The following is a 57671-nucleotide window of genomic DNA, read 5'->3' as shown; positions in this document are numbered from 1 at the left end:
CTTGCCGTCGACATAGACCGGAGCGGTGGAGAGCTGCACCGGCTCCTGGCCAACATAGTCGGCGCCGTTGCTGGCGATGCGATCCTTGAGCTGCGCTTTTTGCGCCGGGGTCATGCTGGCGCCGAGCGCCGTGCCGCGCAGGTCGTCGAAGGGCAGAGCCGTAGAGAAGGCGGGCCCGATCATCAGAGCATCGAAATTGTCGAGCACGTAGTCGCGCTCGGCGGGCTGGCCGCACCACCAGGTGGCGATCTCGGGCAGTTCAAGGGCGCCACCGAGCAGGTGCTTGCTGAGGCGGGGCATGAAGGCGGCAAGTGAACGGGTTTCGAGGATGCCGGTGCCTAGGGCGTTGATCATGGAAATCGAGCCGGAACGCAGGGCCTCGACCATGCCAGGAGTGCCTATATGACTGTCGTAGCGCAGCTCCAGCGGGTCGACGAAGCTGGCATCGACGCGGCGCCAGAGCACGCTGACCGGCTTGAGGCCGGCGACGGTGCGCACCATGACCTGACCGTCTTCGACCGTGAGGTCCTCGCCTTCGAGCAGCATGAGGCCGAGATAGCGGGCGATATAGGCGTGTTCAAAATAGGTTTCGTTAAGCTGGCCGGGGGTCAGGATGCCGACGCGGCCGCCGGAGGGGCGGGCCTGGGCGAAGAGGGCATCGCGGAAACCGCGGAAGAAGCCCGCCAGGCGATGGATGTCGAGTGTGCCGTAGATGTCGCTGAGAGCGCGGGTAGTGGCGACGCGATTTTCCAGTGCGAAGCCGGCGCCCGAGGGGGCCTGGGTGCGATCGCCCAAGACCCACCAATTGCCGTCCGGTCCGCGGCCGAGTTCGAAGGCACAGAAATGGAGGAAATTGCCGCTGACGGGTTTGACCCCGACAAGCGGGCGCAAAAATTCGTTGTTCTGAGCAACCAGTTCAGGCGGCAACAGGCCTTCCTGCACGAGGCGATTGTCACCATAGATATCGGCGACGATGCGCTCCAGCATCTCGGCGCGCTGGGTAAGGCCGCTGGAGATCCGGAGCCAGTCAGCTTCGTCGATCAGGAGCGGAATATGTGCCAAAGGCCACGCACGTTCCTTGCCCTCGGCGCCATCATATTTGCGGTAAAAGACGCCGGCGTCGCGCAGATATTGGTCCGCGCGTTCGAAGCGGGCGGCAAGTTCGATCGGGCCAAGCGCATCGAAGGCGCCCATGAGCTTGTCCCAGCCCGGACGCAGGGCACCGGACGGGTCGATCATTTCATCCGGCACGCCGGGCAGCAGCTGGTAAGCCGCAATGATGCCGGGACCGGCCGGGGGCTTGCCGCGGGAGGGCAGGTGTCGCGTCGTCATGGATTTTACGTGAACCGCGCGGGGCGGCGGAGGTCAAGGGTCAGCGGGAACTCGTCCGCAGGCTTTTCGGCGCGCAGGGAGTAGGTGCCGGGGGTGTAGTTGTGCGGCACGAAGCGGGCGAGGCGGCGGGCTTCGGCTTCGTTGCCGTTGACCGGGAAGGTTTCGTAGTTGCGGCCGCCGGGATGGGCGACATGATAGGTGCAGCCGCCGATGGCCCGTCCGGTCCAGGTATCGTAGATGTCGAAAATCAGCGGAGCATGAACCGGCATTACCGGATGCATGCCGGAGGCGGGCTGCCACGCCTTGAAGCGTACGCCGGCGACGGCGCGGGAGCCGATCTGGTGCAGAGGCACCTGGCGGCCGTTGCAGGCGACGCGATAACGGGCCGGATTGGCGGTTTCGAGGCTGACTTCCAGGCGCTCGACCGAGCTATCGACGAAGCGCACGGTGCCGCCGATGGCGCCCTGTTCGCCCATGACGTGCCATGGCTCCAGCGCCTGGCGCAGTTCGAGCTTGACGCCGTCGGCTTCGACTTCGCCGCAGAAGGGAAAGCGAAATTCAAGCTGGGCGGCGAACCATTCGGGCTCGAGGTCGAAGCCGTGTTCGCGCAGATCGGCGAGGACAGAAAGGAAATCCTGCCAGACAAAAGTGCCGAGCATGAAGCGGTCATGCACGGCAGTGCCCCAGCGGGTAAGGTCGCCCGCGATCGGGCTTTTCCAGTAACGCGCGATAAGCGCCCGGATCAGCACTTGTTGAGCCAGCGACATGCGCGCATTGGGCGGCATTTCGAAACCGCGGAACTCGACGAGTCCCAGCCGGCCGGTAGGGCCATCGGGTGAGTAGAGCTTGTCGATGCAGATTTCGGCGCGGTGGGTATTGCCGGTGACGTCCGTAAGAAGGTTGCGGAACAGGCGGTCGACCAGCCAGGGCAGGGGCGCTTCGCCTTCGCCCGGCGCCGGGATCTGCGCCATGGCAATTTCGAGCTCGTAGAGACTGTCGTGGCGGGCCTCGTCCATGCGCGGCGCCTGGCTGGTAGGGCCGATAAAGAGGCCCGAAAACAGGTAGCTCATCGAAGGGTGGCGCTGCCAATGCAGCACCAGCGATTTCAGGAGGTCCGGCCTGCGCAGGAATGGGCTGTCATGCGGCGTAGCGCCGCCGACGACGACGTGGTTGCCGCCGCCGGTCCCGACATGCTTGCCGTCGATCATGAACTTGTCGGCGCCGAGGCGGCACTGACGGGCTTCTTCATAGACCGCTTCGGTGGTGGTGACGCATTCGTCCCAGCTGGAAGCCGGGTGGATATTGACCTCGATGACGCCCGGATCGGGCGCGACGCGAATGTTGTTGAGGCGCGGATCGTGCGGCGGGCCGTAGCCTTCGAGGTGAACCGGTTGGCCGATCTCTTTCGCGGAGGCTTCGGCAGCGGCCACCAGTTCGAGAAAATCCTCGAGCTTCTCGACCGGGGGAGGAAGACGCAGAGCCTTCCATCGCGCAACTCGGCCGTCACGGCCGTGCGCACCTGGCCTTCGATTTCGCTTAGCACCTGTTCAGTGACATCCTGCTGTACCGTGGCTGCAGTGAAGCCGGTGGTTGCTTGGGCGCGCGGATCGGCTGCAAGGCGGGTGCGGGGCGCCTGTGGATCGGGCAGGGGAGCGCGCGGCGCGCCGGGATCGAGCGGCACGACATGCGGGAAGTCGGTGGATTTGAGGTGCTTGAGCGAACTTAGCGGCAGGCGATAGCCGGCCGGGCTGTCGCCGGGCGCGAGGAACAGCTTGCCGCGCCGCGTCTTCCACGTTTCTGTTAGCCACGAGCTCGACGCGATGGCGTTCCAGCGCTGCACGGGCAGAACATAGCCGGTGGGCGTCGTCAGGCCCCGTTCGAACACCTTGGCAATACGGGAGCGCGCTTCGGGGTCGGCGAGCTCGGAATTGGCGGGGTCGACATTGGCGGGGAGGTTGGCCTCCTTGAGCAACCATTCGCCAGGATCTTCATAAGCTTCGGCAATGGTCTCGCCGGTAATGCCGAGGTTGCGCGCAAACGCCTCAAGGAAACGACGGGCGTCATTCTGCGTGGCGCCAGTCTCGACGCCTTCTTGGGCGATCAAGGCCGGATCGCTCCAGACGGGCTTGCCGTCCAATCGCCAGTAGAGTGAAAAAGTCCAGCGCGGCAGAGTTTCCCCAGGGTACCACTTGCCCTGGCCATGATGCAGCATGCCGTTAGGGGCGAAGCGCTCGCGCAGGCGGCGGATCAACTGGTCTGCCAACTTGCGCTTGGTGGGACCGACTGCGCCGGCATTCCACTCGTCGGCTTCGAAATCGTCGATCGAGACGAAAGTGGGCTCGCCGCCCATGGTCAGGCGGACATCGTTTTGGGCCAGTACCGCGTCAACCTTCTTGCCCAGAGCATTGAGGCGCTGCCAGCTTTCGTCCGAAAAAGGCTTGGTGATGCGCGGATGCTCGGCCACACGCGTCACCTTCATGTCGAAAGCGAAATCGACCTCGGCATAGGAGGCAAAGCCCGAAATCGGCGCGGCATTGCGATAGTGCGGCGTCGCGGCGAGCGGCACATGCGATTCGCCGGTGAGAAGGCCCGATGTCGGGTCAAGGCCCACCCAGCCGGCACCGGGAAGATAGACTTCGCACCAGGCATGAAGATCGGTGAAATCATGATCGGTGCCCGCCGGACCATCAAGCGAGACAAGATCGGGCTTGAGCTGGATCAGGTAGCCGGACACGAAGCGCGCGGCAAAGCCTAGGTGGCGCAGGACGTTGACCAGCAGCCAGCTTGAATCGCGGCACGAGCCCTTGGCATTGCCCAGCGTTTCTTCCGGCGTCCAGACACCAGTTTCGAGGCGCACGATATAATCGACATGGCGCTGGATCGAGGCGTTGAGCTCGGAAACGAAGATGACGGTGTTCTTGGGCGAACGATCGATGCCGTCCAGAAACTGCTGCAGCAGCGGCCCGGCGGGTTCGGCCTTGCGGTAGATCGAAAGGTCGTCGCGCAGGTCGTCGGGATAATCGAAGGGCCAGGTCTCGCCGCTCTCTTCGACGAAGAAATCGAACGGATTGTAGACCGTCATGTCGGCGACGAGATCGACTTCGATCTTGAGCTCGGTCACCGGCTCGGGAAAAACAAAGCGCGTCAGGTAATTGCCATAGGGGTCCTGCTGCAAATTGACGAAGTGCTCTGACGGGCTGACCCGGAGCGAATGGCTGAGGACCTTGGTCTTGGAATGCGGCGCCGGTTGCAGGCGGATGACCTGCGGCTGCAGATAAACCGGGCGATCATATTTGTAGTGGGTGAGGTGATAGATAGCGGCTTTGATCGACATGCAGCGGCGTCGCTCGTTTCAGGCCACAAATTGACTTCCCGTCCAAAGCTTAGACGGGTTTGGCGGCAATGAATAGCGCCATCAGCTTGGCGACGAGGCGATGCTCGAAAGCGCCGTGCGGATGTCGCGTTCGGTGTCCTTGAGATGAAGCCGCATGGCTTCGCCGGCACTGCGCGCATTGCCTGAGCGGATAGCGTCGAGGATGCGCTGGTGAGCGTCGATCGTGTCGCTCAGCGTGTGGCCACGATTGGTGTGTCCGTGTCGGCTGATGGCAATGCCTTCGCGCAAGGGCCCAGCCATGGCCTCGAACAGATAGCCAAGAACGCGATTGCCGCTGGCCAGGACGACCGCCTCATGGAAGCCGACGTCGAAATCGTGGAAGCGGGTTTCGCCATCGGGTTCTGCGGCGGCGTCGCGCATGCCCTGGAGGGCATTTTCGATGGCAGCGAGGCCGGCGCGGCTGGCGCGCTTGGCGGCGAGGGTCGCCGATTGTACTTCAAGCGACAGGCGCACTTCGACGAGATCGAAGAGGCCTTTGGAATCGCTGCGCATCATCGAGGCCAGGAAATCTGAAAAAGCGCTGCCATCGGGTTCGCGCACGGTCGCGCGCTTGCCGCGGGAGAGTTCCAGCAGGCCGCGCCCGGCAAGCAGCTTTACCGCTTCACGAACCGTCAACCGGCTGACGGCATATTGGCTGGCAAGCTCGGCCTCGCTGGGCAGGCTGGTGCCGGGCGTCATCTCAGTCAAAATCGCATTGGCCAGATGATCCGCAACCACGCTGGCGGCGCTGGACTGGTCCTGCCGTACGTCACTCATTTCAGGTTTAGTTGCTCCCAAAGGTATCAGATACCTTTTGGCGGACCGTCACCGTTGTTCGGCGCTTCTTGATCCGCACTCCCATACAAGACGCGCACCATATCCATGGCTTAGCGCCCCGACAACGGGGTAGGGCTGATTATTTGGTGTTTGAAAATTAGTCAAACGGATGAGATGCGGCTTTACAGACGTATCTGATTATCCTAGCGTCCGCGCCATGGGCTTGGGAGGTCCATGGCGGCACGCTGCCGTTTACGCCGGAGGAATTCATGCAGTTGCGAATGGCGAGGGGCCCTGGGGCATCCGCTGTTCATGTCGCGACCAGTTCGGGTCGCTTGAAATCAACCGATCTGGTTGGTGTTCCCGGCTTCTTCTGGCTGCGGCTGCGTAGCTCGACCTGCTTCACCCCAAAAGACCACAACAACCATCTCGAAAAATCTAAGGGAGTCGAGACGTGAAGGTTCTTAAAACAATTGCGACGCTGCTGACCGCAGGTGCCGTTCTGGCCACCGCGACTGCAGGCGCGTTCGCCCAGGACAAGGGCCAGATCGGCATCGCCATGCCGACCCAGTCGTCGCTGCGCTGGATCTCGGACGGCAACGAGCTCAAGACCGCTCTTGAAGGCCTCGGCTACACCGTCGACCTGCAGTTCGCAGAAGACGACATTGCCAACCAGCTCTCGCAGATCGAAAACATGGTCACCAAGGGCGCCAAGGCTCTCGTGGTCGGCTCGATCGACGGCACCACGCTTTCCGCCGTGCTGCAGCAGGCTGCCGATGCCGGCATCAAGGTCATCGCTTATGACCGCCTGATCCGCGAAACCCCCAATGTCGACCTCTATACCACGTTCGACAACTTCCAGGTCGGCGTGCTCCAGGCCAACAGCCTCGTGCAGGGTCTTGAAGAACGCTTCCCCGACGACAAGCCGTGGAACGTCGAACTGTTCGGCGGTTCGCCGGACGACAACAACGCCTTCTTCTTCTATGACGGCGCAATGTCGGTTCTCCAGCCGATGATCGACGCTGGCGACATCGTCATCAAGTCCGGCCAGACTGGCATGGAACAGGTCGGTACGCTGCGCTGGGACGGTGCTGTTGCCCAGGCTCGCATGGACAACATCCTCTCCGCCAACTACTCGGACGGCACCCGCGTCCACGGCGTTCTGGCTCCCTATGATGGCCTCTCGCGCGGCATCATCTCGTCGCTCCGCGGCGTTGGCTACGGTTCGGCTGACCTCGCATGGCCGATCATCACCGGTCAGGATGCCGAAGCACCGTCCGTCAAGGCAATCATTGCCGGCGAACAGTATTCGACCGTCTACAAGGACACCCGTGAACTGGCTCAGCGCACCGCTCAGCTGGTCGACACCCTCCTCACCGGCGGCACGCCGGAAGGCCTCGACACCACCACCTATGACAATGGCGTGAAGGTTGTTCCCTCGGTTCTGCTGACCCCCTATTCGGTCGATGCAACGAACTACCAGGAACTGGTTGTCGACTCGGGGTACATTAAGGCCGAAGACCTGCAGTAATTACTGCTCGGCTCAACGATCGGGGCTCCGCGGCGACGCGGGGCCCTTTTTGAAATTTTGCAACGGCCTCATGGTGGTGTTTCCAGCGAGGTCAACGGAGTGACAGGGTCAGCATGACCAAGACCATTCTGGAGATGCGCAGCATCACCAAGACCTTTCCCGGCGTAAAGGCGCTCTCGGACGTCAATCTGGACGTGCGCGAGGGCGAGATCCACGCCATCTGCGGCGAGAACGGCGCGGGAAAATCCACGCTGATGAAGGTGCTGAGCGGCGTTTATCCGCACGGCTCCTATGATGGGCAGATCTTTTACAACGGCGAAGAGCAGCATTTCCGCTCGATCCGCGACAGCGAGCACAAGGGCATCGTCATCATCCATCAGGAGTTGGCGCTGGTTCCCATGCTTTCGATTGCCGAAAACATCTTTTTGGGCAACGAGCAGGCCAAGAGCGGCGTGATCGACTGGGACGAGACCCGCGATGGCGCGCGCAAGCTCCTGCGCATGGTGGGGCTCTCCGAAGATCCCAATACGCTGGTTACCAATATCGGCGTCGGCAAGCAGCAGCTGGTAGAAATCGCCAAGGCGTTGTCCAAACAAGTGCAGCTGCTGATCCTCGACGAGCCGACCGCGTCGCTGTCTGAAAAGGACAGCCAGGCGCTGCTCGACCTGCTGCTCGAGTTCAAGAAGCAGGGCATTACCTCGATCATCATCAGCCATAAGCTGAACGAAATTGCCCGTGTCGCGGACCGCGTTACCGTCATCCGCGACGGCCGCGCCATCGAGACGATGGATACCGACCAGATCACCGAAGACCGCATCATCACGCTGATGGTGGGCCGTTCGCTCGACGATCGTTATCCCTCGCGCGTGCCGCAGATCGGGGAGACTATTCTTGAGGTCAAGAACTGGTCGGTGTTCCACCCGATGCACCGCGACCGGCAGATGATCAAGAACATCAACATCACCCTGCGCAAGGGCGAGGTTGTGGGCATTGCCGGGCTGATGGGCTCGGGACGCACCGAATTCGCGATGAGCCTTTTCGGCAAGTCCTATGGCCAGAAGATCACCGGCGAGGTGCTCATGCATGGCAAGAAGATCGATGTCTCGACCGTTGGCCACGCCATCGAGAACGGCATTGCCTACGCAACCGAAGACCGCAAGACCTATGGTCTGAACCTGATCGATCATATCAAGCACAATATTACGCTTGCCAATCTGCCCGGCGTCAGCCGGATGGGCGTGATCGATGACCTGACCGAGCTTGATGCGGCCAACGATTATCGCAAGCGCACCAATATCCGCTCGTCGAGCGTCTACCAGACGACGGGCAATCTTTCGGGTGGCAATCAGCAGAAGGTCGTTCTGTCCAAATGGCTATTCGCCAATCCTGACGTATTGATCCTCGACGAGCCGACCCGCGGCATCGACGTGGGTGCCAAGTACGAAATCTATACGATCATCAACGAACTTGCGGCTCAGGGTAAGGCTATCCTCGTCATTTCCTCGGAAATGCCGGAGCTGCTTGGCATCACCGACCGCCTCTATGTAATGAACGAAGGCCGCATCGTGGGCGAGATGCCCACCAGTGAGGCGAGCCAGGAGAAGATCATGCGCTCCATCGTGCGCGCTGAAGGAAAAGCATCATGACGACCGAAACTGCACCGACCGGCGCCATCACCGCCCCGGCCAAGGGCTCCGAAATGACCCTCATCGGCGCATTGCGCGCCAATATGCGCGATTATGGCCTGCTGCTGGCCCTGATCCTGATCATGATCTTCTTCCAGTATTTCACCAATGGGGTGCTCTTCAAGCCGGTGAACCTGACCAACATCATCCTGCAGAACAGCTACATCATCGTGATGGCGCTGGGCATGCTGCTGGTGATCGTCGCCGGCCATATCGACCTTTCGGTCGGCTCGGTCTCGGGCTTCGTGGGTGCTCTTGCCGCCATGCTCATGGTCGGCTGGCGTTTCCCGCCCGAATTTGCCTTCCTCGCCAATCCCTTCGTCGCCGGCGCCATTTGTCTCGTGGTCGGTGCAGCGATCGGCGCGGCGCAGGGCTGGTTGATCGCTTACTATCGCATTCCGGCGTTCATCGTGACGCTGGCCGGCATGTTGATCTTCAAAGGCCTGTCGCTCGCCATTCTCGCCGGCAAGTCGGTTGGTCCGTTCCCGGCTGAATTCCAGCTGCTGTCGGCTGGCTTCATCCCCGATGTGATCGGGCCGACCGTGCTTTCGCCGGCTGTGGCTGCGGTGCCTGCCAGCGACGGCGTCGCTGCTGTCGCTGCCGTCCCAGCCGTGACGCTCCACACCACGACCATGGTCATCGCCGTAATCGGCATCCTGGCCATGATCATCTTCTCGATGCGGACCCGCTCGCGCCGCAAGTCGCGTGGCTATGACGTCGAGCCGTTCAGCCTCTTCATCATCAAGAACGTCGTCATCACGGCGCTCGTCCTGTTCTTTGCCTATATGCTCGCGACCTATCGCGGCCTGCCCAACGTCCTTGTCGTGATGGGCGTCCTGGTCGCGTTCTTCGTCTTTCTGACCAAGCGCCTGACCTTTGGCCGCCGCATCTATGCGATCGGCGGCAACCTCAAGGCTGCCTCGCTTTCGGGTATCAAGACCGAGCGGGTGACCTTCTACATCTTTGCCATCATGGGTGCACTCGCGGCCCTTGCCGGCATGATCTATGCGGCCCGCCTCAACTCGGCGACGCCCAAGGCCGGCCAGGGTCTCGAACTCGACGTGATCGCGGCCGTCTTCATCGGCGGCGCTTCGGCGCTGGGCGGTGTCGGCCAGGTCGCGGGCGCCGTGATCGGCGCCTTTATCCTGGGCGTCATGAACAACGGCATGTCCATCATGGGCATCAACATCGACCTCCAGCAGATGATCAAGGGCGTGGTGCTGCTCGCCGCCGTGTTCTTCGACCTCTACAACAAGAACAAGTCGGCCTGATCAGTCGGGCTCTTCGAAACGAGGCCGCCGGGGAAACCTGGCGGCCTTTTTGTTTGCGCCAACGCCGTTGTGTAACTATGTAAGTTACATATATTGGAGTTGCGAATGACGTCCTTCAATCACATCGCCCACAGCTATGCCGAAGGTCCACCGAAGCAGGTGCCGGGGCTGGCGGGCCTACATCGGATGATGCGCCTTTTGCTTGAAGAGCGCGTGCCTGTGACTGGCCGCCTGCTGGTATTAGGCGCAGGCGGGGGAATGGAGCTCTCGGCCTTCGCCGAGGCGCAGCCCCAATGGCGCTTCGACGGGGTCGACCCATCGGCCAAAATGCTGGATGCCGCGCGAGAAGCGACCATGGCTTGGTCCGATCGCATCAGCCTCCACGAAGGCAAGATCGACATTGCGCCGGAGGGACCGTTCGATGGCGCGACCTGTCTCCTGGTCATGCACTTCCTGCCGCGCGACGAGCGGATACAAACCCTTCGTGAGCTGCAACGTCGGCTGACGCCAGGCGCGCCCCTTGTCTTGGCGCATATGAGCTACGATCAGGATGAGGACAGCCGCCAGCGCTGGTCGAAGCGCAACGCGGCCTTCAGCGCATCGAACGGCATGGACCCCGTAATGCTCGAAAACGGCCGACAGCGAATGCTCGAGATTTTGCCGATTGTTCCGCCGGACGACGACGTCGCTCTGCTGAAGGATGCCGGCTTCACCGGTATTGAACTCTTCTACGCCGCCTTTGGCTTTCGCGGCTGGGTGGGCTATGCCGGCTGACTACTCAGCCGGCTCTGGCTGCGCGTTGGCGGCGTCGAGTTCGCGTTCGAGCCGGGCTTCTTCTTCGACCTTGGGTGTCGAGAAGCGGGCGAGCAGCGTATAGGCGACCGGGGTCAAATAGAGCGTCGAGATGGCCGCGAAGCTGAGGCCGCCCACGATGACCCAGCCAAGCGCGGCACGGGCTTCGGCACCGGCGCCGGAGGCAAGGACCAGCGGCACGCCGCCCAGAATGGTGGCGATCATGGTCATCATCACCGGCCGGAGGCGAATGTTGGACGCTTCTTCGATGGCCTCGCTCACAGATCGGCCCTGGTCGCGCAGTTGGTTGGCAAATTCCACGATCAGGATGCCGTTCTTGGCCATGATGCCGACCACGAGAACGAGCCCGATTTGCGAGAAGATGTTGAGGCTGCCGCCGGTCAGGAGAATGGCATAGAGCCCTGCCGCCACGCCGAAGGGGACGGTAGTCATGACGATGATGGCGCTCCAGAAACTCTCGAACTGTGCGGCCAGCACCAGAAGGATGATGATCAGCGCAAAGCCGAAGGTCAGCAGCAGGGCATTGTTGGCGTCTCCCAGGGTCTTGGCCTCGGCCAACGGCAGGAGCGACGTGCCTTCGGGCAGGATAGGCGCCGCGATCTGCTGCAGCTGCGCATAGGCATCGCCCAGCGCCAGGCCTTCTTCAAGGCTTGCCGAAACGGTGACGGCGCGGCGCTGCTGTTCACGGCGCAGGGAAGGCGGCACGGCGGACTCGGCGATGGTGGCGATCGTCGACATCGGCACGTAGCGGCTATCGCCGGTGCGCACGAAGAGGGACTCAAGATCGCGGGGGTCGTTGATCGGGTTGGTGGTCGAGACCATCCGCACCGAATAGCTGGTGTCGTTGATGAAGATATTGCCGACATCGGCGCCGTCGATCATGGCCTGCATGGTGGTGGCGAGGCCATTGATGTCGATACCCAAGGCGTCGGCCTGAGCGCGATCAACGGTCAGGGTCAGCTGTGGCTGGGTGGTGTCGAAATTGACGCTGACGCGGCCAAAACGGCCGTCGGCTTCGAGCGCTTCGGCAATGGTGTCGGCGGTATCGGCCAGAACGTCATAGTCGGAACCGGCGACGGCGAACTGGAGGCCTGAGCCACCACCGCGAATGCCGAGGCTATTGCCCTGCCGCACCGAGGCGCGGACACCGGGAACCTGCGCCATGAGCGCGGTAATTTCGGTCGCGATTTCTTGCTGGCTGCGATCGCGCTGGTCCCAAGGGGCAAGGCTCAGGGTCATGTTGCCGCCATTGCCCCAGCCAGAGAGCACGAAAAGCGACGTGGCTTCGCCGCTATCGATATAGGGCTGCAGCATGGCTTCGACCTGACCAAGGCGGGTCCGCACGAAATCAAGGCTCACCGTGTTTGGGGCGGAAACGCCGACGTTGATGACGGACCGATCTTCGGGCGGGGTGATTTCCTGGCGCAAATCGCCGAAGACGAAATAGGCGGAGCCGGCAAACAGCACGGCGATCAGCAGCACGACCACCGGATTGCGCAGCGCAACGCCCAGCGTGACGCGATAAACGGCCCCGAAAGCGTGGCCGATGGCACCGAAGATGCTGCCGCGCTTGGGCTTGCCGGCATCGTCCTTCAAGAACCGTGACGCAATCATCGGGCCCATCGACAGGGCGACCACCGAGGAAAGCAGCACGGCGATGGCGAGGGTGAAACCGAACTCGCGGAAGAGCTGGCCGGTCTGCCCATCAAGGAAGGACAGGGGAATGAAGACGGCGGCGAGGGTCAAAGTCGTGGCGACCACGGCAAAGAACACTTCCTGCGTGCCGAGCACGGCGGCGGCCCGGGGCCGGCGCCCAGATGTTTGCGGCGAACGATGTTTTCGAGCACGACAATGGCGTCGTCGACGACGAGACCGGTGGCCAGAACCAGCGCCAGAAGGGTGATGATGTTGAGCGAAAAGCCCGCCGCATACATGCCGGCGACGGCGCCGAGCAGGGCAATGGGCATGGAAATGGCCGGCACGATGACGGCTCGCCAATCGAGCAGGAAGAGGTAGATGATGATGATGACGACGACCAGCGAGACGATCAGCGCCACCTCGACCTCGTGCAGTGCCCCTTCGATGAAAATGGCTTCGTCGCTGGAAATGACCACGTTGACGCCGGCAGGCAGCGTTTCGTTGAGGCTATCGACCGCTGAGTGAACGGCCTCGGAAATGGCGATGGTGTTCGATTGCGCCTGGCGCACGATGCCAAGGCCGATGCCGGGCTTGCCATCGGCGCGAATCGATCGAGGAGGTGCTGGCAGCGGCGTCGAAGACAACGGTGGCGACGTCACCCAGGAGGGTGCGGCCGTCGCCGACGGGCAGGCGCTCGAAATCGGCGGGCTCGGTGACTTCGGAAATGGCGCGGACGGAAATGTTCTGGTTCGGGCCGTTGATGGATCCTGCCGGGGCGTCGAGCGCTATTGTCGAAACGGCATTGCGGATATCGGCGACGGTGAGGCCGCGGCTCGCGAGTTTGACCGGATCGACGTCGATCTCGAAGCTTGAGGCGCGGGTGCCGTAGACCTGCACTTCCGCCACGCCCTCGATGGAGCCGAGCCGCTCTGTGACCACGCCTTCCACCACTTCGGTGAGTTCGGCGACGCTGACGGTGTCGGAGGTCACGGCGAGCTGAATGATGGCCTGGGCATCGCTGTCGGCCTTGAAGATCGTCGGCTCCTCAGCGCCGTCCGGCAGGCTGCGGGTGACGCGGCTGAGGGCGTCGCGCACGTCGGAGGTGGCGATGTCGAGATTAGTGGACTCGGAGAATTCGAGCGTGACGCGGCTCGACCCCACGGATGAACTCGAGGAGATTGCGGTGACACCCTGCACACGCGCAACGGCGCCTTCAACCGTGGCGGTGATCTCGCGATCGACGGTTTCGGCAGCCGCGCCGGGAAAGCTGGTGGAGATCGACAGCACCGGGCTTTCGACGCTGGGCAGTTCGCGCACTTCCACAGCAAGCAGGGCGGCTAGGCCGGCCACCATGATCAGGGCGTTGATGACGATCGCCATGACGGGGCGCCGCACGAACAGCGTCGCCAAGGTGCCGCCACGTTCGTTCTTGGTCGCGATCGACATGACGCTCTCCTAGCTCTGCGGGGCGGCGGGAGGACGCTGCCCGGCTTGCTGCGTCTCGCCGGCGCCCGGCCCATCGAGGACGGTAACGGCAGCACCCTCGCTCAACTGCAGGATGCCTTCGGTGATGATGGCGTCGCCCGGTTCGAGATCGGCGCGCACCAGAACGCCGTCGCTGTTGCGCTGAACAATCTCGGCCATGACGCGGGCGGCCTTGCCATCCTGGTAGGCCCAGACGTAGGAGCCTTCGGCCGACCACAGGAGGGCCAGGGGATTGACTGCCGGATACTGTTCGCCGGGGAAGGCGACGGAAACGGCAAAGCTCATGCCGGCGCGCAGCACCCCATCGGGATTGGGAATTTCGGCCTGCACCTGCATGGTGCGGCTGGCGGGATCGATGCGGTTGTCGATGGCCGCGATGTCGCCGGTAAAGCTCTGGCCAGGCAGCGCGACGGCGGCGACGTTGACCGAAATGCCGGTATTGAGCTGGCCGGCATAACGTTCCGGCACCCAGAAATCGATCTGGATGGTGGAGGTATCGTCCACCGTGGTGACCGCGGTCTGGGCTGGAACGTAGTTGCCGGGCGTGACCCGGATGAGGCCGACCTCACCTGCGATCGGGCTGGTTATCGTTCGGCGCTCCAGGGCCAATTCGGCATTGCGCAAAGCCAGTTGTGCATTGGCGTTGGCGAGTTCGGCGGCAGTGAGGGCGGTCGCGGCAACGAGGCTGCTGCTGGCAAGGCCGGAGGTGCGCTCGAGCGTCGCGGTGGCGTCTTCGGCAGCAAGGCGGGCCTGTTCGAACTCGATCTGCTCGGCCTCGGCTTCGAAGCGGGCGATGACATCGCCGGCCTCGACCGTCTGGCCCGGTCGTACCAGGACCTCGGCCAGGGTGCCGGCGGCTGGCGCCACGACGGTGACGGAGCGGGCAGGAGTGCCTTCGCCGATGGCGCTCAGCGTATCGTTGATGGTGGCCATCACGACTTCGGTGGTGACCACATTGTTGGCGCGAGCGCCGCCAAAGCGCTGGCCACCGGGGCCTCCCGGACCGCCGCCCGGTCCACCCGGAGCGCGTGCCGTCTCGGTCTCTGCGGCCGGTCCGAAGGGCAGGACGATCCCGGCCCGGGCCAGCGTTTCGGGCGCGCCGGGGACCAGGAAAAGCCAGGCCACACCGGCGGCAATCAGAATAAGGAGTGAGGCCAACAACTGCCGGATCAAGCCAAACCTCTGAGCAGATTAGAAAAGGTGCCGGAAGGCTAGCAGCGGTTGGTGGCTTCGCACACTTACAATGTCGTAATAAACGCCATCAGCTCTCGATTTCGGCATCGGGGTGGGCACCCCATTCGGTCCAGGAGCCATCATAGACGGCGACGTTTTTGGCGCCGGCCTGCTCTAGGGCAAGCGCAAGCGTCACCGCAGTGATGCCGGAGCCGCAGGAGGTGACGATCGGCTTGGTGAGGTCAACGCCGCGGTCGGCGAAAATGGTCCTAAGTTCCCCAGGCGACTTCAGTATTCCGCCTTCGCTCAGGACCCCGACGGGGACGTTGAGGCTATTGGGGATGTGGCCGCCCTTGAGGCCCGGACGGGGTTCGGGAACTTCGGCGTGGAAGCGGGGAGCCGGGCGCGCGTCCACGATCTGGCCCGAGCGGGTGCGGCTGGTTTCGGCGACGGCTTCAAAATGCGTTACCGCATCGGGATCGAAGTCGGAGTCGAAATCGACGCGCTCGCGCCTGACCAATCCGGCTTCGATGGGGCGGCGCTCGGCTCGCCATTTGGGGCCACCGCCTTCTAATATATAAACATTTTTCGCGCCAAAGGTACGGAAGGTCCACCAGACGCGAGGGGCGCTCTGCAGGCCGACTTCGTCATAGACGACGATGGTCATGGTCTCGGAGATGCCGAGCGCACCGACTGCGCGCTCGAAGTCTGCGGGGGCGGGGAGCATGTGGGGGAGGTCGGTGGTGGGATCGGCGATGCCGTCGATGTCGAAGAAGACCGCGCCGGGGATGTGGCCGTCGAGATATTCGGCCTGCGCATTGCGGCTGGCGGTGGGCATGTGCCAGGAGCCATCGACCACGACAACGTTGGGATTGCTGAGGTTTTCGGCAAGCCAGGCGGTGGTGACGAATGGATTGGTCATGCGATCCTCCTCAACTGCTCAGCCTTGGTAGGCCGCTATTGTGGAGGCCGCAAGGCACTAGTTGGGCAGGGCCAGAAGGTCGCGCGAGGCGATATGGACGGTGACCTGATCGCCGCGGGAGGGGGCGTCGACTGGTCGTTGAAGGTATCGATATGAACCGGTGTGCCGGCTAGGTCGACATTGAGGCGCACCACTGCGCCGAGGAAATTGACGTCCGTAATCGTCGCCGGGAGCGCAAAATCGGTGCCGCTTTTTGGTGTGAGGCTTAGCATTTCCGGCCGAAGTGCTAGCACACTGCTAGCGTTTGCCACTGCGCCCTGCGGAAAGAGGCCGGCCGGAAGCAGGTTGAGGTGGCCGACAAAAGTCGCCGCGAACCGACTGGTCGGCCGATTGTAGATTTCGTGCGGCGTGCCGAGCTGTTCGATGCCCCCGCATTCATGACGACGATGCGGTCGGAGATCGAGAGCGCTTCTTCCTGATCATGGGTGACGAAGACGGTGGTGATGCCGAGGTCCTGCTGGATGGCGCGGATCTCCTGGCGCAGCGAAACGCGAATCTTGGCGTCGAGCGCCGAAAGCGGCTCGTCGAGCAGGAGAAGTCGCGGCTTGGGGGCGATAGCGCGGGCAAGGGCGACGCGCTGCTGCTGGCCGCCGCTCATTTCGTAGGGGTAGCGCTTTTCGAAGCCGGGCAGGCCGATGAGCTTGAGCATTTCCTCGACTCGGGCCCGGCGCTGGTCGGCGGGCATGCCGGCGATCTTGAGACCGAAGGCGATGTTGTCGCCGACGGTGAGGTTGGGAAAGAGGGCATAGGCCTGGAAGACCATGCCGAGTTGGCGCTGGTTGGGCTTGAGCTGCGTGATGTCGCGGCCATCGACGCGGATGGCGCCAGAGGAGGGGCGTTCGAAGCCGGCGATCATCCGCAGGATCGTGGTCTTGCCGCAGCCGGAGGGGCCGAGCAGGGAGATGAACTCGCCCTTGTCGAACCCAAAGCTGGCGCCCTTGACCACCGTGTTGGTGCCAAAGGTTTTGACGAGGTTTTCGATTTCGAGAAAGGCGGCCATGTCAGTCGGTCCGGACGGAGGTGCGGGGGCAAAGCGGCCGAGCACGTTGATCATGCCCATGGCGCCCCAGGTAATGATGAAGGAGATGATGGCGAGCGCCGCCGGCTCGTAGGCGCGGTTGGTGCCAATGCCGACGAGGTAGGGGCCGAAGGCCGGGCGGTTGAGCAGCGAAGCGATGGTGAATTCGCCGATGACGATGGCGAAGGTCAAAAAGGCGCCGGAGAGGATGGCGACAAGGATATTGGGCAGGATGATCTGCCCGATGATCTGGAGCTGATTGGCGCCGGCGATTTGCGCGGCTTCGGTCAGGGTGCCGATGTCGATGGTACGCATGCCGTTGTCGACGGCGCGATACATGAAGGGCAAAGCGAGGGTCACATAGGCGCAGGTGAGCAGCACGTCGGTGCCTAGCACCGAGCCGGTGAAGGGCAGGAACGAGCTCGAGCCGTAGAGGCGGATATAGCCGTAGACCAGGACCAGTGCGGGGATGACCAGCGGCAAGAGCGTCACGAATTCCATGAACGGCCGGAGCCAGGGCATTCGCAGGCGGACGAAGTAGACCGCGGGCACGACCACCAGAATGCCGACGACGATGGTGAAGAGGCCGATGACGATCGAATAGCCAAAGCTTGCGGCAAACTGCGGGTCGCTAAATACCGAGGCATAGGCATCGAAGCTATATTCGCCGCGGCGCATGCGCAGCGAAAATTCAAAGGTGGCGATCAGCGGAATGATGAAATAGGCGGCGCCGAGGCCGAAGATGAGCCAGGCCCAGAATTTTTGGCCCCTCATTTCATCCACCTTTCGGCGCGGGCGGCGACCACGAGATAGATGATGTTGGCGATCGAGGTGACGACGATCATGCCGAGCGCCAGCGCGGCGCCGAGGCCGGGGTTCTGAAGGGCATCGCCGCGGATCTGGTTATAGAGCAGGACGGTGACGATGTTGAGGTTGGAGCCGGTCAGTGCCCAGGCTGTGGCAATGGCACCAAAGCCTGAGGCGAACAGCAGCGACAGCGTGCCGAGCACCGAGGGCCAGAGGATGGGCAGGCCGACATAGCGCCAGAACTGCCAGGTGGTGGCGCCCAGGGTCTGCGCGGCCTCGTTCCACTCTTTCTTAAGCCCGTCGACCGCTGGCGCGATGGTCAGCATCATCAGCGGGATCTGGAAATAGAGATAGGTGATGGTGAGGCCCCAAAAGGAAAAGAGGTTGAAGCCGGACCGGTAGATGTCGATGCCGAAGACGGTGCGCAGGATGATGGTCGCAAGCCCAAGGCGTCCGAGCGTGGCGATGAAGGCGAAGGCCAGGGGCACGCCGGCGAAGTTGGAGGCGACGCCGGAAAAGGTCATGACGGCGGAGCGTAGCGGGGAGGGAAGGCGGCCGCGAATGATGGCGAGCGTGATGGCAAGGCCGATCAGCGTGCCGAGGATGGCGGAGGTGCCCGCGACGCGGATCGAGATCCAGTAGGCGGAGAGGATTTGCGGGGAAAAGAGCCCGGCGATGTTGTCGAGGGTGAAGCTACCGGCGCGATCGGTGAAGGCGGCGGAGATGATGCCGAGCGTGGGCAGGAAGAGGAAGAGGACGGCGAAGAGGAGGAAGGGGGCGACGGCGAGGGCGTCCCAGGGGATGCTGCGTTTTGTTTTGGCTGTCGACATCTTGGGACTTCGTGATTGTTAAGAGGCCGACACACCCTTCCTACCTTCGCTAAGGTCCGTTGGACCTAAGCTGCGGTACCCTCCCCTCAAGGGGGAGGGTGGGAGTGGTGAGTGTGGTTAGGTAGCGGCCAGAACTGGATGGCGCTCCCTCCCCCTTGAGGGGGAGGGCTGGGGTGGGGGTGGTGCAGTGGCTCACTGATGGACCCCCACCCTCGGTCCCTCCCCTCAAGGGGGAGGGATGCACCAGACCTGGGTTCTAGCGGCTTACTGGACGCTGGCGCCGACGGTGGAATCCCAGCCGCCAGTGATGGTGGCCTTGTTGGCGTTCTGCTCTTCGATGGTGGGGAACACGGCCTTGGCGTAGTTGTCGGCGGCCGGCAGCTTTGCCATCAGGTCGGCGGGCAGGGTGCCGGCTTCGCTCATGGCGTTGAAGCGGATCGGGTGGCAGTAGCCTTCGAGCCAGCCGAGCTGACCTTCGTCGGAATAAAGGTATTCCATCCAGAGTTTTGCCGCGTTGGGGTGCGGGGCATGGGCCGAGATGGCCTGGACATAGACGCCGGCCACGACGCCATCGGCGGGAACAATGACGTCGATCGGCGGATTGCCGTTCATGTTGTCGCGCGCGGCGAGGAGATTGTAGTCCCAGTTGATGGCGATCGGGGTCGTGCCCTGGGCGATGGCGGCGGCTTCGGCGTCGACGGGGACGAAATTGCCCTTGTCGTTGAGCGCCTTGAAGAATTCGAGGCCAGCCTGTGCTGCACCAGCCTGGTCGCCTGCGGCAAGACCGGCGGCATAGACCGACATGATGGCGTTGTTGGCCGTGCGCGGGTCACCGGCCAAAGCGACAGAATTGGCGAACTCGTCCTTCTGCAGATCGGCCCAGGAATCGGGGTTCTCGCCGGTCACGATGTCCTTGTTGATGCCGAAGGCGAGGACGCCGTAATAGTCGCCATACCAGAAGCCGTCGGCATCCTTGGCATCGTCGGGGATTTCGTCCCAGGTCGAGACCTTATAGGCCTGCAGCAGGCCTTCGTCCTTGGCCTGGGGGCCGAAGGCGAGACCGATATCGAGCACGTCGGGCGCCTGCGGGCCACTATTGCCGATATTGGCGCGAACGGCTTCAAGCTCGTCGGCCGAACCGGCATCGGGGTTCAGTTCATTGACGGTGATGCCGGGATACTTGGCCTTGAAACCCTCGATCACGCCACCATAGTTGCACCAGGAGTGGGGCAGGGCGATTGTGGTGAGCTGGCCTTCTGCCTTGGCGGCTTCATAGAGCGCGTCGAGGTCGGCCTGGGCGAATGCGGGGGCAGAAAGGCTCAACACGCTCAGAAGCGAGACCGAAGCGGTGAGCGCGGACTTGAAGGTCATGGTTATGACTCCCTGATGACGTTCGCCTCAGGTCTTGGTGCCGGGCGAATGGCGAGGGAGTATTGCGGCTGCGTGACGGGTAGATGAAGCTGCTGTGACAGCGGGATGACGAAGCGTTTCAGAGAAAGTCACCCCCTCCCACCTACGCTAAGCCGTTGGCTAAGCTTCGGTGCCCTCCCCTCTGAGGGGGAGGGTGGGTGCGGTGGATATTCGAACTCGGTGCCCACCTTCCCCCTCAGAGTGGAAGGCAAGCAGAGCTTGGCGAGGAACGAGCCTAGCGGCGCTCGGAAGGGGGTGTCGTCCTATTCACGAACCCTGGTCGAGCTTTCGCGCAGCACCAGTTCCACGGGCCATAGCTCGTGCACTTCTTCGAGGGGCTTGCCGGCAAGCACTTGGGTAATCAGGTCTGCGATCCTGGCGCCCGCCTGGCGGATGGGGGATCGCGTGGTCGACATGGTGGGGTACATGTTGTCGGCATTGAGATAGGGAAAGACGTCGTCGTGGGCGATCATCGAGACGTCGGTGCCCAGTTCGAGGCCGGCCTGGCGGATGGCGCGGAAAACGCCAAGCGCCGTCATCATCGAACCGGCGAGAAAGGCGGTCGGCGCAGGGCGCCGGGCGAGCATGGCTTGCGCCGTGCGAAAGGCGGCTTCGTCCGTGAACACACCGTTGGCCATGAGGCCACGGTCCGGCGTGAGCCCGCGGTCGGCGAAAGCGGCGCAATAGCCCTGTTCGCGATGTTCGGCGAAGGTTTGCCCTCTTAGACCGTTCAGCAGGGCGATGCGGCGGTGACCAAGATCGAGAAGATGCGAGGTGGCGCGTTCGAGGGCGCCGGCATTGTCGATATCGAGCCAGGCGACCGGATGGCCGATCTCGGTGCGGCCATGAAGCACGAAGGGAATCTTGAGCTCGAGCAGCAGTTCGGCGCGTTCATCGCGTGTCGTCGGCGAATGAAGGATAACCGCGTCGACCTTCTGGCTCGCCGCCAGACGGCGATAGGCGGCGAGTTCTTCGGCATGGCTGGCAACCGTCGCGACCAGCACGTCGATCTCCTGCGCGGCCATGTGCGAGCCGACGCCGGACAAAAACTCCGACATGTGCGGACCCAGCTCATCGGCGCCGCGCAGCACGAGGCCGATGGCGCCGGCCCGGCCGGTGGCCAGGCGCAGGGCGCTGGCATTGGGGCGATAGCCGAGCGCGTCGGCTGCATCGGAGACGCGGCGGCGCGTGGCTTCGTTGACTTCCGGATAGCCGTTCAGCGCCCGGGACACAGTGGTTTGCGACAGGCCGAGATGCTCGGCGAGATCTTTCAGTCTCATGCGCGTTTTGGTTCTGGCGGCGCGTCGAGCAGGAAGGTGGAACCTCCTTTACGCTTCAACATTGCCGTCAAAACAGGCGGCTCCCCCTATTGCGGGTCGAGCGCGCTCCCTCCTCCATTTGCGGCATTCAAAGCGATTTCAAATTTTCGCGCAAGAGGGCAGACGCTTGTCCCTTGTGCTGAGGTGCGTACCTCAAGCGCAAGTTGCTAAAAGTTAACGCCCATATTGCTTCTGCTTTCGTAAGTCTTTGATTTGTGGTATATTTCAGGTTTTCGCACAGGCATATCTTAAAAATCTGAGCCGGTGCCGCTTGACAGAAAATCGACCCTCTGGTTCTTTTCTCTTCAAAGCGCTTTAAAACCTCGGGCATCAACCGGTGGTTAGGGGCTTTGGCGGGGGAGGATAAGAGGTCAGGCGCAAGGCGCCGGGACCGTCCGCACATGCCTCTCCCGTGCATGATTTCACTGGGAGGTTTTTAATGACTCTGAAGAAACTGATCGTCGGCATGCTGGCCAGCGTGACGCTGGTGGGCGGCGCTGCCCAGGCAGCCGAGCTTTCCATTGTGTCCGGCGACACCGGCAATGGCTTGCAGTTCCTGCAGGCGCAGCTCGAAAAGTTTACCGCCGAGACCGGCCACACCGTGACCGTGGTGCCGATGCCCTCGTCGACCACCGACCAGTTTGGCCAGTATCGCCTGTGGCTTGCCGCCGGCAATACCGACATCGACGTCTATACGACCGACGTGATCTGGGCGCCGCAGCTGGCCGAGCACTTCGTCGACCTGTCGGCCGCTGCCGCCGATGTCATCGGGGACCATTTCCCCTCGATCATCGAGTCGCAGACCGTCAACGGCCAGCTCGTTGCGCTGCCCGCCTATACCGACGCGCCCGCCCTGTTCTACCGCAAGGATCTGCTCGAAAAGTACGGCAAGGAAGTGCCGACGACCTGGACCGAGCTGCGTGAAACCGCGACCGAAATCATGGAAGGCGAGCGCGCCGAGAACCCCGACATGTGGGGCTTCGTGTTCCAGGGCAATGCCTATGAAGGCCTGACCTGCGACGCCCTTGAATGGGTCAAGTCCTATGGCGGCGGCCAGATCGTGGAAGCGGACGGCACCATCTCGATCAACAACGAGCAGGCTGTGGCAGCGCTCGAGGAAGCTGCAAGCTGGATCGGCACCATCGCTCCGGAAGGCGTCCTCGCCTATGGCGAAGAAGAGTCGCGCGGCGTCTGGCAGCTCGGCAATGCCGTGTTCATGCGCAACTGGCCCTATGCCTATGCGCTGGGCGAAGCTTCGGACTCTGCCGTTGCCGGCAAGTTCGACGTGGCGCCGCTCCCAGCCGGCGAAGGCCCGGAAGCCCGTTCGGCTGCAACGCTTGGCGGCTGGAACTATGCCGTTTCCAAGTATTCGGAAGACCAGGACGCCGCGATCGAACTCGCCATGTTCCTGACCTCGGCTGAAATCCAGAAGGTTCGTGCCATCGAGCAGACCAACCTGCCGACGATCGAAGCGCTCTATGACGACGCCGAGATTGCCGAAGCCGCTCCGATCATCCCGAACTGGAAGGAAATCTTCCAGAACGCTGTGCCGCGTCCGTCCGCACCGACCCAGGCCGACTACAACGAGACCTCGTCGCTGTTCTGGTCCGCCGTCCACAACACGCTTTCGGGCAATGGCTCGGCTGCCGAGAACCTCGAAGTTCTCGAGGCCGATCTCCAGGACCTGCTGCAGTAAGCGTCACGATCCGGCGGCGTGGGCGGCAGGTTTCCTGCTGCCCGCCTGCCATTGTCGATCCTGGGAGGGGACAAGCACATGGCCACCGAAGCATTGGCGTCACCCGTTGCGCCGCCCGTGAGGAGGGCCAGGTCCGAACTTATGCAGCAGCGCGTGCGCGCCGCCCGCTGGTTCCTCCTTCCCATGATGATTGCGCTGGCGGTCGTGGCCGGTTGGCCCCTGCTGCGCTCGATTTGGTTTTCGTTCACCGATGCCTCGCTGAACAATCTTTACGGCGCCGAATGGGTGGGCTTCGGTAACTACCTGCGCTGGCAGGTTCTGGAAAGCTCGGGCCAGGTGCGTTTCCGCGGGGTGCTGGCCGATCCCGCCTGGTGGAATGCGGTTTGGAATACCGTGCGCTTTGCCTTCTGGTCGGTGCTTTGGGAAACCGTGCTCGGCATGATCGTGGCGCTGGTGCTCAATGCCGAGTTCAAGGGACGTGGCATCGTTCGCGCCGCCATCCTCATCCCCTGGGCCATTCCCACCATTGTTTCCGCCAAGATGTGGAGCTGGATGCTTAACGACCAGCTCGGCATCATCAATGACCTCGGGATCAGGCTCGGTCTCCTGAGCCAGAAGGTCGCCTGGACCGCTTCCGCCGATACGGCGATGACGGCCGTGCTGGTGGTCGATATCTGGAAGACCACGCCGTTCATGGCGCTGCTGATCCTTGCCGGCATGCAGATGATCCCCAAGGACATCTATGAGGCTGCCGAGATCGATGGTGTCCACCCGATCAAGCAGTTCTTCCGCATCACCCTGCCGCTGGTGCGCCCCGCTTTGATGGTGGCGATCATCTTCCGCGTGCTCGATGCCCTGCGCATCTTCGATCTCATCTATGTGCTGACGCCCAATTCGGCGGCCACCAAGACGATGAGCGTGCTCAGCCAGGAAAACCTTTTCCAGTTCGATAATTTCGCGGAAGGCTCGACACAGTCGACCTTGCTGTTCGTGATCATCGCGCTCTTCACCATCCTCTACATCTGGCTCGGCCGCGTGAACTTTGACGGGGAGATCGCTGATGGGCAGCACCATCAATCTTTGGAAGCTGACCAAGTCGGCGCTGTTCTACCTCCTGGTGGCGGTGATCGTCGTGATCGCGGTGTTCCCGTTCTATTACGCGATCATCACGAGCTTCAAATCTGGTACGGACCTGTTCCGCATCTCCTATTGGCCGACCTCGTTCGACTTCAGCAATTATCGCGAAGTGCTGTTCAGCCCCGGCGGCCAATTCCCGCGCAATTTCCTGAACTCGGTCTTTGTCGCTTCGCTGACCGTGATCCTGGCGCTGTTCCTCGCCGTCACGGCAAGCTTTGCGCTCAGCCGCGTGCGCTTTCGCGGCCGTTCGCTGCTGCTGATGACCATCCTGGCGGTCTCGATGTTCCCGCAGATCGCGGTTCTCGCCGGCCTCTTCGAACTGATCCGGTTCCTCGGCATCTACAACACGCCGTGGGCGCTGATCTTCTCCTACACGATCTTCACGCTGCCCTTCACGGTCTGGGTTTTGACCACCTTCATGCGCGACCTGCCGGTCGAGATCGAGGAAGCGGCGATCGTCGATGGCGCAACGCCCTGGGTGATCATCACCCGCGTGTTCATGCCGCTGATGTGGCCGGCTCTGGTGACTACAGGTTTGCTCGCCTTCATCTCGGCCTGGAACGAATTCCTGTTCGCCCTGACCTTCACCTCGTCCAACGCCACCCGCACCGTGCCGGTCGCCATCGGGCTCCTGTCCGGCGGGTCGCGCTTTGAAATTCCATGGGGCCTGATCATGGCCGCTTCCGTCATCGTCACCGTGCCGCTCGTGGTGCTGGTGCTTGTTTTCCAACGTAAAATCGTCAGCGGTCTCACCGCCGGCGGCGTCAAGGGTTAGGCAAAATGGCTGCAATTGAGCTTCGCAACGTTCGGAAATCCTTTGGCGCCGTGAACGTCATCAAGGGTGTCGACCTCGATGTGCGCAAGGGTGAGTTCATGGTGTTTGTCGGCCCGTCAGGCTGCGGCAAGTCCACGCTGTTGCGCCTGATCTCGGGTCTTGAGGAAATCACCTCCGGCGACATGCTGTTCGACGGACAGCGCGTCAACGACCTGGCGCCGTCCAAGCGCGGCATCGCGATGGTGTTCCAGTCCTATGCACTCTACCCGCATATGACAGTCTACGAGAACATGGCCTTCGGCCTGACGCTCGAAAAGGGCAAGGACAAGGAAGAAATCCGCCGCCGCGTCGAGCGCGCCGCCGACATGCTGCAGATCCGCCAGTATCTCGATCGCCTGCCCAAGCAGCTTTCGGGCGGTCAGCGCCAGCGCGTCGCCATCGGTCGCGCCATCACCCGCGACCCCAAAGTGTTCCTCTTCGACGAACCGCTGTCGAACCTCGACGCCGCGCTACGCGTCGCGACCCGTATCGAGATCGCCAAGCTCCATGAGGAAATGGACAATGTCACGATGATCTACGTGACCCATGACCAGGTGGAAGCCATGACCCTGGCCGACCGCATCTGCGTCTTGCGCGATGGTCTGGTGGAGCAGGTCGGCACGCCCATGGAGCTCTACGAAAACCCCAATTCGGTGTTCGTCGCCGGCTTTATCGGCTCGCCCAAGATGAACTTCATTTCCGGCGACAAGGCTGCCGCCTATGGTGCCGAAACGGTCGGCGTGCGCGGCGAGCACATCACCATCGTGCCGGAAAATGGCACCTGGAGCGGCAAGGTCATCCACACGGAAAACCTTGGTGCCGACTCCTACGTCTATCTCGAAATGGGCACCGAAGAGCCGGTGGTCGTGCGGCTCGATGGCGTCAATACCTATAAGAGCGGCGATGTCGTGCAGATCTCGCCGATGGCGGACAAGATCCATCGCTTCGACAGCGCCGGCAAGCCGATGCGCTAACCCATTGTTCGAGCTGGCGGTCTTGAGCCGCCAGCTTTTCGTTCAAACGTGGCATGCCGTTCAGGCGGGAACCTCTGTTGAAAAGCGGGGTTCCCGTTTTCACGGGGCTGCCACGAAGATAACCGGACCCTCCACCCCTCCTCCTGTTTCCTGGGGGTCCTCATCTTAGGAGACTACCAATGCCGATCCGTACCCTGGTCTGGGGCGAAAACGTCCACGAGCAGAAGAACAAGGTTGTTGCCGACAATTATCCCAACGGCATGCACAACCAGATCGCAAAGCTGTTGAGCGAAGACAGCAATCTCGAAATCAAGACCACGACGCTGCAGGAGCCCGAGCATGGGCTGACCGATGCCGTCCTCGCCCAGACCGACGTGCTGTTGTGGTGGGGCCATGCGGCTCACGACAAGGTCGACGATGAAGTCGTCAAGCGCGTGCAGCAGCATGTCTGGCAGGGCATGGGGCTCCTGGTTCTCCATTCGGGTCACCATTCCAAGGTCTTCAAGGCGCTGATGGGCGCGCCGGCAAACCTTCATTGGCGCGAAGCAGGCGAACGCGAACGTCTCTGGGTGGTCAATCCGGGTCACCCGATCGCCAAGGGCCTGCCGCCCTATTTCGAGCTCGAATACGAAGAAATGTATGGCGAGCCCTTCACCGTGCCAGAACCGCTGGAAACGGTGCTCGTGTCCTGGTTCCAGGGCGGCGAAGTGTTCCGCTCGGGCCTCACCTATCGTCGTGGCGCCGGCAATATCTTCTATTTCCGACCCGGTCACGAAACCTACCCGACCTATCACGACGCCAATGTCGGCAAGGTGCTGCGCAATGCGGTCAACTGGGCCTATAACGGCGACCGCCATGCCCATCTGATGAAGGCGCCGAACACGCCGGTAGCCGAAGCGATCGAAAAGATCGAAGAGCGCGGCGCGAAGCTGAGTTCTTCCGAACATGCTGGTCAGGTAAAGAGCTGATCCGAGCGTTCATGAGGCTCCCGCAGGGGAGCCTCTTTTCGCATGGTCACGATGCAGGAAATCCCGCTTGCGCGGGTGCATCGCGGTGATAAAGCAGCGGGCAATTGTCCCCCTAAGGAATAAAAGACGATGCGTATCCTGATCCTGGGTACCGGCGGCATGGCCAACCAGCATGCCAAGCATTTTGCGGCGATTGAAGGCGTGACCTTGGCGGGCGGCGTCGACGTCGATCCGGCGCGCGTCGAAGCTTTCTGCCAGACGCATAATATCGAGCGCGGTTTCGGCTCGCTCGATGCGGCAATCGCCTGGGGCGAGTTCGATGCGGTGGCCAATGTCACCCCGGACAGCGTGCACTATCCGACGACCATGGCGGCTATCGCTGCCGGCAAGCATGTGTTCTGCGAAAAGCCGCTGGCGACCGACCATGCACGCGCCATGGAAATGACCGAGGCCGCCGAGGCTGCCGGTCTCGTCAACATGGTGAACCTCACCTATCGCAATGTCGCGCAGCTGCAAAAGGCGCGCGAGATCGTGCAGTCGGGGCAGATCGGCAAGGTCAAGCATTTCGAGGCGAGCTACCTCCAGAGCTGGCTGGTCTCCAAGGCCTGGGGCGACTGGCGCTCCGAGTCGCAGTGGCTGTGGCGCCTGTCCAAGAAGCACGGCTCCAACGGCGTGCTCGGCGATATCGGCGTCCACATTCTCGACTTTGCCGCCTATGGCGCCGGCAGCGATTTTTCCAAGGTGTTCTGCCGGCTCGAGACGTTCGAGAAAGCCGAGAACAACAAGATCGGCGAATATGATCTCGACGCTAATGACAGCTTTGCCATGACGGCGCAGCTCGAAAACGGCGCGCTGGGCGTCATCCACGCGACGCGCTGGGCTACCGGCCACCTCAACGAATTGCGCCTGCGCATCTATGGCGAACTGGGTTCGGTGGAAGTGCAGCACCGGCATGACTGGAGCAAGCTGCGCACCTGCCTTGGGACGATGCCGAAACCGGCACCTGGACCGAGGTCGAGCCCGAAACCGTCCCGACTAATTACATGCGCTTCATCGAAGCCTGCCGCTCGGGCCACAATCTCGAGCCCAGCTTCCGCCACGCTACCAATATCCAGAAGGTTCTGGACCTGGCGACGGTCACCGATCGCGACAAGATGGAACACGCTGTCTGACAAGAAAAGCCCGCTTCGGCGGGCTTTTTGTTGCGCGTCAGGCCTTCTTGCCGACGGGACCGAGGTGGGTCTGGTTGAAGCTCGCTGCAAATTTGAGGCCATAGCCCAGGCTGCGGTCCAAGCCGATATGGGCAGCGAGGATCAGGGCAATCTGCCAGAGCAGCGGAGTGCCCGAAAGCCAGCCCAGCCCTGCGAGAAGAAGGGGCAGGGGGTAGGAATGTACGGCGTTATAGGCGATGGCGCCCGCTCTTGGGCCGAAGCGATACGCAATGAAGCTCAGGTCGGGCGCGAAGAACGAAAGCGCAAAGAGCCAGGGATTGCCACCGAAGATGAAGTAGATCGCAACGGCAAAGGCGAGCAGGCTTAAGCCTTCAAAGCGAAGCAGGGTGCGTATGGATCCGGTGGCGGCTGCGGCGGGAAGGGCGAGGGTCATTTGAGGGCTCCTTGTTGCCCTTAGAGCTAGCGACCGGCGGTGCCGTGGCCAATTGCCGATGCGCCTATGTCCGGTATGCGCCGATGTATGGGTCGGCGCTCAGAAGTCCCCGGCGAAGTGAACAGTGTGACGGGGAACCTCTCGCCTTGTCAGGAGATTGCAAGCTTTGAGCATCATCGATGTTGAGTACCCACCCTATGCAAGTTCAAAATACGAAATCGTTTCTTGTTGTCGATGACGAGCCGCTGGTGCGCATGGATATGGCGGAGCTGATCCGCGAGAATGGCTACGAGGCCTGGGAAGCGGCCAATGCCTCCGAGGCCCTGGGCATTCTGGAGCGGGCGGGCGATGCCTTTATCGGCCTGATCACCGACGTCAACATGCCCGGAACGCGCAATGGCATGGTACTGGCCAACCACGTTCGCGCCATCTGGCCGCATATCCGCATCATCGTGGTTTCGGCGGGCCGCAAACCCTTTGCCGGCGAGCTGCCGGACAATGCGAGCTTCATTCATAAGCCCTGGCGGCCCGAACAGGTCGTGACCGCCATCGGCGCGGTCTAGCAGAAAGGGCGCCTGCGGGCGCCCTTCGCATTTTTCGATACGGGATCAGTCGAGGACGGTGATGCGACCGTCGAGATAGGGCGCTACTTCGCCGCCCTGCTTGGCGATGTATTCGGCCAGGACCTGCTCGAGCGGCGGGCCGAAGTCATAAGGATTGTCGCCTTCGGCAAAGGTCTCGAAGCCATCGCCGCCACCGCGCACATAGTTGTTGGTCACGATTGTATAGGTGGCTTCCTCGTCGATCGGCACCCACTCGTCGCCTTCGCCCTTGACCATGACATCGCTGACACGCTCGCCGACTGGCTTGGACAGGGTGTAGCTGTATTTCAGCCCGGCGACCTGGGAGAAGCGGCCGGCGCCGTTTTCGACGTCGGAGACACCATTTTCCAGCGCTTCGATGACGTCGGCACCCGAGATGTCGACGGTCGCGAGCGTATTGGAGAAGGGCAGCACGGTAATGACTTCGCCAACGGTGATTTCACCGGCGTCGATGGACGCGCGAATGCCGCCACCGTTCTGGAAGGCGATGTCGGCGCCTTGGTCCTGACGCGATCAAGGATGGCGTCGGCCAGGAGGTTACCGAGCGAGCATTCCTTGACGCGGCAGACTTCGCGGCTGCCTTCGAGATTGTCCGAAGCGGTGCCGATCACGACGCTCATGGCTTCTTCGATGGGGGCGGCGAGTTCGGCGAGCTGGCCGGTGAAGTCTTCGTTGGCCTCGACGGACGCGTCGATCAGGAAGGGTTCGCCCTCGGCCTTGGTGACGACGCCGTCGTCATCCCAGGTGATGGAAATGTCGCCCAGATACTTGCCGTACTGGTTGGCCTGAACCACCGGCACTTCGACGCCATCGGGATTGGTGACCATGGTGGGGTAGGGGCCGGCGGCGCCTTCGGCAGTGTTGGACAGCAGCGTGTGCGAATGGCCGCCGACGATCACGTCGACCAGCGGCAGGGCAGCGGCGACTTCGAGGTCGACGGTGTAGCCGATGTGGCTGAGCAGAATGATCTTGTTGACGCCGGCTGCGTCCAGCGCTTCGGAGGCGCCGCGGACATATTGGATGACGTCGGTGAATTCGACATTGGGGCCGGGCGAGGCAATTTCGGGCGTGTCTTCGGTGGTGGCGCCGATGATGCCGACCTTTTCGCCGCCGATATCGAGGACGATCGAGCCCTTGATCTTGCCGCGCAGGTTTTCGTCGCGCGTGACATCGAAATTGCCGCCGATGATCGGGAATTCGGCGGCGTCGATAAACTTCATGAATTCTTCGGGGCCGTCATCGAATTCGTGGTTGCCGGTGGCGACGACGTCAAAGCCCATCTGGTTGAAAAAGTCGGAGACTACCTTGGACTTGTAGGTCGTGTAGTAGAGCGAGCCCTGGAAGTTGTCGCCCGCGGAAAGCAGCAGGGAATTGCCGTCGGCATAGCCGGCGCGCGTATCGTCGATGATGGTCTTGAGACGGGCGATGCCGCCAAAGCATTCACCCGCCGCATCGGTCTCGGCATCGCAATTGCTGTCGGTGCCGGTGATCGGGTCGAAGCGCGAATGGAAATCGTTGATGTGGAGGATGTTCAGCGTGAACTCGGCCTGGGCGGCGGTGGAAAAACCCGCGCAGAGCGTGAGCGCGGTGGCGCCCAGCAGTATCTTTTTCATCCCTGTGGTCCCTTGTTTGCTTTCGTATCGGCGCTGCCGGGCAGTGCCGGCAGGAAGTTAAGCAGACATTTATGACAGCGCAAAGGGCTGGGGCGATTTGGCAACAGGCTGGTGCAAACCGTTAAGCCCTGCATGTCGAACAGGGCGTGCAGGCGTAAAGACGGGTGCAAGGGTTTGGGTGCTACTGCTATGAGCCACCGACCCGGCGAACCCCAAGCAGATCCCACCCATGAGCCTTGCCCTCGAAAGCCTGATGCGCGAGACCGAAACCTCGCGTCCGGTTCGGGCGCCCGAAAGCAGCCTGCTGTCGTTCATCGTCATCGGTGGCGGCGGAGCGCTCGGCTTTGTCGCTCTCAGCAGCCTCCTGATCGCGCTCTTGCCGCGGATCGACGCCTGGGTCGTCAGTTCCTGGTGCTATGCCGGCTTCATCCTGCCGGTCTATCTCCTGCACCGCCGCTTCAGCTTCCGCTCGGTGGCCGCCCATCGCGATGCGCTGCCGCGCTACATCGCCGTGCAGATGCTGGCGCTGGTTCTGGCGACGCTCTTCGGCCAGCTGTTTCACGGGGTGATGGGTCTGCCGAGCCTAGCGGCTTCGATCCTTATCGTGGGGCTCACATCGGGGCTCAACTTCGTCATTCTCAAGCTCTGGGCTTTTGAAGTCGGGCCCCGTCTCAAGGTGCAGTTCGAGCGGAACTGAGCGCTTTCAATAGCGCTCGAGTAGAGTATTCTCCGCCGCGTTTGATTTGCGGGGAGTAGCTCATGCGCAGTGCTTTGATCGTTTATGGCGGCTGGGAAGGTCACGACCCGGAGGAATGCGCCGCCATCTATCGGCGCTGGCTGCATGAGGACGGCTACTCGGTGCGCATGGCCACCGAGACCCAAGCCTTCGCCGATCCGTCCATCCACGATCTGTCGCTGATCATCCCGATCTTTACCATGAGCAAGATCGAGAAGGCCGAGGTCGAAAACCTGACCAAAGCCGTCCAGGGCGGCGTTGGCCTCGCCGGTCACCATGGCGGCATGAGCGACGCCTTCCGCGAAGCGGTGGACTACCAGTTCATGGTCGGCGGCCAGTGGGTGGCTCATCCCGGCAACATCATCGACTATACGGTTGACGTGACCAAGCCCGACGATCCGATCATGGCCGGGATCAAGTCGTTCCCCTATACGTCAGAGCAATATTACATGCATGTCGACCCCTCCAACGAGGTATTGGCGACCACAACCTTTACCGGCGAGCATGCAAGCTGGATCGACGGCGTCACCATGCCGGTGGTGTGGAAGCGGCGTCATGGCGCGGGCAAGGTGTTCCACATGACGCTTGGGCACGCGGCCAAGGAGTTCGAGAATTCCAACATGGCCACCATCATGCGCCGCGGCATGAACTGGGCGGCGCGCGACGAATAAGCCAAGCCGCATCCCGCTCCCCTCCAACGAAAACGTCATCGGCTCGCCGCAGCCGATGTCGGAACTGCATGGGTATCCTCGGGTTCTGCCTTAACACCCGTTAAGGAGCACCCTGATGAAGACCTTTACGCCTGCGATCGCTGCCCTGGCCGTCGCCGCTTTCACGCTGCCGGTTTCTGCACAGGAGGCCGCGTTCACGCTGCCCGAGCTCGGCTATGAATATGACGCGCTCGAGCCCGTCATCGACGCGCAGACGATGGAGCTGCATCACTCCAAGCATCACCAGACCTTTGTCGATAACCTCAACAAGGCCGTTGAAGCCGGTGACATTGCTGAAGGCGCAACAGTCGAGGAACTCGTCGCCACTGCCGGCACCCAGCCGACGGGCGTACGCAATAGCAGGTGGTCACTGGAACCACACCTTCTTCTGGGAAATCATCGGGCCGACGGCCGAGTCCGGTGAGCCGAGCGAAGAACTGGCGAGTGCAATCGACGCCGTTTATGGCTCGATGGATGAGTTCAAGGCCGATTTCGAAGCCGCCGGCGCTGCACGCTTCGGCTCGGGCTGGGTCTGGCTAATCGTCAACGAAGCCGGTGAACTCGAAATCACCTCGACGCCGAACCAGGACAATCCGCTGATGGACGTGGCCGAGGTCAAGGGCACGCCCGTGATCGGCAATGATGTCTGGGAACACGCCTATTACCTCACCTACAACAACCGTCGCGCCGAATACCTGACCAAGTGGTGGGATGTGGTGAACTGGGACGAAGTCTCGGAACGCTATGCCGAGGCCCTGGCCGACTAAAAGCGACCCCTGTCACCCTCGGGCTCGTCCCGAGGGTCTCACCAACGCAGCAGCCAGCGCCCGAGAGCGGCGCCCAACGCTGCGACAATCCCGATCCCTAGCGAATACCAGACGGCCATGAACATCATGCCCGTTTCGCCGCAGTAGATGGCGTAGCTCGCCGCGGCCAGTCCCCCGGCACAAAGGCCAGCAGCAAGACCCGCCATGCTCGGCGAGCGTGGCGCCATGCTACGCAAGGCCATCAGAAGCGTGGTCAGGAGCGGCAGGCCCGTCAGTGCGATGAGCCAGGGGCAGAGCAGAGCGGTGCTGCCCATCAGCGTCGGCATGTCGTAGCCGGTCTGGCTCCAAAACATGCTGCCCATGCCCACAGCCATAAGCACGAGCGCCGCGGCGCCGACCAGCGGCCAGCGAATGCGGCCATTGGGACGAGCGAGCGCCGGTGCGGCACCAAGACCCAGAAGACCGAAGGCCAGTGCATATCCCGCCTTGACCCAGAACATGGTGCTGCCCCAGGCAGCGCCCAGGTCGTGACCTAAGAGAAGATCGAAGACGACGAAGGTCAGCAATCCCGTCAGCGCCAAGCCAGCGATGAGCGCCATCAACAGCCGGCGCTCCATCGCGCGCGGCGGCACCGGCGTCAGGTCGGCGGCAAGCCGGTCGATCATCTGCTCGCTCATTTGGCGCCTCCGAACCGGCCCATCAACGCCTTGAGGCCACGATGGATGGAGACCTTGGCGGCTGTCTCAGTCATGCCGTGTCGCGCGGCGGCTTCCGCAACGCTAAGGCCTTCGAGGCGCGTTTCGCGAATGAGATCAGCTGTCCGCTCCGTCACACCCCGAGCACGATATCCACGTCGTGCCGGTCGGCCGCGTTACCGCTGAGGTCCTCGGCGAAAACTGGCGCATCGTCTTCGAGCTGCACGGTTTGGCGGATGGACGAGCGGCGGACATGATCGACAAATTTATGGTGCGCTACCGCATGCAGCCAGGCGGTAAAGGGCCGATTGCGATCATAGGTCATACGCCGCGTATGAACGGCCAGCAGAGTTTCCTGCACGAGGTCCTCCGCGTGCGACTGGTGGGCGGGGGTGAGCCGCCGCAGAAAATAGGGGCGCAGATAGCGCGCGAGATCCGCGAGCAGACGCCGATAAGCAGCCTTATCGCCGTCGAGTGACGCACGCATCAGCCCGCGCAGCCTCGTCTCGGTCGCATCTGCCTGCACTGTTTGTTTATTCGCCCGCATGAGGAGGGAAGTTACACGGCGCGCACGAAAATGCGAGGGCACGTAACGCCTCGGGAAGCGATGCCGAATAGAGAGTTGTGCAGCAAGAAGAAAAATTGCCGTGATGGCGAGCCATTTGCCGATGCGCTACCGTAGCTTAAGGCAGAGCAAGCCCAAGGGGGAAGATGACCGAGACGACTGGACTGCCGCCGACGCGCGGCCCGCTGGTGTATCGCCAGTCGATCTGGACGCGCGTGACGCATTGGGTATGGGTCGTGTGCCTGTTCTTCCTCCTGCTCACTGGCCTGCAGATCTTCAATGCCCATCCAGCGCTCTATGTCGGGCAGCAATCGGGTTTTGAGTTCGACAATGCCGTGTTGCGCATGGCGCCGGTCAACACGCCCGATGGCCCGCGCGGCCAGACCACGATCTTCGGCCAGACTTTCGACACGACCGGCGTCTTCGGCATGAGCGGCACGGCCGACAAACCGGCCTATCAGGGTTTTCCGGGCGCGGTGACCATCCCCTCGTTCCGCGATCTTGCGACCGGGCGCGTGCTGCATTTCTTTTTCGGCTGGATCTTTGTCGCCGCGTTGTTCATCTGGTTTCTGGCCAGCTTCATTAACGGCCACTTGCGCCGCGATATCATTCCGCGCGGCGGCGACGTCACTGGCCTGGGCCGTGATGTCGTCGACCATGCTCGGTTTCGATTTCATCATCGGCGCGTCTACTCGCCGCTGCAGAAGCTGAGTTATTTTACCGTTTTCTTCATCCTTTTCCCGCTGATCATCCTCACCGGGCTGACCATGAGCCCTGGCATGAACGCATCCTGGCCGTGGTTGCTCGATGTCTTTGGCGGACGGCAAACGGCGCGCACCATCCATTTCGGGTCATGGTCCTCCTGGTGCTGTTCTTCATCGTCCACGTGCTGATGGTCGTCCTTGCCGGTCCGATCAATGAGCTTCGGTCCATGATCACGGGCTGGTATCGAACCAGCCCGGGCACGCCCCGCCAGGAAGGAGATCGCCCATGAACAAGCTGATCATCAATCGCCGGCGCTTTCTTGCCGGTTCGGCAGCTCTTGGTTCAGGCCTGATGGTATCGGGCTGCAACCAGTTCGACTTTCTGGGCCAGCGCGACAATCCGGTGCGCAATGTGATCGAGCAGGCCAATGTGCTGACCTACAAGGCGCAGCGCGCGTTGATCGGCGACCAGGTTCTGGCGCGGGAATATGGGCAGAGCGAAATCCGGCAGGGCATGAAGCCCAATGGCTCGACCGAGCCGACGACGCCCGAATATATGTTCCTGCGGCAGGCCAATTTCGAGCCCTATCGCCTCACCATCAAAGGCATGGTCGATCGCGAGGTGAGTTTCTCGCTGGCTGAGCTGCGCAATATGCCGGCGCGCACGCAGATCACGCGGCACGATTGCGTGGAAGGCTGGAGCTGCATCGCCAAATGGACCGGCACGCCGCTCGGTCCGCTGCTGGACCAGGCTGGCGTCAAGTCGACCGCGCGCTTTGCCGTCTACCATTGCTACGACAACATCCAGCGCACGCTGTCGGGCGATATCCTTTATTATACCAGCTCCGACCTCGTGGACGCCTACCATCCGCAGTCGATTCTGAGCTATGGCCTCAACGACCAGCCGCTGCCGGTGAGCAACGGCGCCCCAATCCGATTGAGGATCGAGCGGGCACTTGGCTACAAGCAGCCCAAATACCTGCACACGATCGAACTCGTGGATGACCTGTCGCCCTTTGGCCAGGGCAAGGGCGGGTATTGGGAGGATGTGGGATATGATTGGTATGGCGGGATTTAGCTGAGCTGCTCCAACTATCACCGGCTGTCACCCCGGGCTTGACCCGGTACCCATCTTGAGATTTCAGGATGGGCCCCCGCCTTCGCGGGGGTGACAGCTGGTGGCCGAAAAAGCTTGCTGCACAGCACCCATGCACCGCCGTCCTTGCCTTTTGCCGCCAACTCCCCCATATCAGCCACACGTCGCGGCACCATGACCGCCGATGGACTTCTCTTCTTACTCAAGCGGTGAGCGGCGAAGTCAGCCCGGATACCCCCTCCAGTGGAGCGCGGTCCGGGTTTGAGCCAGCACCCGCGCGATCATCCCGTCGCACGATTGCATCTTTGAAGTCGCGCCCGCCGCATCGGCTGGGCGCACGCGCCGTTTGGCGCAATGTGAAAGACACCAATGACCGATTTCATTTCGCTCGGCCTGCCGACCCAACTCACCGACAGCCTGACTGCCGGCGGCTTCACCGAGCCCACCAAGATCCAGAGCCAGGCGATCCCCAAGCTGCTCGAGGGCCGGGACATGCTGGGCATCGCCCAGACCGGCTCGGGCAAGACGGCCGCCTTCGGCCTGCCGATCCTTGCTGGTTTGATGGAACTGACCGGCCGTCCGCGGCCGATGACGACGCGCGCGCTGATCCTCGCGCCGACGCGTGAACTCGCCGTGCAGATCGAAGAAAACCTGCGCAAGTTCGCCGGCTCCAAGATGCGGCTCGACACCGTGCTCGTCCTCGGTGGCGTCTCGCGCTACCATCAGGTGCAAAAGATCGCCAAGGGCGTAGACGTCGTGGTCGCGACCCCGGGCCGTCTGAAGGACCTCCTTGACGACAACAAGATCAAGCTCAACGAAACGCGCTGGCTGGTACTCGACGAAGCAGACCGCATGCTCGACATGGGCTTTATCGCTCCTGTCCGCGCGATCGCCAAGCAGATCGGCCTGCGCCGCCAGACCATGCTGTTCTCGGCCACCATGGCTGCAGAGGTCGAGGACTTGGCCAAGACGCTCTTGAAGGATCCGATCAAGGTCGAGGCCGCGCCGCAGGGCTCGACCGTGGTCAAGATCGACCAGCGCGTGATCATGTCGGGTTCGAAGGCCAAGCGTGGCGTCTTGAACGACCTCCTTGCCGACGAAAAGGAAGGCATGGAGCGCGTCATCATCTTCTCGCGCACCAAGCATGGTGCCGATCGCGTGGCCAAAAACCTTGCCATCGACGGGCATGAAGCAGCTGCCATCCATGGCAACAAGTCGCAGAATGCCCGGCAGGCTGCGCTCAAGGGTTTTGCCAACGGTTCGGTGCGCATCCTTGTCGCCACCGACATTGCGGCACGCGGTATCGACGTGCAGGGCATTACCCATGTGGTGAATTATGAATTGCCCGACGATCCGGAAAACTATGTGCACCGCATTGGCCGCACTGGCCGCAACGGCGCTTCGGGCATTGCCATCACGCTCTGCGATGGCACCGAAAAGAGCAAGCTGCGCGACGTCGAAAAGCTGATCCGCCGCACCTTGCCGGTGTCGGGTGACGTCAACCTCGTCGAAGAAGTGCAGGCGCCGCGCGCGCCGCGCAATTCTGCCGGTGCCCCGGGCGGCGCCCGCACCGCGCGCAACCCCAAGCCCAAGGATCCGCGCAAGTTCAACACCCCGCGTCCCGGTGGCGAACGCACCAAGGGCGGTGCGCCCAAGGCCGACGGCGCCCGCGCCAAGCCAGCCGCCGACGGCAAGCCGCGCTGGAGCAAGACCCAACGCGAAGCCGGCCGCGCCAAACGCGCTGCGGTAAAAGCGTAAGGATTGGAGGGCGGCCCGCGGGTCGCCCTTTTCTTTTAGAAATGTTTGTTGATGCCGGCCTGCTTCATAACGGCATTGGCGGTGTGCCTTGAGAGGCTGCCACGGTCGACGGAAAACGTGCGATTGGTAATGGGGCTATACCAAATCTCATGGTCGCCTTTGCCGCTGCGGCGAAACTCACAACCGGCAGCTTTTAGCGCGTCTACGATCTGCGCATAAAAGCCTTTGACCATCAGGCCGCTTGGCTGGCAGTCATCGTTACCTGCGACATGATGCAGATATCGAAGGTTTCACCAGGCTGCGGCTTGGGGTCGATCAGGTGAGCGTTGTCATCGAGGAGTTCGGGAGCAACCGCGACAACCCGTTCCAACAGCCGGTCCAGGGTGTGTGCCTCTGTTGCAAGTCCTGGAATGTCGTCGCTCGTTGCGACCCAGACTTCAGCGTCTTGATCCCACATCGCTGTGACGAGCAGTTTCTTGGCCATTCAAGCCTCCATACTGCATGTGATCATACATCAGGCCACCGAGGCCAGATACAAGATATCCCGCGTTGAGGACTTGTCCTTGTCAGCGGGCGCGAGGCGGTCGAGGAAGCTGATGGCCCAGTCGTCGACATTGTGGGTGCGGGCCGCGCACCAGCGATTGCCAGCGGCTCTTGCGTTCGTCGAGGTCCATGTCGAGCGCCATGCGCAGGGCTTCCGCGGTTTCGTCGGTGTCGAAGGGGTTGACCAGCAGGGCCTCGGGAAAAATTTCGGCAGCGCCGGCAAAGCGCGACAGCACCAGGACGCCTGGGTTTTCAGGCTTCTGGGCGCCGATATATTCATGCGCGACGAGATTCATGCCGTCGCGCAGCGGGGTCACGAGGCCAACACGAGCGAGGCGGTAAAGTCCAGCAAGGCTCGGCTGCCCATAAGCGCGTTTCACATAGGTCAGTGGCGCCCAGTCGGGTTCGGCGAACTCGCCCATGACGCGGCCGCAAATGGCGTCGAGCTGGTCGCTGGTTTCCTGATATTCCTTGATTGTGTCGCGCGAGGGCGGCGCCACCTGCAGCATGTGCACATTGCGGCGGAAGCGGTGATTGTTGGCGAGAAGCTTTTCATAGGCCTCGACCCGCTGCGGCAAGCCCTTGGAATAATCGAGGCGGTCGACACCCAGGATCAGGTTCTGCTCGCCCAAAGCCCGTTTCATGCGGTGAACCATCTTGGTCGCGGCGGGGCTGATGGCGAGTTTGGCGAAAGCATCCGGGTCCGAGCCGATGGGGAAGGCTTCCACCTCGGTGCGGGAAAAGTCGATGTGCTTGGTGTTGAGGCCGCCGAAGGTTGAGGGAGCCTGGTGTTCGGCGAATTCTCGGAAGGCAGCGACGTCGCGATTGGCCTGGAAGCCGATGAGGTCGTAGCGCGACAGGTCGCGCATCAGCTCGCCATGGTTGGGAATGGCGTAAAGCGCGTCGGCTGTGGGGAAGGGAATGTGGAGGTAAAAGCCGATCCGGTTGCGGGCGCCAAGCGCGCGTAATTCTGAGGCCAGCGGGATCAGGTGATAATCATGCACCCAGACGATGTCGTCGGGCTTGAGCAACGGCAACAATGCTCGGGCGAACTGACCGTTCACCCGCCGGTAGCCCTCGTACCAGTGGCTTCGATCGTCGCGAGGTCGAGCCGAAGGTGGAAGCTGGGCCAGAGGATGGAATTGGAAAAGCCGGCGTAATAGGCGTGGTGATCGTCGCGGGTGAGGTCGATTTTGGCGACCTGCATGCCATCCACGTCCTCGAAGTGGGCCTCGCGCGCCGGCTGTTCGCTGAGCTTGCCGGACCAGCCGAACCAAAAGCCTTCTCGTTCGCTCAACACCTTGCGCAAGGCCACGGCAAGCCCGCCGGCAACGGGCCCCTTGCCGGGCGTGCGGTTCGATACGACGACGATACGGCTCATGCTGAACGGGTTCCTTATTCTTAGTGGGCGGTGTCGGTGAGCAGCGGCTCAGGAACATGACCGCTCTGGGCCATGTCACCCAGGCCGCGCAGCAGGGCATGAACCGAGGCGACATCGGCGATGCGCAGACGCGCGGCAGTTTCGCCAGCGCCAAGCTTGATGCCGACGCCGCCAAGTTCCTGCGCAGCGCGGAAGGCGTCTTCGTCGTCGGTGCGGTCGTCGCCGATAAAAATCGGCGTGCGGCCGGCGAAGGGTTCTTCCTGCATGAAGGCGCGGAGGGCTGCGCCCTTGTCGAGTCCCACGGCACGGGCCTCGAGCACCATCTTGCCGGGGACGAGCGTAAAATGCGGATGATCGTGCAGCGCTTCCTGCATCGCCAGATGACACACACCTTCAAGCTCCGGCGCCTGGCGGAAGTGAAGGGCGACCGAGCCATCCTTGGGCTCGAGGATCAACGCCGGATTGGCTTCGACCAATGGCTCGAGCGCGGCCGCAATAGCTTCTGCCGTCGCGCTTACGTCCTCATCCATGGCTTCGATCGTGCCATCGGCGCGGCGGCGCTGTGCGCCATGGGCACCGGCAACGGCGACCTGCAGCGGCGACAAGAAGCGGTCGATGTCGACGATCTCGCGTCCGGTCAGCACGGCAAAGGCATGGTCGAAATCGTTGATCACCCGATCGAGCCGATCGGTCAATTCGGAGGACACGTCCACGGCGTCGGGCGTTTCCGCCAGCTCGACAAGCGTACCGTCAAAATCGGTAAAGACGGCGAGCAATGGTGCCGCGCCAGCGTTTGGCGACATCACGTTGGACATGGCGGATTTTCCCCGTTTGGTGCTGTGAACCCAACGGGAACGCAAAAGACGGCGGAAGGTTCGGCTCTCAGGCCAGCGGGATGCCCTTGCCGCCCTTGCTCTTCTGGTAGGTCGCCGACAGATCGCGATAAAGCGCAGTGAGATCGTCGACGCGGGCGAGGAGCAATTCCTTATGCGCCCGGTCCAGCCCTGCGATCAGTTGCTGGAGGCTATGGCTGGTCCAGAACTGGTTTTGCCGGTTGTAGAGATCGCGGTTCGCCGACACCAGGCCCGTCTCCGGTTCGGGCACGGCATAGACGGCCTTGAGGATCTGAATGTCGTAGGGAATGGCGAAGCTGTCGCGGCTGTCGGCATGGCTGAAAAGATAATAGAAGTTATCGAAGCCCGACCAGGTAATGCCGGACAGGCAGAGCGAGCAGGGCTCGTGCGTGGCGAGGAACAGGCAGTCCTTGACGTCAGGGCGTTCCGCCGCCGGCAGTTCGAAGAAGCGCTTGATGGCGTGCATCTCGCCGTGCCAGAGCGGATTTTCGATCTCGTTATTGGTTTCAGCGACCACGACCGAAAGGTCGGACTTGCGCAGGATGGCGGCGCCGAAAAGCTTGTTGCCGCGGGCGACACCGTCGGCGGTTACCGGCGCGATGCTGTTCTCGATGACGTCGAGAAGGCGTTCGATCAGATCCGGCGTTTCCAAGCGATCACTCCGCTGCGCGTATCAAGCCGATCAGCGGTATGCCTGCCGCATCGAGAAGGCGCAAGCTGGTGCTGTCCAGTTCGTAGCCGCCGACGGCAGCGAGAGCGGCGAGGAATGCGGTTTCCTGGTCCGCGATCGCGGTCGCGCAGGCCATGCGGGTCGCGGCGGCGGGGCCGAAATGAAGCTTGCTGTCGTCGATCGTCGCTTCGGTGAAGAAGTTGTTGCAGCCGGCACTGCCGCCGGCGCGATGATCGGCTGCAATCGAAAGCGTCAGCGGGCGCGTGCCGGTTACAGGCCGGCCGCCGATGCTGGTGACGGTCCATAACTGATCGATCAACCCATCCGGGGGCGGCTGAAGTTTCGACTTCCACGGCGTCAGGCTCCGGATCGGGAGAGAAGCGGACCAGCACGGCAGTCGGGCTTTCCGCACCCACGTCCACCGGCACGGGGTGGGTCGTTCGGAACAGAACGCGGCCGCCCACGGCAATGTCGGCGAGGATGCCGTAGCTGGCCCTATCCGTGGCGACACCGTCGTGAAGGTTGAGCGTCCAGGCGATCGGCAGCTGCCCCTTGGCCGGGATGGCGGCGGCGGCGCCGGTCACAGCCTGACCGCCGGGCAGGCGCACGAGGCTGACCTGCAGGAAGGCGCCGCGTGGCAACGCCATGCGTTCGTTATAGGTGACGGTTCCGGTCAACGTCGTGCCTGGGCGAGAGCCGGCACAGCGAAGAGGCCCAGCGCGACGATAATGCCAATCAGTCTCGACCACCGCATGCACGTCTCCCCGAAGGTTGGGAGGAAAATAGCGTAGCCATGCGAAGGTTGCGAGGCGAAGCGCCGTTAAGGCTTAACGAGCCACGGCTCGGCAAAGTGATGTTCTTCCAAATTAACTCCGTCGCCGCCGCGATCGACCACGAGGAAGCGCGCGGGCCGCTCCAGCACTGTCAGGACGCCATGCCAGGTGTTCATGGCAATGTTGACGCCCTGGTCTGGCGCCGGTCGGAAAACGCGAAGCCGGGTCGGGCTGCCGTGATCGTCCTCGGCCACGATCACCAACCATTCCGCGCTGTCCAGCGGATAGAATGCCTGGCTGCCGAGGGGTGGCGCTCGACCAGCGTCAGCGAAAGCGGCAGTGCATAGGGTTGGCCATAAAAAATGGAGATCAGCGGCCGCGCATGAACGCCGCCGAGCTCGACCCGGGCGAGGTCATGGTAGCGCTCGGTCATGCCATTGTTGATCGGATAGTGATGCGCGCCGGCAGTGTCGATCACCTGGCCGAAGGGGGCAAAGGCCTCGGCGGTCAGTGGCTCGATGGCGAGGATGCGGTCGATCATCAGAACGGCAGCTTGGCGTGGCGGTTGACGTCCTTGTAGAGCAGATAGCGGAACCGTTCTGGTCCCGCGTAGCAGGCCTGCGGGCAGAAGGCGCGCAGCCACATGAAGTCGCCGGCCTCGACCTCGACCCAGTCGCGGTTGAGCCGATAGACCGCTTTGCCTTGAAGCACATAAAGGCCGTGCTCCATGACATGGGTTTCCTCGAAGGGAATGACGGCGCCGGGCTCGAGCGTCACGATGTTGACATGCATGTCGTGGCGCGGATCGCTGGGTTCGACGAAGCGCGTCGTGCCCCAGGTGTCCCTGGTGTCCGGCATCCAGCGAATGGGCTCGTCCTGGTCGCTCGACACGAAGGCGGGCGGCAAGTCGATGCCGTCGACCTTCTCATAGCGTTTGCGGATCCAATGGAAGCGCGCCGACTCCGTCGTGCGATTAGCGAGGGTCCAATGGCTGCCGGGCGGCAGGAAAGCATAGCTGCCTTCCTTGAGGTGATGCGTTTGGCCTTCGACGGTGACCGTCACCGAACCCGCAACCACGAAGAGCACGCCTTCGGCGTCGGGATTGATCTCGGGCCGCTCGCTGCCACCCCCTGGCGCAACCTCGACCACATATTGCGAAAACGTCTCGGAGAAACCCGAGAGCGGGCGCGCGATGATCCAGACCCGGCTCTCCCGCCAATGCGGCAGGTAAGAGGTGACGATGTCGCGCATGCATTCGCGCGGGATCACGGCATAGGCCTCGGTAAACACGGCGCGGCCGGTATGGAGTGCCATCTGCGGCGGCAGGCCGGCGGAAGGGGAGGCGTAGGGCATAGAGGACCGAACTTGTTGTTTTGCCAAAGACTAAGCGTCACCAGCATCGTTGTCACGCATCGATGCATCGGAGACCTCATGGTGAGCTTGTCGAACCACGAGGTCGGGCAAACGACTATGCCACGACCTCGTCCTTCGACAGGCTCAGGATGAGGTCTACTGAAAAGGACGGCTCTAAGACACCTCCGCTTCCACCGTCTTCTTCAGTTTGCTCAACATCGATGCTGCGTAGGCCGCATAGGGGCCGATCCAGCGTTCGTGGATGGCGTGGATGGGGAGGGCGTCGAGGTGGTTCCAGCGCTCGCGCCCGCGCTTTTCGGGAATGACGAGGCCAGCCTCTTCCAGCACGCCCAGATGCTGCATCACGGTACAGCGGTCGAGGTCGGGGAACAGCGCGCAGAGCGAACCGGTGGTGTGCGGCTCGGTCTTCAGATGATCGAGAATGCGCCGCCGAACGCGGTGGCCAAGGGCCTTGAAGATCAAGTCGTCTGCGTCGTCGGTTGACATGTTATGAAACTATAACATATTGTCCGACCCGTCAAGTTGGAGGAAGATCGACATGCGTGCAGTGACGTCCAAGGATAAGGACCTGAACCTGGCATTCCGGGTATCGGGGCGGATCAGCAAACCGGTGCATGAAGTGTTCGAAGCGGTGGCTGATCCCAAGCAGTTGTCAGGCTATTTCACCACCGGCGAGGCCGTGGGGCGGCTTGAAACCGGGGCGACCGTGACGTGGGATTTCCACGATTTTCCGGGTGCCTTCCCGGTCGAGGTCGTGGAAGTGGTGCCGGACCAGAAGATCGTTCTCAAGTGGGATGCCAGCGAGGCCACCGAGCCGAGCACAACGGGCGAAACGCCACAGCCGGTGGGCTACAAGACGACGGTCACCATGGAATTCACCGGTCTTGAAGACGGGCGCACATTGGTGACCATATCCGAGAGTGGCTGGCGTCAGACCCCGGGCGGGCTCAAGTCATCCTATGGCAATTGCGAGGGCTGGACCGGCATGTTGTGCGGCATGAAGGTCTTTCTCGAGCACGGGATCAATATCCGTACCGGCTTCTACAAATAACGCGACACGAGGCCTATGGCAGGATTGCCTTGAGCCGCAGGAGCGCGATGCGTTCGACCTGTGCGGCGGCGGTGGCGAATTCATCCTCGGCGGTATTGGCGATGCGGCGTTCGAAAGTTTCGAGGATCGATGCCTTGTCGTGATCGCGGACGGCTATGATGAAGGGGAAGCCGAATTTTTCCACATAGGCCGTGTTGAGGCGCGTGAAGGTTTCGCGCTCCTCGTCGGTCAGGTGATCAAGGCCGGCCGAGGCCTGCTCGGCGGTGGACTCTGCCGTCAGCCGCTTGGCGGCGGCGAGTTTTCCCGCCAGGTCGGGGTGCGCGCGCAGCACGGCCAGACGTTCTTCAGGCGTTGCCATGCGGAACTGCGTGCGCAGGGCGAAATGGAGACCGATCGCGGTGTCATTGGCCGGTCCCATCTCGCCGTCCCAGGCCCGCTCGGCGATCCAGGGAGAATGCTCGAAGATCGAGCCGTAGCGGCGAACGAACTCATCTTTATCGAGCTGGCTCGGGAAAACTTCTGGTGCCTGATAGGGGTGTTCGGCCGCCCAGTGTTCGGCAATGGCCAAGCGGGTGGGCACCCAGACCTTGTCGAAGCCCCGGATGTACTCGACGAACTTCTTGAGCCCCTGCAAGCGCCCCGGCTGGCCGACCAGGCGGCAGTGGAGGCCCAGCGACATCAACTTGGGCGCGCCGGCTTCGCCCTCGGCATAAAGGCAGTCGAACGTGTCCTTGAGGAAGGTGAAATATTCCTCGCCATTGTCGAAGCCCGGCCCAGTGACGAAGCGCATGTCATTGGTGGAAAGCGAATAAGGAATGATGAGCTGCGGCTGCCCGGCGATCAGCTTCCAATAGGGCAGGTCGTCGTCATAGGTATCGGAAATATAGGCAAAGCCGCCCGCTTCGGCGACGAGGTCGACGGTGTTGAGCGAGGACCGTCCGGTGTACCAGCCCCTGGGGCGCGCGCCGGTGGCAATGGTGTGGAGGCGGATGGCCTCGGCAATCTGCCCGCGTTCCTCTTCGGGTGGCATGTCCTTGTGCTGCACCCATTTAAGGCCGTGCGACGCGATTTCCCAACCGGCCTCCTGCATGGCGGCGAGCTGCGCCGGGGCGCGCATCAATGCCGTCGCGACACCATAAACGGTCACCGGCAGATTGGCTTGGGTGAAGAGGCGATGCAGCCGCCAGAAGCCGGCGCGGGCGCCGTATTCGTACATGGATTCGACATTGGCGTGGCGCTGGTTGGGCCAGGGCGCCGCGCCCAGCACGTCGACCAGAAACGCTTCGGAGGCGGCGTCGCCATGGAGGACATTGTTCTCGCCGCCCTCTTCGTAATTGAGCACGAACTGCACGGCGATGTTGGCGCCGCCGGGCCAGTTTGCGTGGGGCGGGGTCTGGCCATAGCCGTGCATGTTGCGGGGGTAGCGGTTCATCATTGCCTCGTCGGATCAATGACGCGAAGTGTAGCCACAGCGCGCTCGATCACAAGATGGGCAAAAGTGGACCAGTTGGTAAAAATTGGGCATTGCGGCGCGCCGCTGTTACGCTAGTGTCGTGATTGTAGACGGAGGAGCAGCAGCATGGCGGGACGCCTTACCACCCACGTGCTCGATACGATGCACGGCAAGCCGGCGCGCGGCATGCGGCTGGAATTGCACTATGTGCATGGCGATCACACCCACCACATTGCGGACAGCTATACCAATGCCGACGGCCGGGTCGACCAGCCGCTGCTCGAGGGCGAGCAGTTCCAGAAGGGCGAGTTCGAAATCCGCTTTCACGTGGGCCAGTATTTCGAGCGCATCGGCATCGAGAACGAAACGCCGTTCCTCGATGTCGTGCCGATCCGCTTCACCATTGCCGAAGACAGCCACTACCACGTGCCGCTCCTGGTCAGCCCGTTTGCCTATTCCACCTATCGGGGCAGCTGATGGTCGAGGTTGCCAACGCCATCCGCTTTCTCCTCAATGGCCAGGAAATTAGCCTGACCGATGTCGCGCCGGACCTGACGCTGCTCGATTGGCTGCGGCTTGACCGCCGCCTGCGCGGCTCCAAGGAAGGATGTGCCGAGGGCGATTGCGGCGCCTGCACCGTGCTGGTCGGCCGGCTCATGGGCGACGAGATCATCTATGACGCGGTCACCGCCTGCATCCGTTTCGTCGCCAGCCTTCATGGCACCCATGTCGTCACGATCGAGCATCTGCGCGGCGAGAACGGCAATCTTCATCCGGTGCAGCAGGCCATGGTCGAGCATCATGGCTCCCAATGCGGCTTCTGCACGCCGGGCTTCGTCATGAGCCTTTATGGGCTCTGGATGCGCGATCCGAACCCGTCCCGTCGCGCCGTGGAAAAAGCGCTGCAGGGCAATCTCTGCCGCTGCACCGGCTATGCGCCGATCATCCGCGCGGCGCAGTCGATCTCCGAGCATGGTGCCCCCGAGGCTGATCCGCTCTGGGCCGAGCGAATCGCGGTCAAGAGCAAGATCAAGGCGCTCAACGATGGACGCCGGGTCGAGATCGGCTCGGGTGAAAACCAGATCATCATCCCCGCCAGCCTCGACGATTTTGCGCAGCTTTACGAGCAGCATCCGGAAGCGCGGATCGTTGCCGGCTCGACCGATGTGGGGCTCTGGGTCACCAAGTTCATGCGCCGCATCGGCCCGGTGATCTTTATAAATCATCTGCAGGAACTGAAGCGCATCGCCGACAACGACAGCGAAGTGCGCTTTTACGCCGGCGTCACCTATGCAGAAGCGCAGCCGGTGATCGAAGCCAATTTCCCGCAGTTGACCGAGCAATGGCATCGTTTTGCCGGCGAGCAGGTGCGCAATATGGGTACGCTGGGCGGCAATATCGCCAATGGCTCGCCGATCGGCGACACCCCACCGCCCTTTATCGCGCTCGGCGCCAAGCTTAGCCTCCGCCGGGGCGACCATCGCCGCGAGATCAAGCTCGAAGACTTCTTCCTCGCCTATGGCAAGCAGGATCGCCAGAAGGGCGAGTTCGTCGAAAGCGTCACCATCCCGCTGCTGCCGGCGGGCGAAAAGTTCGCCTCCTATAAGATTTCCAAGCGCCGCGATGAGGACATTTCAGCGCTCTGCGGCGCCTTCCGCGTCTTCGTCAACGATGCCGGCATGGTCGGCATGGCGCGCATCGCATTTGGTGGCATGGCGGCAACGCCCAAACGCGCCAAGGCGGTGGAAGCGGCGCTGATCGGCAAGCCCTGGACCATGGCAACGGTGGAAGCCGCCATCCCGGCCTTTGCCTCAGATTATCAGCCGATCACCGACATGCGCGCCTCGGCCGAATACCGGCTGCAGGCCGCGCAAAACCTCCTCAAGCGCTTCTTCCTCGAAACGCAGGGTCAGGGTGAGCGGTTGAAACGGGAGGTGGCATGAACAAGCACGCCGACCCCATCAACCTCGCCGTACTCCACACGGCCACCCGGCACGACAGCGGCCCCAAGCATGTGACCGGTACGGCCGAGTACATCGACGACATGGCTGAGCCGGGCGGCACAATGCATGCCTATCTCGGCCTATCGACCCGCGCTCATGCCGAGATCGTCTCGATCGATTTTTCCGCCGTCAAGACCGCCCCGGGCGTGATCGGCGTCCTGACCGCTGACGACATTCCCGGCGAAAACGACGTCTCTCCCAGCCATAAGCATGACGAGCCGATCTTTGCGCAGGGCAAGGTCCAGTTCTGGGGCCAGCCCATGTTTGCCGTGATCGCCGAAACACGCGACCAGGCGCGGCGCGCGGCGCATCTGGCGGTGGTCGAGTATCGCGACCTCGACTGGCTTCCCGATGTGCGCTCGGCCCAGGCCGGCGAGCGCAAGCTCGTCACCGAACCGCTAAAACTCGAGCGCGGCGATGTCGCGGCCGGCATGGCTGCAGCCCCGCGCCGCGCCAAGGGCTCGGTCAGCGTCGGCGGCCAGGACCATTTCTATCTCGAAGGCCAGATCGCCTTTGCCATCCCGGGCGAAGACGAGGATGTGCTGGTCCATTCCTCGACCCAGCATCCGAGCGAAGTGCAGTTGATGGTCGCCCAAGTGCTCGGCGTCCGGCACAATGCAATCACCATCCAGGTGCGGCGCATGGGCGGCGGCTTTGGCGGCAAGGAAACGCAGGGCAATCTCTTTGCCTGCGTCGCTGCACTCGCCGCCAAGAAGTGGAACCGCGCCTGCAAGATCCGCCCCGATCGCGACGACGACATGCAGGCGACCGGCAAGCGCCACGACTTCGTCATCGATTACGACGTGGGCTATGACGAGAGTGGCAAGATCCTTGCCGTCGAGGCCAACCTTGCGGCACGCAGCGGCTTTTCTTCGGACCTCTCCGGCCCGGTGACCGACCGCGCGCTGTTCCACGTCGACAATACCTATTGGTATCCGGCCGTTCGCGTGAAGTCCGAGCCGCTCTACACAAACACGGTCTCCAACACCGCCTTTCGCGGTTTTGGCGGTCCTCAGGGGGTCATGGCAGAGCGCTGGGTCGAGGACATCGGCTATGCGCTGGGCGTCGATCCGCTCGAGATCCGCAAGCGCAACTTTTACGGCACCGACACTGACAATGTGACGCCCTATCACCAGGTGGTGAAGGACAATGTCATCGCCCGTATCGTCGACGAGCTCGAAGCCTCGTCCGACTACCAAGCGCGGCGGCAGGCAATCATCGAGCACAATCGCACCAGCTCGATCCTGAAAAAGGCATTGCGCTGACGCCGGTCAAGTTCGGCATCAGCTTTACCGCCACCTGGTACAACCAGGCCGGTGCGCTGGTGCATATCTATAAGGATGGCTCGATCCACCTTAATCACGGCGGCACGGAAATGGGGCAGGGGCTCCATACCAAGGTGGCCCAGGTCGTGGCCGATGCCTTCGGGATCAATCTCGACAGTGTCAAGATCATGCCGACCTCGACCGGTAAGGTGCCCAACACTTCGGCGACAGCCGCCTCCTCGGGCACCGACCTTAACGGCATGGCCGCGAAAAATGCCTGCGACCAGCTTAAGGAGCGGCTCGTTGCCCACGCGGCGGCGCTCTACCAGGCCCAGGAGTCCGACTGCGTCTGGGTGCAGGGTGGCCTGCAGGTGCGCAGCGAATTCGTTGGTTTCGCGGAGCTTGCCGCATCCGCCTATCTCAATCGCGTGCAGCTTTCCGCCGCCGGCTTCTACAAGACCCCGGAAATCCACTGGGATCGCGCGACCGGCAAGGGCAACCCGTTCTATTACTATTCCTATGGCGCCTCGGTCAGCGAAGTCACCATCGATACGCTCACCGGCGAATATACCGTCGACCGCGTCGACATCCTCCACGATGTCGGCAAATCGCTGAACCCGGCGCTCGATCTCGGGCAGATCGAAGGCGGTTTCATCCAGGGCATGGGCTGGCTGACCACCGAAGAGCTGGTCTGGGACGCCAAGGGGCAGCTGCGCACGCATGCGCCCTCGACCTACAAGATCCCGCTCGCGTCCGACGTGCCGCCGATCTTCAACGTCAAACTGGTGGACTGGTCGGTCAACACCAAGCAGACCATCGGCCGCTCCAAGGCCGTGGGCGAGCCGCCCTTCGTCCTCGCGATCAGCGTCGTCGAGGCCCTCGGCATGGCCGTCGCCAGCGTCGCCGAATACCGGCAAGCGCCACAACTCGATACCCCGGTCACGCCTGAACGGGTGTTGATGGCGGTAGAGCGGATGCGGGGGTGCGGGGGTGATAACGGGGATCGCGGCTCTCCTATCCCCACCCTCATTCCCTCCCCACAAGGGGAGGGATGCGCTAGCCTCGGCCATCTCGGTTCTGTCGTCTCCCTCCCCCTTGTGGGGAGGGATCAAGGGTGGGGGGCATTTTTGTGACGCCTCAAACCCTCGCCACCTTCTTTGCCGACAACCCCGCAGCCATCGCTTGCGAGCTGACCTCCGTCCGTGGCTCCTCGCCGCGCGAGCAGGGCACGTTCATGGTGGTTGGCCCCACACAAACGCTGGGCACCATCGGTGGCGGGGCGCTCGAATATATGGTGATCGAGCATGCCCGGCGGCTGATCGCCGACGGTCGTGCCGAAGAAGCCATGGACGTGCCGCTCGGTCCCGAGATCGGTCAGTGCTGCGGGGGCCGGGTGAACGTGACCCTGCGCTTTGCCGATGAAGCGCTGCGCAGCAACCTTCTTGCCCGCGCCGCGGCCGAAGACGCAGGTCTTCCGCATGTCTACCTTTTCGGGGCCGGCCATGTCGGGCGCGTCCTCGCCAAAATCCTCGCCCTCATGCCGGTCAAACTTCAGGTGATCGACACAAGACAGGAAGAACTCGATCTGCTGCCACCCACGATCGCGCGCCACCGCGTCGCCATGCCCGAAGCCATTGTCCGTGCCGCGCCCGCTGGCAGTTCCTTCGTGATCCTCACCCATGATCACGCGCTCGATTTCCTGATTGCCGGCGAGGCGTTGGCGCGCAGCGACGCGCCCTATGTCGGCATGGTCGGTTCGGCCACCAAGCGGGCCAAGTTTTCGAGCTGGTATCTGGAGCAGGGCGGCGACCGCCAGAGCCTTGATCGGCTGATTTTACCGATTGGGGCGCAAGGGCTTGGGGATAAACGCCCGCCGGTTATTGCCGCACTAGCCGCCGCCGAGATTATGGTCCATGTTGGGAGCCGGGAAGCATCTGCCGGGCAAGTGTCCGCCCCCAGCGCTCTGGGGGTGACGAGTGGTATCTGATATGCCCGATCGGCTCGAGTTGAGCGGCATCACCAAACGGTTTCCCGGCGTCCTCGCCAATGACAACGTGTCGTTCAGCGTCAAGCCCGGCGAAATCCACGCGCTGCTCGGCGAAAACGGTGCGGGCAAATCCACCTTGGTGAAAATGATCTACGGCATCATGCAGCCCGATGCCGGCGAAATCCGCTGGAATGGCGCTCCGGTCGTCGTGCCCAACCCCAAGGCCGCGCGCAAGCTTGGCATCGGCATGGTGTTCCAGCATTTTTTCGCTGTTCGAGGCGCTGACCGTGCTCGAGAACATCGCGCTCGGCATGGATTCGAAGATCCCGTCGCGCGAGCTCGAGGCGCGCATTCGCGCCGTGATGAACCAATACGGCCTCCTTCTGGATCCGCACCGCACCGTGGCAACGCTCTCGGTCGGTGAGCGGCAGCGCATCGAGATCGTGCGCGCGCTGCTGCTCGAGCCGCAGCTTCTGATCATGGATGAGCCGACTTCGGTGCTGACGCCGCAGGAGGTGGAGCAGCTCTTTACCGTCTTGCGCAAGCTCGCAGCGGAAGGGTGCTCGATCCTTTATATTTCTCACAAGCTGCACGAGATCAAAGCCCTGTGCGATACGGCGACGATCCTGCGCGGCGGCAAGCTGGTCGATACCTGCGACCCCAAGCAGGAAACATCGCGCTCCATGGCCGAGAAGATGATCGGCACGGGGCTTAAGGACATCGTCAAGGCCGAAGGCCGCACCTTCGGCCCGCCCAAGCTCGTGGTCAGCCAACTTTCGACGGTCAAGGCGGGGCATTTTGACGTGCCCGTAGACGGCGTAAGCTTTACCGTGCGGGCAGGGGAAATCCTCGGTATCGCCGGTGTTGCCGGCAATGGTCAGAACGCCTTGCTCGACGCCCTTTCCGGTGAAATCCGCGGCGATGATCGCGAAGCCATCACCATCGACGGGCTCGGCATCGGCATGATGGACACGACCGAACGCCGCCGCAACGGGCTCTGCGCCGTGCCCGAAGAGCGCAATGGCCACGCGGCCGTGGGCGAGTTTTCGCTCTCCGACAATTCGGTGCTCACCGCCCGTGACCGGCTCGGCATGGTGGTGATGGGCCTCATCAATGGCGGCGCCGCAAAAACCTATACCGGCAAGGTCATCGCCGACTTTGCCGTCAAGGCGCTGGGCCCCGGTTCCATGGCCGGGTCGCTGTCGGGCGGCAATCTCCAGAAATACATCATGGGTCGCGAAATCCTGCAGAAGCCTTCGGTTCTGGTGGTCAGCCAACCGACCTGGGGCGTCGATGCCGGCGCCGCGGCCGCCATTCACCAGGCGCTGGTCGATCTTGCGGCCGCCGGCTCGGCCATTGTCGTCATTTCCCAGGACCTCGACGAATTGCGTGCTTTGAGCGACACGCTGGCGGTGATCAATATGGGCCGGCTGAGCCCCGCGCGGCCGGTCAAGGATGTGAGCGTGGAAGAAATCGGCCTGCTGATGGGCGGCGTGCATGGGGCGGAAGCGGCATGATGCAGTTTCGCCTCGAAAAGCGCCGCGAACCTTCCAAGGCAATGCTCTACGGCACGCCGATCGTCGCGGTGCTCCTCACCATGATCGTGGGCGCAATCCTGTTTTCGCTGATCGGCTTTGATGGCGTCGGCGCGGTGCGCGAAATATTCATCACGCCCTTCACCAACACCTATAAATGGCAGGACCTCGGCGTAAAAGCTGCGCCGCTGATCATCATCGGCGTCGGACTTTCCATCGCCTACCGGGCCAATGTCTGGAATATCGGTGCCGAGGGCCAGTATGTGGTCGGCGGGCTTGCCGCGACCGGGGTGGCGCTGGCGACCTACCAGATGACTGGCTGGTGGATCCTGCCGCTGATGATCCTGGCAGGGATGGCGGGCGGCGCCCTTTATGGCGCCATTCCCGCACTGCTGCGCACGCGGCTCGGCGTCAACGAAATCCTCACTTCGCTGATGCTGACCTATGTTTCGGTGCAGGCGATCTATTATCTTGTCCGCGCCCCCTGGAAGGACCCTATGGGCATGGGCTTTCCGCAAACCAGGCGCTTTGCCGCCGACGCGCTTCTGCCCAACATCCTTCCGGGCACCATCGTTCATGCCGGCGTGCCGATCGCCATCATCGTGGCGCTGGTCGCCTGGTTCGTGATGTCGCGTTCGGTCTTCGGCTATCAGATGCGCGTTGTCGGCGCCGCACCGCATGCCGCTCGCTATGGTGGCTTTTCCGAAAACCGCACCATCTGGCTCGCCTTTCTGGTCTCCGGCGCCCTCGCCGGCCTGGCGGGGGCGCTCGAAGTGTCGGGCCCGTTCCAGCGCATGGTACCGGGCTTTCCCACCAATTACGGTTTTACCGCCATCATCGTCGCCTTTCTCGGGCGCCTCGATCCATTGGGCGTGATCTTTGGTGGGCTCGTCATCGCCGTGACCTTTGTCGGCGGCGAAATCGCCCAGACGTCCATTGGCCTCTCGAATTCAGCGACGGGCGTTTTCCAGGCCATGATGCTGTTCTTCCTTCTCGCCGGTGACCTCCTCGTGCGCTACCGCATCCGCCGCGTCACGCCGCAAGCGGAGGCGCGGGCATGAGCACGGACCTCCTGATCGCCATCATCGTCACCGTGGTCGGCGCCTCCACCCCGATCCTCATCGCGGCCCTTGGCGAGCTGGTGGTCGAAAAATCCGGCGTCCTCAATCTGGGCGTCGAAGGCATGATGCTGATCGGCGCGATCACGGCGTTTCTTGTTACCTTTTTTACCGGCAACCATTATCTGGCGATCCTCGTCGCGGCTGCAGCCGGTGTCGCCTCGTCGCTGATCTTCGGCTTTCTGACCCTCAGCCTTTCGGCCAACCAGACCGCCACGGGCCTTGCGCTCACCATCTTCGGCACCGGCTTTTCGGCACTGGCGGGGCAGGGCTATTCGGCACGGCCGGTGACACTGCTCGGCCCCTTGTTCCCCGCCGAACTGGCCAGCCACCCCATCTGGCGCGTGCTGTTCGGCTATTCGGCGCTGGTCTATTTCGCCTTTGCGCTGGTGATTGGCGTCTGGTGGTTCCTAAAACGCAGCCGCGCCGGGCTGATCCTTCGTGCCGTTGGCGAGAACGATTTGTCCGCCCACTCGATCGGCTATTCGGTCATCGGCGTGCGCTATATGGCGGTGATGTTCGGTGGCGCCATGGCAGGCATTGCCGGCGCCTGTTTCCCGCTGCTGCTTACCCCGCAATGGGCTGAGCGCATGACCGGCGGCCGCGGCTGGATCGCGGTGGCGCTGGTGGTCTTTGCCAGCTGGAAGCCGTTCCGCCTCCTCGCTGGCGCCTACCTCTTCGGCCTCGTCATGACCATGGAGCTTTATGCCAAGGCCAGCGGCGGGCCGCTTTCCGCCATTCCGGCCGAGCTTTGGGCCGCCATGCCCTATCTTGCCACCGTTGTCGTCCTGGTGCTGATCTCGATCCGCCGCGATGCCTCAACCAATGCACCGGCCTGCCTCGGCAAGCCGTTCCTGCCCGCAAATTGAAGCCACGAGGAAAGATGGCTTTGATCGATAAAACCCGTCATTCAGGAGAAAAATGATGACCCTTAGCCGCCGCTCAATGCTCAAGGCCGGCGTTGCCGCAGCAGCCCTGCCGCTGCTCGGTTCGCGCGCCTTCGCCCAGACTGAACCGCTCAAGGTCGGCTTCATGCTGATCGGCACCGTCAACGACAATGGCTGGAACTTTGGTCATGCTACCGGCGCCAAGTACATGAAGGACCAGCTCGGTGACCTCGTCGCCGAACCGACCATCGTCGAAAACGTGCCGGAAGGCCCGGACTGCGAACGCGTGCTGCGCGAACTGGCCCAGTCCGGCCATAAGCTGATCTTTGCGACCAGCTTCGGCTATGGCGACTATGTCATCAAGGTTGCCCAGCAGTTCCCGGACGTCCGCTTCGAGCACGCCACCGGTTACCAGCGCTCCGACAATGTCGGCACCTACAACGCCCGCTTCTATGAAGGCCGTGCCGTTTGCGGCACCATTGCCGGCCACCTCAGCCAGACCGGCAAGGCCGGTTACATCGGCTCGTTCCCGATCCCGGAAGTGGTCATGGGCGTCAACGCCTTCGTGCTCGCCGCGCGCAAGATCAACCCTGAATTCACCATCACCCCAGTCTATATCTCGACCTGGAACGACCCGGCTAAGGAAGCCGACGCTGCCCGCGCCATGATCGACCAGGGCATCGACATCATTGCCCAGCACACCGACGGTCCGGCCGCCCTCCAGGTTGCCGAAGAGCGTGGCATCGTCGGCGGCTTCGGCCAGGGTGCCGACATGAGCGCCTTTGCGCCCAATGCCCAGCTGACTTCGATCATTGACAACTGGGGCCCGCACTATGCGTCCGCCGCTCAGGCCGTCATCGACGGCACCTGGGTGAGCCAGGACGTGTGGCCGGGCATCAAGGAAGGCGAAGTCGAGATCGGCGCCTATGGCCCCAAGGTCACCGAAGAGGTCAAGGCTGCCGCTGAAGCGGTCAAGAACGGCCAGGCCGATGGGTCGCTCCATATCTTCACCGGCCCGATTAACGACCATACCGGCACCGAACGCGTCGCCGCCGGCGTCACCCTGACCGATGCCGAGCTCCTCAGCATGGACTGGTATGTCGAAGGCGTCATTCCGCCGGCTTGATGGTGGTTGGATGAATGAGTGAGGGGGCGGGTCTTGGCCCGCACTTTTCTGTGAGGTTTCGGTAATCGCGAAAACTCACACACGCTCGATGTCATCCCCGCGCAGGCGGGGATCCATCTTGAGATCTCAGGATGGGCCCCGGCCTTCGCCGGGGTGACAATCGAGTTTGGGAATGGTCCAGTGGTTGCGATTTCGCTGGAAGTAGGGGGACACGATGGGCGATCTGGCAATATTCTACGAATGGGCGATGTTTGCCGTGCGCTGGCTGCACGTGGTGACCGCCATTGCCTGGATCGGCTCGTCCTTTTATTTCATCGCGCTCGACCTTGGCCTGCGCAAGACGCCGAGCCTGCCGCCGCTCGCCCATGGCGAAGAATGGCAGGTGCATGGCGGCGGCTTTTACCACATCCAGAAATACCTGGTGGCGCCGGAGTTTCTGCCCGAGCATCTGACCTGGTTCAAATGGGAAAGCTACTGGACCTGGCTTTCGGGCTTCATGCTGATGGTGCTGATCTATTATGTCGGCGCCGACATTTACCTCATCGACCGCAACGTCCTCGACGTGCCCAATTGGGCCGCGATCCTCATTTCGATGGGCTCGATCGTCCTGGGCTTCGTCGTCTACAACCGCCTCTGCAAGTCGCCGCTTGGCAATTCGCAGAACGGGTTGATGCTCGTCCTGTTCTTGATCCTGACCGCAATGGCCTGGGGCTATACGCAGCTCTTCACCGGCCGCGCGGCAATGCTTCATATGGGCGCCTTCACGGCCTCGATCATGGCTGCCAATGTCGCCATGATCATCATCCCCAACCAGAAGATCGTCGTCGCCGACCTCAAGGCAGGCCGGGTGCCGGACGCCAAATATGGCAAGATCGCCAAGCAGCGCTCGCTCCACAACAACTACCTGACGCTGCCCGTCATCTTCTTCATGCTCTCGTCCCACTATCCGCTGGCCTTCGCCACGCAGTGGAACTGGATCATCGCCTCGTTGATCTTCCTCGTCGGCGTCGTCATCCGGCACTATTTCAATACGCGCCACGCGCGAAAGGGCAATCCGCATTGGACTTGGGCCGCCGCCGCGGTCATCATGCTGGTGATCGCCTGGCTCTCGACCTCGCCGAAACTGCCCGGCGCTGACACGCCCGAATTGGCCAGCGCCACCGGCGAGCGCTTCATGGCCTCAACCCATTTTGCCGAGGCGAGCCTCACGGTGCAGACGCGCTGCGCCATGTGCCACACGGCCGAACCGGTCTGGGATGGCGTCTACCAGGCGCCCAAGAATGTCATCCTCGACAATGATGTTGCGATCGCCAACCACGCTCCGCAGATCGCCATGCAAGCCGGCTGGAGCCACGCCATGCCCCCGGCAATGTCACCGAGATGACCGATGCGGAGCGGGCGCTTTTGGTCGAATGGTATCGCGAAGGCTCGGCTTTATGAGCCGGACGATCCTGCGCGGGCGGGTGTTGAGCTTTCACCGTGTGCCCGAAGGCCCCGATGACGCAGCCAGCTACCTTTATCTCGAAGACGGAGCGGTCAGCATCGAGGATGGCAAGGTCGTGGCGGTCGGCGACTTTGCCGCCACCGAGCGTCAGGGCGCCGAGATTATCGACCACAGGCCGCACCTGATCCTGCCGGGTTTCATCGATCTCCACGTGCACTATGTGCAGTCGCAGATGATGGCGGCCTATGCCGGCTCTCTGCTCGAATGGCTCAACACCTATACCTTCATCGAAGAGCAGAAGTTTTCGCAGCAGGGCCATGCCG

42 protein-coding genes and 15 pseudogenes (2 of these 57 cut by a window edge) are annotated in these 57671 nt (G+C 62.5%); 30 read left to right on the top strand and 27 right to left on the bottom strand.

Features of this window, described 5'->3' with window-relative positions; all coding sequences use genetic code 11:
- From G5575_RS12195 to G5575_RS12185, 3 genes and pseudogenes are all read right to left on the bottom strand, one after another.
- A protein-coding gene (locus tag G5575_RS12195) for a circularly permuted type 2 ATP-grasp protein (RefSeq protein ID WP_164534534.1) crosses the window boundary here: on the bottom strand, nucleotides 1–1332 show its 5' portion. It extends 1080 nt beyond the left edge of the window; only the first 1332 of its 2412 coding nucleotides appear in the window; its start codon is at nucleotides 1330–1332; its stop codon lies off the left edge, out of view.
- Nucleotides 1333–1337: 5 nt separating this feature from the next.
- Nucleotides 1338–4666 (bottom strand): annotated as a pseudogene (locus G5575_RS12190) (transglutaminase family protein).
- Between the two features lie 81 nt (nucleotides 4667–4747).
- Nucleotides 4748–5482, bottom strand: a complete 735-nt coding sequence (locus tag G5575_RS12185) for a FadR/GntR family transcriptional regulator (RefSeq protein ID WP_164534533.1) — start codon at nucleotides 5480–5482, stop codon at nucleotides 4748–4750.
- 454 nt (nucleotides 5483–5936) lie between these two features.
- On the opposite strand from G5575_RS12185, the gene chvE reads away from it, so the two are divergent.
- From chvE to G5575_RS12165, 4 genes are all read left to right on the top strand, one after another.
- The gene (chvE, locus tag G5575_RS12180; protein WP_328765979.1) at nucleotides 5937–7013 is read left to right on the top strand and encodes a multiple monosaccharide ABC transporter substrate-binding protein; all 1077 of its coding nucleotides are present in this window, start codon (nucleotides 5937–5939) and stop codon (nucleotides 7011–7013) included.
- Between the two features lie 113 nt (nucleotides 7014–7126).
- Nucleotides 7127–8659 (top strand): multiple monosaccharide ABC transporter ATP-binding protein, encoded by a 1533-nt coding sequence (gene mmsA, locus G5575_RS12175; protein WP_164534532.1) that lies wholly within the window; start codon nucleotides 7127–7129, stop codon nucleotides 8657–8659.
- Between the two features lie 53 nt (nucleotides 8660–8712).
- Nucleotides 8713–9969 carry a multiple monosaccharide ABC transporter permease gene (gene mmsB / locus G5575_RS12170; protein ID WP_233280652.1) on the top strand — a complete coding sequence of 419 codons (1257 nt, stop codon included), beginning with the start codon at nucleotides 8713–8715 and terminating at the stop codon, nucleotides 9967–9969.
- Between the two features lie 105 nt (nucleotides 9970–10074).
- Nucleotides 10075–10743, top strand: a complete 669-nt coding sequence (locus tag G5575_RS12165) for a class I SAM-dependent methyltransferase (RefSeq protein ID WP_164534530.1) — start codon at nucleotides 10075–10077, stop codon at nucleotides 10741–10743.
- Here the strand turns inward: G5575_RS12165 and G5575_RS12160 are convergent.
- From G5575_RS12160 to G5575_RS12125, 8 genes and pseudogenes are all read right to left on the bottom strand, one after another.
- Nucleotides 10744–13866: pseudogene (locus G5575_RS12160) on the bottom strand (efflux RND transporter permease subunit).
- Between the two features lie 9 nt (nucleotides 13867–13875).
- Nucleotides 13876–15078: an efflux RND transporter periplasmic adaptor subunit gene (locus tag G5575_RS12155; RefSeq protein WP_164534529.1), complete on the bottom strand. Its 1203-nt coding sequence runs from the start codon at nucleotides 15076–15078 to the stop codon at nucleotides 13876–13878.
- An 88-nt stretch (nucleotides 15079–15166) separates the two neighbouring features.
- On the bottom strand, nucleotides 15167–16000 hold the full coding sequence (gene sseA, locus G5575_RS12150; protein WP_164534528.1) for a 3-mercaptopyruvate sulfurtransferase: 834 nt from the start codon (nucleotides 15998–16000) through the stop codon (nucleotides 15167–15169).
- Between the two features lie 57 nt (nucleotides 16001–16057).
- Nucleotides 16058–17060: pseudogene (locus G5575_RS12145) on the bottom strand (ABC transporter ATP-binding protein).
- Nucleotides 17061–17066: 6 nt separating this feature from the next.
- Nucleotides 17067–17852, bottom strand: a pseudogene (locus G5575_RS12140) (ABC transporter permease); the annotation flags it as partial.
- On the bottom strand, nucleotides 17849–18715 hold the full coding sequence (locus G5575_RS12135; RefSeq protein WP_164534527.1) for an ABC transporter permease: 867 nt from the start codon (nucleotides 18713–18715) through the stop codon (nucleotides 17849–17851). The pseudogene G5575_RS12140 and the gene G5575_RS12135, both read right to left, overlap by 4 nt.
- 264 nt (nucleotides 18716–18979) lie before the next feature.
- Nucleotides 18980–20086, bottom strand: coding sequence for an ABC transporter substrate-binding protein (locus G5575_RS12130; protein WP_164534526.1), 1107 nt, complete (start codon nucleotides 20084–20086; stop codon nucleotides 18980–18982).
- 302 nt (nucleotides 20087–20388) lie between these two features.
- Nucleotides 20389–21405, bottom strand: a complete 1017-nt coding sequence (locus G5575_RS12125; RefSeq protein ID WP_164534525.1) for a substrate-binding domain-containing protein — start codon at nucleotides 21403–21405, stop codon at nucleotides 20389–20391.
- Nucleotides 21406–21883: 478 nt separating this feature from the next.
- Between G5575_RS12125 and G5575_RS12120 the strand changes: the two genes are divergently transcribed.
- The 6 genes and pseudogenes from G5575_RS12120 (at nucleotide 21884) to G5575_RS12095 (ending at nucleotide 28205) form a co-directional block, all read left to right on the top strand.
- Nucleotides 21884–23140, top strand: coding sequence for an ABC transporter substrate-binding protein (locus G5575_RS12120; RefSeq protein WP_164534524.1), 1257 nt, complete (start codon nucleotides 21884–21886; stop codon nucleotides 23138–23140).
- Nucleotides 23141–23218: 78 nt separating this feature from the next.
- Nucleotides 23219–24190, top strand: a pseudogene (locus tag G5575_RS12115) (carbohydrate ABC transporter permease); the annotation flags it as partial.
- A gap of 10 nt (nucleotides 24191–24200) precedes the next feature.
- Nucleotides 24201–25052, top strand: a complete 852-nt coding sequence (locus tag G5575_RS12110; RefSeq protein ID WP_164534523.1) for a carbohydrate ABC transporter permease — start codon at nucleotides 24201–24203, stop codon at nucleotides 25050–25052.
- A gap of 5 nt (nucleotides 25053–25057) precedes the next feature.
- Nucleotides 25058–26065 (top strand): ABC transporter ATP-binding protein, encoded by a 1008-nt coding sequence (locus G5575_RS12105; RefSeq protein WP_164534522.1) that lies wholly within the window; start codon nucleotides 25058–25060, stop codon nucleotides 26063–26065.
- A gap of 179 nt (nucleotides 26066–26244) precedes the next feature.
- Nucleotides 26245–27033 (top strand): ThuA domain-containing protein, encoded by a 789-nt coding sequence (locus G5575_RS12100; protein WP_164534521.1) that lies wholly within the window; start codon nucleotides 26245–26247, stop codon nucleotides 27031–27033.
- Between the two features lie 129 nt (nucleotides 27034–27162).
- Nucleotides 27163–28205: pseudogene (locus tag G5575_RS12095) on the top strand (Gfo/Idh/MocA family protein).
- A 37-nt stretch (nucleotides 28206–28242) separates the two neighbouring features.
- Here the strand turns inward: G5575_RS12095 and G5575_RS12090 are convergent.
- On the bottom strand, nucleotides 28243–28638 hold the full coding sequence (locus G5575_RS12090; protein WP_164534520.1) for a DUF4260 domain-containing protein: 396 nt from the start codon (nucleotides 28636–28638) through the stop codon (nucleotides 28243–28245).
- A gap of 197 nt (nucleotides 28639–28835) precedes the next feature.
- Here G5575_RS12090 and G5575_RS12085 point away from each other — a divergent pair, with 197 nt between their 5' ends.
- Nucleotides 28836–29201, top strand: coding sequence for a response regulator (locus G5575_RS12085; protein ID WP_164534519.1), 366 nt, complete (start codon nucleotides 28836–28838; stop codon nucleotides 29199–29201).
- Nucleotides 29202–29246: 45 nt separating this feature from the next.
- Here the strand turns inward: G5575_RS12085 and G5575_RS20455 are convergent, their stop codons facing one another.
- Nucleotides 29247–29693 carry a 5'-nucleotidase C-terminal domain-containing protein gene (locus tag G5575_RS20455; protein ID WP_328766101.1) on the bottom strand — a complete coding sequence of 149 codons (447 nt, stop codon included), beginning with the start codon at nucleotides 29691–29693 and terminating at the stop codon, nucleotides 29247–29249.
- Between the two features lie 479 nt (nucleotides 29694–30172).
- A pseudogene (locus tag G5575_RS20450) lies at nucleotides 30173–30853 on the bottom strand (metallophosphoesterase); the annotation flags it as partial.
- Between the two features lie 229 nt (nucleotides 30854–31082).
- Here G5575_RS20450 and G5575_RS12075 point away from each other — a divergent pair.
- From G5575_RS12075 to G5575_RS22490, 4 genes are all read left to right on the top strand, one after another.
- On the top strand, nucleotides 31083–31550 hold the full coding sequence (locus tag G5575_RS12075) for a GtrA family protein (protein WP_164534518.1): 468 nt from the start codon (nucleotides 31083–31085) through the stop codon (nucleotides 31548–31550).
- A gap of 62 nt (nucleotides 31551–31612) precedes the next feature.
- Complete coding sequence (locus tag G5575_RS12070) at nucleotides 31613–32260, top strand: ThuA domain-containing protein (protein ID WP_164534517.1); 648 nt, start codon at nucleotides 31613–31615, stop codon at nucleotides 32258–32260.
- A gap of 115 nt (nucleotides 32261–32375) precedes the next feature.
- Nucleotides 32376–32723 (top strand): hypothetical protein, encoded by a 348-nt coding sequence (locus G5575_RS22495; protein WP_456236462.1) that lies wholly within the window; start codon nucleotides 32376–32378, stop codon nucleotides 32721–32723.
- A 46-nt stretch (nucleotides 32724–32769) separates the two neighbouring features.
- Nucleotides 32770–33066, top strand: a complete 297-nt coding sequence (locus tag G5575_RS22490; RefSeq protein ID WP_456236461.1) for a superoxide dismutase — start codon at nucleotides 32770–32772, stop codon at nucleotides 33064–33066.
- Nucleotides 33067–33104: 38 nt separating this feature from the next.
- On the opposite strand, the gene G5575_RS12060 is transcribed toward G5575_RS22490, so the two are convergent.
- Nucleotides 33105–33743, bottom strand: a complete 639-nt coding sequence (locus G5575_RS12060) for an NrsF family protein (RefSeq protein ID WP_164534516.1) — start codon at nucleotides 33741–33743, stop codon at nucleotides 33105–33107.
- A pseudogene (locus tag G5575_RS12055) lies at nucleotides 33740–34248 on the bottom strand (sigma-70 family RNA polymerase sigma factor). The gene G5575_RS12060 and the pseudogene G5575_RS12055 overlap by 4 nt, the downstream one beginning before the upstream one ends.
- A 224-nt stretch (nucleotides 34249–34472) precedes the next feature.
- Here G5575_RS12055 and G5575_RS12050 point away from each other — a divergent pair.
- The 3 genes and pseudogenes from G5575_RS12050 to G5575_RS12040 all read left to right on the top strand — a co-directional run bounded on the left by G5575_RS12050 (nucleotide 34473) and on the right by G5575_RS12040 (nucleotide 37884).
- Nucleotides 34473–35320 (top strand): annotated as a pseudogene (locus G5575_RS12050) (cytochrome b/b6 domain-containing protein).
- Nucleotides 35317–36108, top strand: coding sequence for a molybdopterin-dependent oxidoreductase (locus tag G5575_RS12045; protein WP_164534515.1), 792 nt, complete (start codon nucleotides 35317–35319; stop codon nucleotides 36106–36108). The pseudogene G5575_RS12050 and the gene G5575_RS12045 overlap by 4 nt, the downstream one beginning before the upstream one ends.
- Nucleotides 36109–36495: 387 nt before the next feature.
- Nucleotides 36496–37884, top strand: coding sequence for a DEAD/DEAH box helicase (locus tag G5575_RS12040; RefSeq protein WP_164534514.1), 1389 nt, complete (start codon nucleotides 36496–36498; stop codon nucleotides 37882–37884).
- Nucleotides 37885–37919: 35 nt separating this feature from the next.
- On the opposite strand, the gene G5575_RS12035 is transcribed toward G5575_RS12040, so the two are convergent.
- The 10 genes and pseudogenes from G5575_RS12035 to G5575_RS11990 form a co-directional block, all read right to left on the bottom strand.
- Complete coding sequence (locus G5575_RS12035) at nucleotides 37920–38117, bottom strand: type II toxin-antitoxin system HicA family toxin (protein WP_164534513.1); 198 nt, start codon at nucleotides 38115–38117, stop codon at nucleotides 37920–37922.
- Nucleotides 38117–38368 carry a DUF1902 domain-containing protein gene (locus tag G5575_RS12030; protein ID WP_164534512.1) on the bottom strand — a complete coding sequence of 84 codons (252 nt, stop codon included), beginning with the start codon at nucleotides 38366–38368 and terminating at the stop codon, nucleotides 38117–38119. Before G5575_RS12030 ends, G5575_RS12035 begins: the two co-directional genes overlap by 1 nt.
- An 82-nt stretch (nucleotides 38369–38450) precedes the next feature.
- Nucleotides 38451–39808: pseudogene (locus tag G5575_RS12025) on the bottom strand (alpha,alpha-trehalose-phosphate synthase (UDP-forming)).
- Between the two features lie 20 nt (nucleotides 39809–39828).
- A complete protein-coding gene (otsB, locus tag G5575_RS12020; RefSeq protein WP_207633110.1) occupies nucleotides 39829–40623 on the bottom strand; it encodes a trehalose-phosphatase in 795 nt (264 codons plus the stop codon).
- 67 nt (nucleotides 40624–40690) lie between these two features.
- Nucleotides 40691–41314, bottom strand: coding sequence for a nucleoside deaminase (locus G5575_RS12015; RefSeq protein ID WP_164534511.1), 624 nt, complete (start codon nucleotides 41312–41314; stop codon nucleotides 40691–40693).
- Nucleotides 41315–41318: 4 nt separating this feature from the next.
- The gene (locus tag G5575_RS12010; RefSeq protein WP_164534510.1) at nucleotides 41319–41651 is read right to left on the bottom strand and encodes an META domain-containing protein; all 333 of its coding nucleotides are present in this window, start codon (nucleotides 41649–41651) and stop codon (nucleotides 41319–41321) included.
- Between the two features lie 85 nt (nucleotides 41652–41736).
- Nucleotides 41737–42081 (bottom strand): annotated as a pseudogene (locus G5575_RS22265) (YbaY family lipoprotein); the annotation flags it as partial.
- A 71-nt stretch (nucleotides 42082–42152) separates the two neighbouring features.
- Nucleotides 42153–42646: pseudogene (locus G5575_RS12000) on the bottom strand (ureidoglycolate lyase).
- Nucleotides 42646–43458 (bottom strand): bifunctional allantoicase/(S)-ureidoglycine aminohydrolase, encoded by an 813-nt coding sequence (locus tag G5575_RS11995; protein ID WP_164534509.1) that lies wholly within the window; start codon nucleotides 43456–43458, stop codon nucleotides 42646–42648. The pseudogene G5575_RS12000 and the gene G5575_RS11995 overlap by 1 nt, the downstream one beginning before the upstream one ends.
- Nucleotides 43459–43632: 174 nt before the next feature.
- The gene (locus G5575_RS11990; protein ID WP_164534508.1) at nucleotides 43633–43965 is read right to left on the bottom strand and encodes an ArsR/SmtB family transcription factor; all 333 of its coding nucleotides are present in this window, start codon (nucleotides 43963–43965) and stop codon (nucleotides 43633–43635) included.
- 82 nt (nucleotides 43966–44047) lie between these two features.
- On the opposite strand from G5575_RS11990, the gene G5575_RS11985 reads away from it, so the two are divergent.
- Nucleotides 44048–44530 (top strand): SRPBCC domain-containing protein, encoded by a 483-nt coding sequence (locus G5575_RS11985; RefSeq protein WP_164534758.1) that lies wholly within the window; start codon nucleotides 44048–44050, stop codon nucleotides 44528–44530.
- Between the two features lie 13 nt (nucleotides 44531–44543).
- On the opposite strand, the gene puuE is transcribed toward G5575_RS11985, so the two are convergent.
- Entirely contained in the window at nucleotides 44544–45962 is a 1419-nt protein-coding gene (gene puuE, locus G5575_RS11980) for an allantoinase PuuE (RefSeq protein ID WP_164534507.1), read from the bottom strand.
- A 147-nt stretch (nucleotides 45963–46109) separates the two neighbouring features.
- On the opposite strand from puuE, the gene uraH reads away from it, so the two are divergent.
- The 11 genes and pseudogenes from uraH to guaD all read left to right on the top strand — a co-directional run.
- The gene (gene uraH / locus G5575_RS11975; RefSeq protein WP_164534506.1) at nucleotides 46110–46460 is read left to right on the top strand and encodes a hydroxyisourate hydrolase; all 351 of its coding nucleotides are present in this window, start codon (nucleotides 46110–46112) and stop codon (nucleotides 46458–46460) included.
- Nucleotides 46460–47926 carry a xanthine dehydrogenase small subunit gene (gene xdhA / locus G5575_RS11970; RefSeq protein ID WP_164534505.1) on the top strand — a complete coding sequence of 489 codons (1467 nt, stop codon included), beginning with the start codon at nucleotides 46460–46462 and terminating at the stop codon, nucleotides 47924–47926. Before uraH ends, xdhA begins: the two co-directional genes overlap by 1 nt.
- Nucleotides 47923–50231, top strand: a pseudogene (gene xdhB, locus G5575_RS11965) (xanthine dehydrogenase molybdopterin binding subunit); the annotation flags it as partial. The gene xdhA and the pseudogene xdhB, both read left to right, overlap by 4 nt.
- 149 nt (nucleotides 50232–50380) lie before the next feature.
- A complete protein-coding gene (gene xdhC / locus G5575_RS11960) occupies nucleotides 50381–51238 on the top strand; it encodes a xanthine dehydrogenase accessory protein XdhC (protein WP_164534504.1) in 858 nt (285 codons plus the stop codon).
- 1 nt (nucleotide 51239) lies between these two features.
- Nucleotides 51240–51675, top strand: a pseudogene (locus G5575_RS22260) (ATP-binding cassette domain-containing protein); the annotation flags it as partial.
- Between the two features lie 42 nt (nucleotides 51676–51717).
- Nucleotides 51718–52755: an ATP-binding cassette domain-containing protein gene (locus G5575_RS11955; protein WP_407924861.1), complete on the top strand. Its 1038-nt coding sequence runs from the start codon at nucleotides 51718–51720 to the stop codon at nucleotides 52753–52755.
- Nucleotides 52752–53834: an ABC transporter permease gene (locus G5575_RS11950; protein WP_235935932.1), complete on the top strand. Its 1083-nt coding sequence runs from the start codon at nucleotides 52752–52754 to the stop codon at nucleotides 53832–53834. The genes G5575_RS11955 and G5575_RS11950 overlap by 4 nt, the downstream gene beginning before the upstream one ends.
- Nucleotides 53831–54760 (top strand): ABC transporter permease, encoded by a 930-nt coding sequence (locus G5575_RS11945; RefSeq protein WP_164534503.1) that lies wholly within the window; start codon nucleotides 53831–53833, stop codon nucleotides 54758–54760. The genes G5575_RS11950 and G5575_RS11945 overlap by 4 nt, the downstream gene beginning before the upstream one ends.
- A gap of 52 nt (nucleotides 54761–54812) precedes the next feature.
- Nucleotides 54813–55904: a BMP family ABC transporter substrate-binding protein gene (locus tag G5575_RS11940; RefSeq protein WP_207633109.1), complete on the top strand. Its 1092-nt coding sequence runs from the start codon at nucleotides 54813–54815 to the stop codon at nucleotides 55902–55904.
- A gap of 214 nt (nucleotides 55905–56118) precedes the next feature.
- A pseudogene (locus G5575_RS11935) lies at nucleotides 56119–57344 on the top strand (urate hydroxylase PuuD).
- Nucleotides 57341–57671, top strand: the beginning of a protein-coding gene (guaD, locus tag G5575_RS11930) for a guanine deaminase (RefSeq protein ID WP_164534501.1). It continues 971 nt past the right edge of the window; only the first 331 of its 1302 coding nucleotides appear in the window; the start codon lies at nucleotides 57341–57343; its stop codon lies off the right edge, out of view. Before G5575_RS11935 ends, guaD begins: the two are co-directional and overlap by 4 nt.

The sequence above is a fragment of the Devosia aurantiaca genome (assembly GCF_011058215.1).
GTDB lineage: Bacteria > Pseudomonadota > Alphaproteobacteria > Rhizobiales > Devosiaceae > Devosia > Devosia aurantiaca.
This window is presented reverse-complemented; position numbering and strand designations above follow the sequence as displayed.

Excerpts from the sequence above, each read along its gene's own strand:
- G5575_RS12185 (WP_164534533.1), bottom strand. The coding sequence starts at position 5,482 with ATGAGTGACGTACGGCAGGACCAGTCCAGCGCCGCCAGCGTGGTTGCG.
- mmsA (WP_164534532.1), top strand. The coding sequence starts at position 7,127 with ATGACCAAGACCATTCTGGAGATGCGCAGCATCACCAAGACCTTTCCC.
- mmsB (WP_233280652.1), top strand. The coding sequence starts at position 8,713 with ATGACCCTCATCGGCGCATTGCGCGCCAATATGCGCGATTATGGCCTG.
- G5575_RS12165 (WP_164534530.1), top strand. The coding sequence starts at position 10,075 with ATGACGTCCTTCAATCACATCGCCCACAGCTATGCCGAAGGTCCACCG.
- sseA (WP_164534528.1), bottom strand. The coding sequence starts at position 16,000 with ATGACCAATCCATTCGTCACCACCGCCTGGCTTGCCGAAAACCTCAGC.
- G5575_RS12135 (WP_164534527.1), bottom strand. The coding sequence starts at position 18,715 with ATGTCGACAGCCAAAACAAAACGCAGCATCCCCTGGGACGCCCTCGCC.
- G5575_RS12130 (WP_164534526.1), bottom strand. The coding sequence starts at position 20,086 with ATGACCTTCAAGTCCGCGCTCACCGCTTCGGTCTCGCTTCTGAGCGTG.
- G5575_RS12125 (WP_164534525.1), bottom strand. The coding sequence starts at position 21,405 with ATGAGACTGAAAGATCTCGCCGAGCATCTCGGCCTGTCGCAAACCACT.
- G5575_RS12120 (WP_164534524.1), top strand. The coding sequence starts at position 21,884 with ATGACTCTGAAGAAACTGATCGTCGGCATGCTGGCCAGCGTGACGCTG.
- G5575_RS12110 (WP_164534523.1), top strand. The coding sequence starts at position 24,201 with ATGGGCAGCACCATCAATCTTTGGAAGCTGACCAAGTCGGCGCTGTTC.
- G5575_RS12105 (WP_164534522.1), top strand. The coding sequence starts at position 25,058 with ATGGCTGCAATTGAGCTTCGCAACGTTCGGAAATCCTTTGGCGCCGTG.
- G5575_RS12100 (WP_164534521.1), top strand. The coding sequence starts at position 26,245 with ATGCCGATCCGTACCCTGGTCTGGGGCGAAAACGTCCACGAGCAGAAG.
- G5575_RS12090 (WP_164534520.1), bottom strand. The coding sequence starts at position 28,638 with ATGACCCTCGCCCTTCCCGCCGCAGCCGCCACCGGATCCATACGCACC.
- G5575_RS12085 (WP_164534519.1), top strand. The coding sequence starts at position 28,836 with ATGCAAGTTCAAAATACGAAATCGTTTCTTGTTGTCGATGACGAGCCG.
- G5575_RS12075 (WP_164534518.1), top strand. The coding sequence starts at position 31,083 with ATGAGCCTTGCCCTCGAAAGCCTGATGCGCGAGACCGAAACCTCGCGT.
- G5575_RS12070 (WP_164534517.1), top strand. The coding sequence starts at position 31,613 with ATGCGCAGTGCTTTGATCGTTTATGGCGGCTGGGAAGGTCACGACCCG.
- G5575_RS22495 (WP_456236462.1), top strand. The coding sequence starts at position 32,376 with ATGAAGACCTTTACGCCTGCGATCGCTGCCCTGGCCGTCGCCGCTTTC.
- G5575_RS22490 (WP_456236461.1), top strand. The coding sequence starts at position 32,770 with ATGGATGAGTTCAAGGCCGATTTCGAAGCCGCCGGCGCTGCACGCTTC.
- G5575_RS12060 (WP_164534516.1), bottom strand. The coding sequence starts at position 33,743 with ATGAGCGAGCAGATGATCGACCGGCTTGCCGCCGACCTGACGCCGGTG.
- G5575_RS12045 (WP_164534515.1), top strand. The coding sequence starts at position 35,317 with ATGAACAAGCTGATCATCAATCGCCGGCGCTTTCTTGCCGGTTCGGCA.
- G5575_RS12040 (WP_164534514.1), top strand. The coding sequence starts at position 36,496 with ATGACCGATTTCATTTCGCTCGGCCTGCCGACCCAACTCACCGACAGC.
- G5575_RS12035 (WP_164534513.1), bottom strand. The coding sequence starts at position 38,117 with ATGGTCAAAGGCTTTTATGCGCAGATCGTAGACGCGCTAAAAGCTGCC.
- G5575_RS12030 (WP_164534512.1), bottom strand. The coding sequence starts at position 38,368 with ATGGCCAAGAAACTGCTCGTCACAGCGATGTGGGATCAAGACGCTGAA.
- otsB (WP_207633110.1), bottom strand. The coding sequence starts at position 40,623 with ATGTCCAACGTGATGTCGCCAAACGCTGGCGCGGCACCATTGCTCGCC.
- G5575_RS11995 (WP_164534509.1), bottom strand. The coding sequence starts at position 43,458 with ATGCCCTACGCCTCCCCTTCCGCCGGCCTGCCGCCGCAGATGGCACTC.
- G5575_RS11990 (WP_164534508.1), bottom strand. The coding sequence starts at position 43,965 with ATGTCAACCGACGACGCAGACGACTTGATCTTCAAGGCCCTTGGCCAC.
- puuE (WP_164534507.1), bottom strand. The coding sequence starts at position 45,962 with ATGAACCGCTACCCCCGCAACATGCACGGCTATGGCCAGACCCCGCCC.
- uraH (WP_164534506.1), top strand. The coding sequence starts at position 46,110 with ATGGCGGGACGCCTTACCACCCACGTGCTCGATACGATGCACGGCAAG.
- xdhA (WP_164534505.1), top strand. The coding sequence starts at position 46,460 with ATGGTCGAGGTTGCCAACGCCATCCGCTTTCTCCTCAATGGCCAGGAA.
- G5575_RS11955 (WP_407924861.1), top strand. The coding sequence starts at position 51,718 with ATGGATGAGCCGACTTCGGTGCTGACGCCGCAGGAGGTGGAGCAGCTC.
- G5575_RS11950 (WP_235935932.1), top strand. The coding sequence starts at position 52,752 with ATGATGCAGTTTCGCCTCGAAAAGCGCCGCGAACCTTCCAAGGCAATG.
- G5575_RS11945 (WP_164534503.1), top strand. The coding sequence starts at position 53,831 with ATGAGCACGGACCTCCTGATCGCCATCATCGTCACCGTGGTCGGCGCC.
- G5575_RS11940 (WP_207633109.1), top strand. The coding sequence starts at position 54,813 with ATGATGACCCTTAGCCGCCGCTCAATGCTCAAGGCCGGCGTTGCCGCA.